The sequence below is a fragment of the Rhodococcus sp. NPDC055112 genome, assembly GCF_053607505.1.
On sequence record NZ_JBSGTR010000026.1, the window covers coordinates 1 to 57,671 of the forward strand.

Genomic DNA, 57,671 nt, shown 5'->3' on the forward strand with positions numbered 1-57,671 from the left:
GGTGCGGGCCTCGTCGATTCCTCGGTGACCTGTCAGCTGCCGAAGGACGAGCTCAGCTGGCTAAGATCGGGGAGACCCGGGATCGGGATGATCGGGTTCAGCGAGTTGAACTGGATGAGCACCCTGGCCTTGTCGCCGGACGCCGCGAGCCGCTTCGTGCCGTCCTTGGGGACCAGGTACGAACCACCGCCGCCTGCACCGAAGGCCGCGCCGCCGCCGCCGCCGTAGTAGCCGGAGCCGCCGTCGCCGCCGCCGCTGACACCCGCGCCGCCGTCACCGAGCACGCCGGAAGCGCCGGACGGCGAGCCGCTGCCGCCCGCGCCGCCCGCGTTCGCGGTGCCGGCCTTGCCGCCCGCGGCGCCCGACCCGGACTCACCCGCGTTGGCACCGGGGACCCCGAGGCTGCCCGCTCCGCCGCCGGGCGCGACGAGGGTCCGCGACTTGAGGCCCTTATCCCGGTCCTGCTTCAGCGATTCGGTGGCCACCCCGGAGAAGCCGCCGCCGTTGCCGCCGCCCTCGCCGACCAGGACGTACAGGTTCTTGCCGCCGGTGACGGGGACGTCCGCGGTGACGACTCCGCCCAGTCCGCCGGTGCCGACTCCGTTCTGCCCCGCCTCACCGAAGGCGGTCACCTTCACCGAGGTCACCCCCGCAGGGATGGGGAGGACGTGCTCGCCGTCGACCTTGAACGCACAGTTGACGATGATGCCTGCCTGCGTGCATCCCACGACCACATCAGCGGCGGCCACACTTGCCCCGCCGGTCACCCCCGCCACGACGGCAGCCGTCATGCCCACCGTTGCGGCCAGTCCCACGGTGCGCCGCATCCGTGTCGAGCCCGCCTCCCACACACGCGCTTGCATCAAACAACCTCGCTGAGTTCTCTAATTGTCCGGGGCGATTGCGACCGGCGCTGGAAGCATGCCACGTTCCTGACGTCGATACAGGCGCATTTGGGCATTGAACTGGACGCTGGTTCCACTCGGCGTGCCCCGACGGGTGCCCGGATCGGCCGATCCCGGCGAATCGGCCGATCCGGAACCCGGCTAGGACGCGGGGCCGGAGCTCCCCGCACTCCCGGATCCGCCGGAACTTCCCGCGCTGCCGGAATCGCTGCTGCCCGCACTCCCTGACCCGCCGGAGCTACCCGCGCTGCCGGAGCCGCTGCTGCCGGTGCCCAGGACGTACGAAGAATCGAACTCGATGACTACCGACGGAAAGGAACCTGCCGGAGCGAGTCCACTGCTGCCGCCTGCCGGGACCAGGAACGAGCCGCCACCGCCGCCCGCGCCACCGCCGCCACCGAAGTTGCCGCCACCGCCACCCGAACCCAGGAGACCGCCCGAACCACCGGAGCCGAGCACGCCGGCGGTCCCGGCGATGCCTGCCGCACCCCCCGCGAGATCTGATCCGGCCTGGCCACCCCCGACACCTGGCGCAGAGGCGCCGGCGTTACCGCCCGCACCGGCCCCTCCGCCACCGCCGCCCGGCGCGACGAGCAGGCGCGAATTCATCCCCGCGGTCCAATTGCCCTCTGCCGATTGCGTTGCCACCGCGGCGAATCCGCCGCCCGCGTTCAGGCCCGACCCGCCGCCGGGGCCCACCATGATGAACAGCCGCTGCCCCGGCGTCACCGGGAGATCGGAGGTGACGGTTCCGCCGCGTCCGCCCTGCAGCCCATGCCCGCTACCGCCCTTCGCGGTGACCGAGACGGAGGTGACTCCGAGGGGGACGTCCAGGTAGTACTCGGCGGGGCCGAAGCTCTCGTAGGAGCAGACGGTGTGATCGGAATCGGTCGAGCACCCGAGCGTGAAGCCCGGCTGCGCCGACGCTCCACCCGCACCGATCAGGCCTGCCGACACGCACGCCGCGGAAAGCCCCACTGCTGCGGTAACCCTCACCGCACGGTGCCCCCACACCGAACCCTGTCGAACCCGACCCATCATCGATTGCTCCTCCGAGATCACGCCGTTTCGGTGGCGGTCGCCACCGGCGGGGGGAAGCATGGCACGAGATTTCGCGCCGCATACCGAGAATGGGTGAGATGATTCCGCGGGCGCCTGAAAGTCAGTCGTCGTTGAAGCCGCGCAGCCTATTCAGCTCGCGCCGTTCATGTTTCGTGGGTCGCCCGGATCCGCGGTCCCGGCGCGGCACGGCAACCAGTTCCTCGCGCGGCGGTGGAGGAGGTGTCTTGTCGATCACGCACAGCGCGGCCTCGGCCGCCCCGACCCGCTTGCGGATGAGCCTGGCCACCACGACTATCCGTTCGGTGCCCGCGACGCGCACCCGCACCTCGTCGTCCATCTGTACCGGCTGCGCGGGTTTGGCCGACACCCCGTTCACCCGCACGTGCCCTGCCCGGCACGCGGCGGCGGCCGCGGAGCGGGTCTTGAACAGGCGCACGGACCACGCCCAGCTGTCCACCCGCACGCTGGTGGTCTCCCCGCTCGACATGCCGTCCAGGGTACCGAGCGGACCGCTCAGCCCCGGTTCGCGCCGTCGCCTGCCGACCCCGCCGCGAGCCGGATGGCAGGCAGATAGTCCGAGACCGGGGTCCGGTGCCACCACACACCGTTCTCGCGGCGCTCCCGACGTGTGCTGAACCGGTAGCGGAACAGGCGCGCCCGCACAAAGGTGGGCGGCGACTGCGCGAACGGGTTGTGCCGGAGCAGTGCCAGCGTCGCGGGGTCGTTCTGGAGCAGCTTCTCGGCGAACGCGACGAACCACCCCCTGGCGTAACCGGGCGAGATCGCGGCGAACCACATCAGCCAGTCGAGGCGCAGATGGTAGGGAGCGAACTGGCGGGGCCGGCGCCGGAGGTCACCCGGCTTGCCCTTGAACCCGTACTCCTGCCACTCCGCGTCGGGGGCGAGGCGGGCGGCCGCGGTGCCCTCCACGATCACCTCGTACCGGATCCTGGTGACGTGGCCGAATGCGCCGTAGGTGTTGACCAGGTGCCAGGAATTGAACGAGGCGTTCATCAGCTGGCTGTGTGAGGCGAGGTTGCGTGCGGGCCAGTAGCTGAGCACCAGGACCAGGGCCGTCACCGCGATCACCACGGCCACGAAGACAGGCGGAGCGCTCCCGGCCTCGGCGAGTGGACCGATCGGCAGGATCACGCCGAGCACACTGTCCGGCAACACCGACACCGCCAGCACCAGGGCGAGCCAATTCAGCCACGCGAAGTTTCCGCTGGCCACCAACCACAGCTGCGTCACGATCATCATCCCCGCCGCGATCGAGGCGACGGGCTGCGGGGCGAACAGCCCGAAGGGCATCACCAGCTGCGCGAGGTGATTGCCCGCGACCTCGACCCGGTGCAGCGGCCGCGGGAGTCGGTGGAAGTACCAGCTCAGCGGTCCCGGCATCGGCTGTGTCTCGTGGTGGTAGTAGAGGCAGGTCAGATCGCGCCAGCAGGAGTCCCCGCGGATCTTGATCATTCCGGCGCCGAACTCGAGCCGGAACAGCAACCACCGCAGCAACAGCAGGATGGCCAGCGGCGGCGCGGTGTCGGCGTTGCCGAGGAAGACGGCCAGGAAGCCGACCTCGAGCAGCAGCGACTCCCAGCCGAACCCGTACCAGACCTGGCCGACGTTGACGATCGACAGGTACAGCAGCCACATCGCGAACCACACCAGCATGTGCGCCGGTAGCGGAAGCCGGGCGGTGACACCCAGCACGGTGAGGGCCGCAAGACCGGCCCCGGTCCACGCCACGGCGGCGAAGAACCGATCGGAGTAGTACAGGTGGAACAGGCTCGGTGACCGCCGGAACGACGCCGTCGCCAGGTAGTCGGGGATCGGGAGCATCCCGTTGCTGCCGATCAGAGCCCGGAACTGGTTGACCGCCACGAGAAACGCGGTCAGGTAGATGGCGGCGAGGCCTTCCGTGAAGAGCAGCCGCCCGAGCCAGTATCCGTCCGAGTTGAACCAGTCCACAGTCGCCGCCTGAGGCGATCTCGGCGGTTTCCCGCCTGTGCCGGACGTTACTCCTCGATGCCCCCGATGGCGCGGGCGCGAATCTCTCGGCGACCGTCAGTCCAGGGCGTCCAGGTACAACCAGCGCCCGTCCTCGCGCACGAACCGACTGTGCTCGCGTAGCGAGTCCCGCTGCCCGGAGTGCACGAAGTGTGCCTCGAACTCGACAGTGCCCTCGTTCTCCAGCAGCCCGCCACCCGTGTGACCGAGAACGTCGAGCCGAGTCCAGCGCTGATCTGGGTCGAGGGTCAGCCGCGCCGGACGGGTACTCGGGTGCCAGGTCCGTCGAAGATAGTCGGCGTCGCCGACGGCGAACGCGCTGTACCGGGAGCGCATCAACTGCTCGGCGGTCGGCGCCTCCGCGGCACCGGAATGAAACCGCCCGCAGCATCGCTCGTAGGTCTCGCCGCTCAGGCAGGGGCAGTGGGTCATCACTGCGCCTGGCTCACGGACGACATGTGGAAGTCCGGGATCCGCAGCGGCGGCATCGCGGTTCGGGTGAACCAGTCCTTCCACTCACGCGGGAGGGTGCTCTCGGTCGCCCCCACCTCCGAGACCCGCCGCAGCAGGTCGAGCGGACTCTCGTTGAAACGGAAGTTGTTGACGGCGCCGGTGACGGCCCCGTCCTCGACCAGATACACCCCGTCCCTGGTGAGCCCGGTCAGCAGCAGCGTGGCCGGGTCCACCTCGCGGATGTACCAGAGCGTGGTCAGCAGCAGCCCGCGCTCGGTCCTGGCGACCATCTCGTCGATGCTCGCCGCACCGCCGCCGGCGAGCAGCAGGTTGTCGCCGGGCACGGCCACCGTGGCCCCGAACTCCTGTGCCGCGTGGCGGGGGTAGGCGAGCGCGTTGACGGTTCCGTCGCGGACCCAGTCGACCCGCTCGACGTCCATGCCGTTGTCGAAGAGGGAGAGGGAGTCGCTCGATGTCGTCGTCGCCACGAAGGGCGCGTACTCGAGCCCGGGCGCACGAGGGTCCGACCGCAGGGTGAGCGGGAAGTCGCTGAGCCGCTCGCCGATCCGGGTACCACCCGCCTTCGACAGCGCGGTGTGCCCCTCCTCAGCACCGCGGCCCTCCATCGTCCACATCAGGTAGATCATCAGGTCGGCCACCGCGGAGGGAGGCAACAGGGTCTCGTAGCGACCCGCGGGCAGGTCGACCGTGCGCTTGGCCCAGTCCAGCCTGGTGGTCAGCTGGGCCAGCAGGCTCGGCACCGACACGTCCGCGAAGTCGGCAGTGCCCGCACCCACCCATGCGCTGGCGTCACCGCGCTTGCCGTTGATCTCCACCGAGCCGGTCGGCTGGGTGAAACGCCTACGCACCCCGGTGGAGGTGCCCAGCCAGGTGGTGTGGAGTTGGTGGTGCGCAAACCCGTACAGCCGGTCGGCGCCGTCGAACCCGTCGGCGAGGTCACCCGCCAGTCGGCCGAACACATCGATACCGGTCGACGCCGCGGCCGCGGACCAGTCGGGATCGGTGACACCCGAACCCGGGATCAGGTCCATCGCGTCCTCGGCGGGCGGGGCGGTCCGCGCCGCCTCCTCGCTGGCCCGCACGACGTCCGTGATCTGCTGCGGGTCAACGGTGCTGGAGCTCACCGTCCCCACGTGCGCCCCGTCGGCGTCGCGGACGATCGAGATGACGGTCCAGTTCCGCGAAGTCGACACCCCGTTCGTGGTCATCGAATTGCCCGCCCAGCGCAGCGAGGCCTCGCTGGCATCGGTGACCAACACCATCGATTCGTCCACCGTGCGCAGCGCGAGGGCCCGCTCGATCAAGTCCTGCGCCTGGATCATCATCGACCACCCTCCGCCTGCGTGTTGAGCACGTTCACACCGCGGAACAGCGCGGAGGGACAACCGTGGCTGACCGCCGCCACCTGACCCGGCTGGGCCTTCCCGCAGTTGAACGCGCCACCCAGCTGCCAGGTGGAGGCCCCGCCGAGGGCCTCCATCGAACCCCAGAAGTCGGTCGTGGTGGCCTGGTACGCCACATCCCGGAGCTGCCCGTCGAGAACGCCGTTCCTGATCCGGAAGAACCGCTGACCGGTGAACTGGAAGTTGTACCGCTGCATGTCTATCGACCAGCTCTTGTCGCCGACCACGTAGATCCCGTCCTCGACCCGGCTGATCAGATCCTCGGTGGAGGTGTCGTGCTCGGGGTCCGGCTGCAACGACACGTTCGCCATCCGCTGGATCGGAACGTGGTGGGGCGAGTCCGCATAGGAGCATCCGTTGGAACGTTCTAGGCCGAGGCGCGGGGCGAACACCCTGTCGAGCTGATAGCCGACGAGGGTGCCGCCGCGGACCAGATCCCAGCGCTGCGAACCGACGCCGTCGTCGTCGTACCCGATGCTGGCGAGCCCGTGCTCTTCGGTGCGGTCGGCGGTCACGTGCATGATCTCGGTCCCGTATCGCAGCGTGCCGAGCTGGTCCGGGGTCGCGAACGAGGTGCCCGCGTAGGCCGCCTCGTAGCCGATGGCGCGGTCGTACTCGGTTGCGTGGCCGATGGATTCGTGAATGGTCAGCCACAGGTTGGTCGGGTCGATGACCAGGTCCGTCGGCCCCGCCGTCACCGACGGCGCCTTGGCCTTCTCGGCAAGCCATTCCGGGATCCGTGCGAGTTCCGTTGCCCAGTCCCATGAACCCGGGCCGGCTCCGGCGCCCAGATACTCCCATCCACGCCCCACCGGGGGCGCGAGGGTCCGCATGGTCTCGAAGCTGCCCGCCGACTGATCGACGGCGGTCGCCTCGAGCTGCGGATGCAGACGGACCCGCTGCTGGGTGATGGTCGACCCGGCCAGGTCCGCGTAGAAGGTCTGTTCCTTGACCTGCATCACGCTCGCCGTGACGTGGTCCACGCCGTCGGCGGACGACAGCCGGGCCGAGTAGTCGGTCAGCAGCTCGATCTTCTCGGCCGTCGGGACCTCGAACGGGTCCACCTCGTAGCCGGAGACCCAGACCACATCGGGGTACACGGGCTCAGGGGCCAACTCCACCCGCTCCCTGTTCAACGCCCGCAGCGCCATGGCCACCTCGACCGCCTGCGCCGCGGTCCGGGCCGCGGCGTCGGGGGTCAGCTCCGCATGCGAGGCGAATCCCCAGGTCCCGTCGACCACGACGCGCACCGCCACGCCGAGTTCCGCGCCGTCGACCGCGGACTGCACGGCACCGTCCCGAAGTCGGATCGACTGGGTCAACAGCCGGTGCACCCGCAGATCGGCGTGGGTGGCGCCCGCGGCCCGGGCGGTGGACAGCGCGGCGTCCGCGAGGGCGCGCAGCGGCAGGGCGAGGAAGTCGGGGTCGACGTCGCGGGTTGCGGTCACGGGTCACACGCTACCGATGTCCGCCCGCTATGAGGCGAACTGCTGCCAGCCCAGCCGGATGACCATCACCACGACCACCACCAGCAGCACGATCCGAATGAAGCCCGCGCCCTTGGCAAGTGCCATCCTGGCGCCGAGCACCGCACCGAGCACGTTGCACGCCGCCATCGCGAGTCCGAGGGTCCACCACACGTTCCCGGTGGCCGCGAAGAAGATGAGGGCGCCGAGATTGGAGCCGAGGTTGATCACCTTGGCCATCGCGGCGCTGCGCACGAACTCCGTTCCCAGCATCACCGCGAAGGTGACGATCAGGAAGGTGCCGGCGCCAGGCCCGAGCAGTCCGTCGTAGAACCCGATCACGCCGCCCGCAACCAGCACCGTCGTCCACACCCGCACCGGACTCGGCTGGTGATGGACGAGGGTCGTGCCCAGAGTCGGTCGCATCGTGACGAACACCGCGATCGCGACCAGCAACACCATGACGATCGGGATGAAGAGCGCCTTGTCGATCAGCGACACGGCGGCCGCCCCGAGCCCGGCGAACACCGCGGCAAGCGCGGCGGCAGGGATCATCAGCCGCCACTGCATGGCGACCTTCCTGCTGAAGGTGAACACCGCGGCGGCGGTGCCGTTGATGGCCGTCAGCTTGTTCGTCGCCAACGCCATCTGCGGGCTCAGCTGAGGCATGGTGATCAGGATCGCCGGGAGCAGGATCAGGCCACCGCCGCCGACCACCGCGTCGACCCAGCCGGCCGCGGTGGCCGCCACCATCAACACACCCCAGTCGAACCACGCCATGGTCAGACCCAATCACAGGACCGGCCGCGGCCCGCAACTCCTAGGCTGTGATCATGCGGAGGTTCAGCCTGTGGCTGCGGGGCAAGCCGTTCGTCGCCGACTCGATGCTCGCGACGATCCTGTTCGTGCTCGAAGCCCTGTCGGCACCGAACAGCCAGGCCCCGTGGCTGTTCTTGCTGCTCGGCCTTGCGTTGTGCGTACCGATCGCCTTCCGGCGTCGTCATCCCGTCCTGGCCGCGGCCACTATCCTCGGTCTCTCGATCATGACCACCGTGATCAGCAGCTGGATCGGCGACGACACGGTTGCCCATCCTGGCCAGCTCGGTTTGGCCGTGATGCTCTACACACTCGTCGCCTATGTCGGCAGGAAACCCGCGGCGCTCTACCTGGTCGGGCTCGCCACCGACTCCGCCCTTGCGATCTGGCTCCTGCACCAGGACGTCGGGACCACCGCGGCATTCATCACGCTGTTCTACGCGCTGTCCTGGATCACCGCCGAGTTCCTCGGCGCGCGAAGACTGTACGACGAGGAGGTCGCGGCGCGACTGGCCGTCGCCGAGTACGACAGGGACCGGCGGGCGGAGGAAGCGGTCGCGGGGGAGCGGACCCGTATCGCGCGCGAGCTACACGACGTCGTCGCGCACGCGGTGAGCGTCATGGTGGTACAGGCGGACGGCGCCACCTATGCCATGCGGCGCAACCCGGATGCCGCTGAGCGCGCGCTGGGCAACATCGCGAGCACCGGCAGACAGGCTCTCACCGAACTGCGGCGCACGGTCGCGCTGCTGCGCACGGAACAGACCCCCGCCGAGATGCCACAGCACGGGACCGCCGGAGTGGCGAAGGTCGTCGACATGATGCGCAATGCGGGGCTGCGCGTCGAGCTCGAGATGACGGGGGAACTCGACGACATCAGGCCCGCGCTCAGCCTGGGCATCCACCGTGTCGTACAGGAATCGCTGACGAACGTGCTCCGGCACGCGGGCGAGTCTCCGCGGGCCCAGGTCCGGGTGCGCAGGCGCGAGGAGGACGTGCTGGTGGAGATCACGGACAACGGCAGGGGGTCGAGTCAGTTCACCCAGGGTTCGGGGAACGGACTGGTGGGGATGCGTGAACGGGTGGCGGTTCTCCAAGGCAATCTCGAGACCGGACGGGAGCCGGACGGGAGCTGGCGGGTTCGCGCGGAATTGCCTCTGCACCCGGAGGATTAGGCGCCAGGTCTGCGTTGACGGTCCGGTGAAGTGGGGTTGCCACGCACCTGAACATGCGTCTACCTTACTCAGCGGTACCAAGAGACCTGGATCACTTCCGTCGTCACAAGTGGGGGTGGACCTACCAGACGACCAGGGAGATCTGAATTGTCCGTGACAACCGGGGTTCGACGTTGGCTCCTGGCCGCGAGCGCACTCGCCGCCGCTGTGGGTTTCGCATCACCCGCGGCCGCAGCCCCATCGCAGCCGGTCGAGTACGTGAATCTCGGCGACAGCTTCAGCGCCGGATCCGGCGTGTTCCCGGTTGCCGCCACGCAGGTCGCGAAATGCATGCAGTCCGAGCAGAACTTCTCCCACCTCATCGCGCAGCAACTCGGCTACCGCCTGACCGACGTCAGTTGTGGCGGCGCGAAGACGCAGGACTTCTACGCGCCGCAATACGACGGGACCCGCGCCCAACTCGATGCGCTGACGCCGACGACCGAACTCGTCACGTTGATGATCGGCGGCAACAACAACAACACCTTCGCCGGCGCCATGGCGGCCTGCATCGGCGCGATGGTCTCCAACCCGGTTGCCCAGACGCCGTGCCAGGCACAGCACGGTGTGAACCTCGCCGCACCGATCGAAACCCAGACGTATCCGGCGTTGGTGAAGGCGCTCAACGACATTCACGACAGGTCCCCGCAGGCCCGCGTCATCATCGCCGGCTACCCGTGGCTGCTGCCCGCAAGCGGTAGCTGCTACCCGCAGATGCCCATCGCCGCGGGCGATGTCCCGTACCTGCGGGCACTCCAGGCCAAGCTCAACGACGCCGTCCGGCGCGCGGCCCAGGAGACGGGCGCGACATTCGTCGACATGTCGCAGGTGTCGGAGGGACGCGACGGCTGCAAGCCGGTCGGCGAGCGATGGATCGAGCCCATGCTCTTCGCGACGCAGCCGGTCCCGGTGCACCCGAACGCGGCAGGCGAGCGGGCGCTCGCGACCGAGATGCTGAAGGCGATCGGCTGAGAGAACGCGCAGGCCTAGAGGCGGCCGACGACGAACTGAGCGGCCCCGAAGGTCGTCCCGTTCACGGGGTACAACGCGTGAAGAATGTTGGGGCGACCGATCGGGGAGCCATCGCAGATGTTGTCGCCTGCAGCGCACACATCGATGGTCTTGGGGCCGAAGAGCGGCCCGACAACGATCGGCGGATTTCCCGCGTCGCGCATGAACCGATCCGACGGCTTTCCGAAAAGGACGACCGCGGCAACGTGGCCCGCAACCTCCGGCGACAACGGTCCGGGTAGGGCCAGATCACTGGGCAACCCGGTGGGATTTCCGGCTTCGGTGACAAATCCGGCCACGGCCGCTCCTTGTGAGTAACCTCCGGCCACAATCCTCGTGCCGGGGCAGCGTGCGGCCACGAACTGAATCCGGGAATGCATGTCCCACACCCCGTCGACGAAGGTGTGGGCGAACGCCCGTCGGTCGTCGAAATTGCTGCCGGCACGGTAATTGACGGCGTACACACCGATAGACCGCGCGCCCGCGGACAAGCGGAGCGATTCGATGAACGAGAGTCCTGTGGCGCCGACGCCACTCTGTTCGTCCGTACCCCGGGCGAACACCACCTCGACGTCGGCGCACGGCTGGGCTGATGCGGGCGGGGGCTCGAGGGACACGCAGAGCAGCGCCGCAAACATCGCCATCGCGGTGCAGAAGAATCGGGCGGACGTGCGTGTCCCCATGGGCCAACACTACGACGATCTGCGGACCAAGCGACAGTGGCCGATGCCGCCGCGCTCGCAATCGGGAATTTCTGCTCAACCGGTGGCGACGGCTCGGGGATAGGGTGGCGCCATGCCCATCACCGTGTTGCTCGTCGACGATCAAGAACTGATGCGCATGGGCCTGAAGATGGTGCTCGAGGCACACGAGGACATCGTGGTGCTGGGGGAGGCGGGGGACGGAGCAGCCGCGGTCAACGCCACGCGTGACCTCGAACCCGACGTGGTGCTCATGGACGTGCGGATGCCGATCGTCGACGGCGTGGCGGCAACCACGCAGATCGTCGAATCCGGCTGCTCGAGCAAGGTATTGGTGATGACGACCTTCGACCTCGACGAGCACGCCCTCGGCGCGCTGCGGGCCGGGGCGAGCGGATTCCTGCTCAAGGACACCCCACCCGAGGACCTGGTCTCGGCCATCAGGAGCGTCGCGGCTGGCGACGCGGTGGTCTCACCCAAGGTGACCCGGCGACTGCTGTCGCGGTTCATCGGCGACGACCCGGCCCCGACGCGGACGCCCGAGATCCTCGACGACCTGACGGAACGCGAACTCGAGGTGCTCCGCCATCTGGCGACCGGACTGTCGAACGCGGAGATCGCGCAGCAGCTCTATCTCTCCGAGGCCACCATCAAGACTCACGTGGGCAAGATCCTGACCAAGCTCGGCCTCCGCGACCGCGTGCAGGCGGTCGTGTTGGCCTACGAGACCGGGCTGGTCACGCCCGGCTCGTAGGGCCACCGGGCTAGGCGGTGAAGGTGCCAACCGTCGGTAGCGCGAAGCAGGTCTTGCCCGACTGGTAGGTGACGTCACCGTAGAGCGCGGCGAACACTGTCCCGGCGCCGGTTGCCACGGTCTTCGACATCGTCGGCACCCCGAGCAGGACGTCGTTGAGCGGCTCGATGCCGCCCTTGAAGGTGTCGGCATTGAACCAGACCACATTGAGCCCTGACTGCTTCGGGAAGTCGACGTGGGCGGGCAACGCCTGGAATCGCAACTGACCGCGCTCGATGAAGGGCGGCAGGGGGAAGTTGGGTCCGGCCTGAGCGGAAGCGACGGTGACGGTCACCGGACTCTCGCCGACCCCGCAGCCGAGAGTCGGTGCGGGATACATGAAGTCCTGCGGCGCGGTCACGCCGAACTCGGGGAGGCCGAGTGGGCCGAGCGCCGCCGCGCCGAGAATGTTCTGGAGCACCGCCAGCGCCTCGGGCGACTGCATGCCCGACTGCGCCACGAGGGCGGCAGGAGCCGAGCCGGGCGGCTCCGCGGCCGCGGGGGACGCGCTCGCTTGTCCGGTGACGGCGACGGCAAGGGCGGCGGCGGAGACCACGGCGACGGACATCGTGCGAAGGATCAGGGGGAGACGCATGTTGCTCCTCGGCTGGTGCGCGAACAGGGCGATCATGAACCCGACCGATGTGAACTGCATCACGCCCAATGTCTAAATGTCAACTAGAGGGTTTGGGTTGACCTCAACTAGAGGTTCGCGCCCTGGTCAGCTGGAGGGTTCTGGTTTACGGCGGAAACCCGGGAGAATTTCGGGTCCTCCGCACGTTGTTCGGGCAGAGGACCCGACAGGGGACCGAAGGAAAGGCAGGCCGATGATCCCGGCGTTGTTCGTGCTCTACGTCGTCATCGAGGTGGCTGCGGTGATCTGGGTGGGCAGCACCATCGGTGTGCTGTGGACGATTGCGCTGTTCCTGCTCGGCTGGGCGGTCGGCCTCGTCCTGGTCCGCTCGCAGGGCCGCAAGGTGATCGAGGGATTCCGTCGTGCCGGCCAAGGCACCGGGTCCGCAGGCGGAGCCGTCGCCGACGGTGCGGTGGTCGCCGCGGGCACCGTCCTGCTGGTGATTCCGGGCCTCGTCACCACCGCTCTCGGCTTGCTCCTGCTGATCCCACCGACCCGCCGGGTGCTCCGGCCGCTCGTGTTGATCCTCGGGGGTCGTCGACTCGGCATGGTGACCGTGGCAGGCGGGGCAGGCGCCGAGATGTACTCGCGCACCCGTCGCCGCACGGTGGTGGACGGCGTCATCGTCGAGGACACCATCGTCGAGGACGTCACGTACGGGACCGAGACCGCCGCCCCGCGCGCGGACACCGCCGAACCACTCGCGATCGAGGGGGAGATCATCCTTCCGGATCCCGGTGACACGGCGCCGGGTCCACGGCGGGCAGACTGACCCCCCGTGGGTACCCAATTGTTGGTCGGCGGTCGCATCTACAGCCCCGCCGCACCTGATGCGACATCGATGGCCGTGACCGATGGCACCGTGGTGTGGGTCGGCGAGGACCGCCCGGGACGCGCGCTCCATCCGGACGCCGAGATCATCGAGCTCGACGGGGCGTTCGTGACGCCCGCCTTCGTGGACACCCACGTCCACTTGACTGCCCTCGGACTGATGCTGACCGGCCTCGACCTGACCGGCGCCCGATCACGGCGCGAGTGCCTCGACCTGGTTCGCCGCTATGCCGAGGAACAGGACGACGCGGTGATCTGGGGGCACGGCTGGGACGAGACCACCTGGACCGAGGACCCCGGCGCCCCGACCACCACCGAACTGGACGTGGCCGCGCCGGGCCGGATGGTCTACCTGGCCCGGATCGACGTCCATTCCGCCTCCGCCTCGTCGCTGCTGCGGCGTGCGGGCGGCGTCGACGAGGCCGAGGCCCCTGTCACCGCCGAGGATCACCACCGGGTCCGCGCGGCGGCCAGGGAGCTCCTCACCGCGGCACAGCGCGCCCGGGCCAGGAACGCGGCACTCGACAGCGCCGCCGCGCACGGGATCGTCGCGGTCCACGAATGCGCAGGACCCGACATCTCCGGTCGCGAAGACCTGCGCGAACTGCTCGCGCACCCGCACGGGGTCGAGGTGCGCGCCTACTGGGGACAGCCGGTCCAGACCGCGGCGGAGGCGAAGGCACTCCTCGCCGAGACGGGGGCGGCTGGCCTCGGCGGGGACCTCTTCGTCGACGGCGCGATCGGATCCCGCACGGCCTGGTTGCACGAGCCGTACGCCGACCGCCCTCAGACCGGCAATGCCTACCTCGACGTCGACACGATCGCGGCGCACCTGCGGGCCTGCACCGAGGCCCGCATCCAGGCCGGCTTCCACGTCATCGGCGATGCCTCCGTCGCCGCCGTGGTCGAGGCGTTCGAGCGCGTGGCAGGCGAGCTCGGTGGGCCCGCGGTCGCGGCCTGTGGTCACCGTCTCGAACACGTCGAGATGATCACCGCAGCGCAGGCCGCGACCCTCGGCGGACTCGGCGTGGTCGCCAGCGTCCAGCCTGTCTTCGACGCACTCTGGGGCGGCGACCACGGTCTCTACGCCCAGGCCCTCGGGCGGGATCGCGCGGCCACCCTCAACCCGTTCGCCGCGATGGCGGCGGCCGGGGTGTCGCTGGCCTTCGGATCCGACGCACCGGTCACGCCCGTCGATCCGTGGGCGATGCTCAGGGCCGCGGTCAACCATCGCACCGAGGGCAGCGGGGTCTCGCCGCGCGCGGCCTTCTCCGCCGCCACCCGCGGGGCCTGGCGGGCAGGTGGCGTCCGCGACGGGCTCGCGGGCACGCTGGTCCCCGGTGCGCCTGCCTCGTATGCCGTCTGGGAGGCCGGTGAGCTGGTGGTCACCGCGGCCAAGGATTCCGTCCAGCGCTGGTCGACCGATCCACGGTCCCGGGTGCCCGCGCTGCCGCACCTCGATCCCGAGTCCCCGAACCCGGTGTGCCTACGAACCGTTCACCGCGGGGAGACCATCTATGAGCGTTGAGGTGACCGCCTCGACCCAGACCCGATCTCGCAAGCCCCGATCGTCGACCCTGCGCGACTGCGCCATGGCGGTCGGGTCCGGTGCGCTGCTGTTCGCGAGCTTCCCGCCACGACCGCTGTGGTTCCTCGCCCCGTTCGCCGTCGCGTTGCTCGTCCTGGTGCTGACGCGGTTCGGTGCGGGGGAACGGGCCGGGACGGCGCAGGACCGGCCGCCACTGCGCCTGAGAGGCGCCTTCGGGTACGGATTCCTCGCCGGACTCGGCTTCCTGCTGCCACTGCTGCCCTGGGTGGGGGAGTACGTGGGTCCGGCGCCCTGGATCGCCCTCGCCGCCGCTGAGGCCGTGTTCTTCGGGCTGTTCGGCGTCTTCGCCGTCATCCTCGCCAGGCTGCCGCTGGCGCCGCTGTGGATCGCGTGTGCGTGGACGCTGACGGAATGGCTGCGCTCGAGCGTTCCGTTCGGGGGCTTCCCGTGGGGACGGCTGGCGTTCGGACAGGCCGACGGCTGGCTGCTGTCACTCGCCGCGGTCGGCGGTGCCCCGCTGCTCGGGTTCGCGGTCGCGCTGACCGGTACCGGGATCGCCGCGCTGGCGGTGGCGATCGCTCGCCGTCGCCCGACCAGGGAACTGCTCGCCGCCGGGGCGTTCGCGCTCGCGATGCCGGTCCTCGCCGCCGCGCTGTGGCCCGCAGTTCCCGGCATGGATTCGGTGGACGACGCGGCGGGGGATCGAAAGATCGTCGTGGCCGCGATCCAGGGCAGCGTCCCCCGGCTCGGACTCGAGTTCAACGCCCAGCGCCGCGCGGTCCTCGACAACCACGTCCGGGAGACCCTCGCGCTGGCGGAGGACGTGCGGGCGGGCGCGCAGCCGCAGCCCGAACTGGTGATCTGGCCGGAAAACGCCTCGGACATCGATCCGTTCCGCAACGCCGACGCGGCCGACGCGATCGAGGCGGCCTCGCGTGCCGTCGGCGCCCCGATCCTCGTCGGCGCCGTCCTGGTGAACGGCGACCGGACCACCACGAACTCGGTGATCGTCTGGGACGGCGCCAACGGGCCACAGGACCGCCACGACAAGAAGATCATCCAGCCCTTCGGCGAGTACCTGCCCTACCGCGACTTCTTCCGCCACTTCTCCTCGTATGCCGACCAGGCGGGCAACTTCGTTCCCGGCAACGGCAACGGGGTCGTGACGGCCGCCGGTATCCCGGTCGGCGTCGCGACCTGCTACGAGGTGGCGTTCGACCGAGCGCTCAGCCAATCGGTCCGGGCAGGCGCCCAGCTGATCGCGGTACCCACCAACAACGCGACCTTCGGCGATACCGAGATGACCTACCAGCAGCTCGCGATGTCGCGCGTGCGGGCGGTCGAGCACGGTCGCGTCGTTGTGGTGGCGGCCACGTCGGGCGTCAGTGCGATCGTCGCCCCCGACGGGTCCGTACAGGAATCTTCGTCACTTTTCGTGCCGGCGACGCTTGTCGCGGAGGTTCCACTTCGGGCCTCCACTACGCTGGCTACTCGACTCGGCCCGATTCCGGAGATCGTTCTCTGTGTCGGCGCCACATTGGCCCTCGCTGTCGCACTCGTGCGGCGGCGTCGGTCGGCCGCACCGATCAACTGACGGCGGCGGACGCATCACGAAGGAACCAGCCTCGGCTGGCAGGGAGGATCAAGATGGCAGCGGGTACGCCAGGCGGGGACACACCGAGCGCGCACACCTTGGTGATCATTCCGACGTACAACGAGCGGGAGAACATCGGTCTGATCATCGGCCGCCTGCACGCCGCGCTCCCGAACACGCACGTGCTCGTGGTCGATGACGGCAGCCCGGACGGCACCGGCGACCTGGCCGACAAGCTGGCCGAGCAGGACTCCGCGGGCCGGATCCACGTCATGCACCGCACCGAGAAGAACGGACTCGGCGCGGCGTACGTCGCCGGCTTCAACTGGGCGCTGGCGCGCGACTACCGCGTCATCGTCGAGATGGACGCGGACGGCAGCCACGCCCCCGAGCAGCTGCACCGGCTGCTCGACAAGATCGACGGCGGAGCCGACCTGGTCGCGGGATCGCGCTACATTCCCGGCGGATCCGTCGTGAACTGGCCGAAGCACCGCGAGTGGATCTCCAGGGGCGGCAACATCTACTCCCGGCTGGTGCTGGGCGTGAAGATCAAGGACATCACCGGCGGCTTCCGCGCCTACCGGCGCGAGGTGCTCGAAGCGCTCGACGTGAACACCGTCGAGTCACACGGCTACTGCTTCCAGGTGGACCTCGCCTGGCGTGCGCTACAGAAGGGATTCACCATGGTGGAGGTGCCGATCACCTTCACCGAGCGCGAGTTCGGCGAGTCCAAGATGGACGGCGGCATCGTCCAGGAAGCCTTCTTCAAAGTTGGCGGCTGGGGCATGCGCAACCGGTGGAACAAGGCGAAGGCGCTGTTCGGGAAGTAAGCAGGGAATCGGATACGACAACGCCGCCCCCGGGGGATCTCCCCGGGGGCGGCGTTGATGCGTTCGGGCGAAGCCCGGCGCCGAGACTAGGCTCCGCGTCGCTTGGTCTTCAGCAGGTCCAGACGCTCCTTGAGCAGCTCCTCGAGCTCCTCGACGGAACGACGCTCGAGCAGCATGTCCCAGTGGGTACGCGGGGGCTTGACCTTCTTGGCCTCCGGCGCGGTGCCCTCGAGCAGGCTGCCCTCCAGACCGTTCTTGCACAGCCAGGTGCCGGGGATCTCGGCATCGTCGGAGAAGGGGACATCGAACTCTTCGCCGTTGTCGCAGCGGTACCGGGCCATGCGGCGGGGCGCCAGGTCGTGGTCGCGATCGGTCTCATAGCTCACCGCTCCGAGTCGACTTCCTCGAAGTACGCGATCTGCCATGGTGGTGTCCTCTCCCTAGGTCGGCACGCGAGCGCGCTGGATCGGCAATAGGTCACCGATCAGCAGGCATTCACTCATCTTCAACGCCACGGACGCTGGAATGGTTCCCTGGCGTCGCACAGACGCAACCGCACCATCTTACCGGTTTGCGAATGCCGAACGGCACAGCGTCGTCGCCCGGCACGGCGCCATCGGCAGGCACAGTAAGGTGACTGTCCGTGGCAGGCTCCTCTCGCAGACTCGATTCGTGCGTGTGGTGTGGACGCGAGGTCGCCGACGTCGGCATCGGGCGACGCCGCCGCTACTGCCGTCAGTCCTGCCGACAGCGTGCATACGAACAGCGCAGCGCGGTCAAGGGCACCTCGATCCCCGCCGACGCCGTGGTCCTGACCGCAGACGAGGCGGCCGCGCTCGTGGATCGGATGTTCGAGGTCCGCTGCGCCGCGGAGGACGTCGAGACCGCCGTGTCGGAGGGCGCCGAGCAGTCCGAACTGGCGTCGTTGTGCGCTCGCCTGGTTCAGCTCGCGCGGGAGGCCGAGCGCTTCCGCTGATCCGGATGAGGGGCCGCCGCACGCGAACCCGCAGGCCATGGAACCAAAGGCCGAAACGGACGACAATAGCAGTCCACGGCCGATACTCTGTGTAACGCGGCCGACACAAATCTGGACATACAAAATAGTGCGCAACCTGCGCCGAATACACCTTCGAGTTTGTCTACTCGCTTGGGGAGTGCGATGACGACTACACCTTCGCAGGGGCCAGCCCAAGACCCTTACGGGCAGTTCACGGCATTTCCGCTGTCGGCAGTCCAACGGAGCATGTGGTTCGCACAGCAACTCAGCCCCACCGTCCCGGAGTTCATCGCGCATTACATCGAACTGCACGGCGACCTGGACCTCGAATTGCTCCGCAGATCGGTCGATGCCACCGCGCTCGAGTTCGAATCCCCGATGCTGAAGATGGTGGACGTCGAGGGCGAGCCGTATCAGGTGATCGACCCGAACTGCGACACCTCCACCGGATACATCGACTTCCGTGGGGAACCCGATCCGACCGCCGCGGCACACGCGTGGATCGAGGGGGAGTACACGACGCCGGTCGACCTGGCCCGCGACCGACTGATCGATACCTCCGTCCTCCAGGTCGGCGACCGAGATTACTTGTGGTACGCGCGAATTCACCATGTGGTCCTCGACGGCTACGGCGGTGCGACGCTGATCAACAGGATCGCGGCGCACTACACCGCGGCTGTCAACGGCACCGAGCTCGCACCGAATCGCGCCCTGCCCGTGCGCGACCTCTACGACCTGGATCAGAAGTACCGGAACTCGGACCGCTTCACCGCGGACCGGAACTACTGGGCGGAGCACATCGTCGGCATCGAGTCGGGTTCCACCCTGGCACAACGGGAGGCGCCCGCCACCGCGCGCAGTTCGTTGGTGAGTGCTCGCCTGTCGGACGCGGGCCTCTCCGCGCTGGAGGACTCGGACCACCGGGTCGGAGCGACCTCGGCCGCGGTGATCATCGCGGCCTTCGGCTGCTACCTCGGGCGGATGACGGGCGAGCGCGACCTCCTGATCAACCTGCCCGTGTCCGGCCGGACGACAGCGCAGTTGCAGCGATCAGGGGGCATGCTCGCCACGGTCGCGCCGCTGCACATCACGGCGGACGATTCCGACACCGTGGCCGAGCTCGTCGCGCGGGTCCAGCTCGAGCTCATGGGGGCACTCCGGCATCAGCGGTGCAGCGTCGAGGACATCCGTCGCGACGCCGGGCTGACCGGCTCCTCGCGTGGGCTCGCGGGTCCGATGGTCAACGTCATGCTCTTCAACCAGGTGGTCACCCTCGGTCCCATCGTCGGCGGCTATCACATCGTCACCTCTGGACCCGTCGAAGACCTGCTGGTCAACATCTACAAGAGCGGCGCCGACGAGCGGACCCTCGTCGACTTCCGTGGCAACCCGAACCGATACGACGACGACGAGCTGCGGACGCACCACGCCCAGTTCGTCGAGCTGCTCGAGGAGTTCCTGGCCGCCACGCCGAGCACCAGGCTCGGCGACATCCACGCGACCAGCGCGGAGGCGGGCGTCCGCCAACGCAAGATCAACGAGGACCGCGACTACTGGACCCGCGCGCTCGCCCACCTGCCCGCGGCCGCCTCGGTTCCCCTCGACCGGCCTCGGCCCGTACGACCGTCGGGCCCGACGGGGCACGTCGACATCGAGATCGATCGACGCGTCCACCGCCGTATGGCCGACCTGGCCTGGCAGTCGGACTCGAGCGTCTTCGCGGTGATGCACACCGCGCTCGCCGTGTTGCTCGGCCGGCTCGCGGACACCGAGGACATCGCCCTCGGCACCATGGCCAATCGCTGGCAGGCGACCGAGCCACCCGACACCGCAGACCCGGGCAACCCTGTGGTGTTGCGAAATACGGTCGCGGCGGCCTCCACGTTCACCGACCAGCTCGCTGCCATCCGCGATTCGGACCGGATAGCGCTGCGACACTCCGATCTTCCGTACGAGAAGGTCGTCGAGGGACTGGTCGCGGCAGCGGGTGGGCCAACGGAACCGCCCTGCCGGGTCCTGTTCGAATTCGGGAACAAGGGCGACCCCGAATCCGGGCCGGACAGCCTGAGGATCGGCACGGGGGAGGTCGACGTCCGCCTCGTCTTCACCGAATTGACCACCCACGCCGGGGAACCCGCGGGGATCGCGGGCCGCATCCTCTTCCAGACAGACCTGTACGACCGCGCCACCATCGCCGAGTTCGCGGACCGGATCGACCGGATCCTGCAGAGCGCCACCGCCGACCCCGATCTGCCGGTCGGCGACATCAGACTCCTCGGGCCTGCCGAGTTCGACTCGCTCGCACCCGTCCTGGGCGCACCGGGGGTCCCGCCACGGACACTGCCCGACATCCTCTCCGCTGCCGCAGCGACAGCACCCGACAACGACGCCCTGAAGTTCGAGGGCACCAGCCTGACCTATCGCGAACTCGAGGATCGGTCCACCCAGCTCGCACGTCTGCTGATCGGTCGCGGAGTCGGCCCGGAATCCGTTGTGGCGCTGTCGATCGCCAGGTCGATCGACTCGGTGCTCGCGCTGTGGGCGGTCGCCAAGTCCGGCGCGGCCTTCGTGCCGGTCGACCCCAACTATCCGCAGGACCGCATCGAGCACATGCTCACCGATTCCGGCGCGGTCCTCGGACTCGCCGCAGGTGACGGCGAACGGTCCGGCACCACGCCGTGGCTGGACCTGCACGACCCCGAGCTGGGTCGCCTGTGGTCCGAGCAGTCGACGGCCCCGATCACCGATGCGGACCGCACCAGCCCACTGCGGATCGACCATGCGGCGTACCTGATCTACACCTCCGGGTCGACCGGCCTGCCCAAGGGTGTCGTGGTCACCCACCGAGCCCTGGCGAACCTCGCCGCCGATGCTCTCGAGCGGTTCGCCGTCACGCCCGACTCGCGAACCCTGCACTTCAGCTCGCCCAGCTTCGACGCGTCGATCATGGAGCTGTTCATGACCGTCTGTGCAGGCGCGACGATGGTCATCGCCCCGTCCACGCTGTACGGCGGCGCCGAGCTGGCCGAGCTCCTCGGCCGTGAACGAGTCACGCACGCGTTCGTCATCCCGGCCGTACTCGCCTCTGTCGACCCGGCAGGACTCGACCAGATCCAATGCATCCTCACGGGCGGAGACGTCTGTCCGCCTGCACTCGTCGAACAGTGGGGCCAGGGTCGGGCGCTGTTGAACGGGTACGGCCCGACCGAGGCCACTGTCATCGTGAGCGCCGCCGGACCGCTGTCGCCGGGGGAGAGGGTCGGCATCGGCCGCCCCTTCGTCGGCTTCGGGCTGATGGTGCTCGACTCCCGCCTGAACCCGGTCCCGGTCGGGGTTCCCGGCGAGCTGTACATCTCCGGCCCCGGTGTCGCCAGGGGATACCACCGGCGACCGATGACCACCGCCGAGCGTTTCGTCGCGAATCCACATTCGCGCTCAGGGGCGCCGATGTATCGCACGGGCGACCTGGTCCGGTGGGCACGGAGAAATGGAGAGATCTCACTCGAGTACCTGGGCCGCACCGACTTCCAGATCAAGATCCGTGGTTTCCGGATCGAGCTCGGCGAGATCGATGCGGTGCTGCGCTCGCATCCGAGCGTCGGTTTCGCGCTGACCACCGGCCACCCTGGCCCCTCGGGTGACACCGTGCTGGTGAGCTACCTCGTGCCCGAACCGGGATGCAAGGTCGACGAAGCGGGAGTCCTCGACCAGGCCGCGGCCGCGCTGCCCGCACACATGGTGCCTGCCAGCATCACCGTCCTCGACGAGGTGCCATTGACCCCGGCGGGCAAGGTGGACCGAAAGGCGCTGCCCGCGCCTCGTTTCGACGGGAGCATTGCCGGATACCGGGCGCCGCGGGGCGAGACCGAGGAGGCGGTCGCGGCGGTCCTCGCGGGTGTGCTGCAACGCGAACGAATCGGCGCCGACGACAGCTTCTTCGACCTCGGCGGCAACTCCCTGGTCGCCACCAAGGTGGTGACCAGGATCAACGCCGCCCTCGGCACCGACATCGGGGTACTCGACCTGTTCGAGGCACCGACCGTCGCGAGCCTCACCGAACGAATCGGAGCCGGCGGCGTGCGCACCGCGCCAGGACCCGTCCTGCGGGCGGTACCGCGGACCGGTCCGGTGCCGGTATCGCTGGCCCAGCAACGGATGTGGATCGTCAATCAACTGGACACCTCCTCGGCCGCCTACAACATCCCGATCGCCGTGTCCCTGTCGGGCCAGCTGGACGTGGCCGCGCTCCGGATGGGGCTCGTCGACGTCCTCACCCGCCACGAATCGCTGCGCACCGTCTTCCCGAACAGCGAGAACGGCCCGGTCCAGGTGGTGCTCCCGGCCGAGAGGGCGATCCCCGATCTCGAGGTGACCGCCACCAGCGAGGCCGAGCTCGACGAGCGCCTGAAGCTGATCGCGACCGCGGGATTCGACGTCGCCGAGGACCTGCCGGTCCGGATCAGGCTGCTCCGCACCGGCCCCACCGAGCACGTCCTGGTCATCGTGGCCCACCACATCGCGGCGGACGGACTGTCGATGCCGCCGCTCGCGCGCGACGTCATGACCGCATACGTCGCCCGATCGGCGGGGCGGGCACCGGATTGGGCGCCGCTCGAGGTCCAGTACTCGGACTTCGCCGTGTGGCAGCGCGAGATCCTCGGCTCCGAACACGATCCGGAGAGCCGGCTCTCGCGGCAGCTCGACTTCTGGACACGCACACTCGACGGCGCACCGGAGCTGCTCGAACTGCCAACCGATCGACCTCGGCCCGCGAAGCCGACCGTTCGCGGCGGCGTCGTCGACTTCACCATTCCGCCGCACCTGCATCGCGGGCTGCTCGAGATCGCGGGGGCGCGGAACGCCAGCCTGTTCATGATCCTGCACGCAGCGCTCGCGGTGCTGCTGGCGCGGGCGAGCGATTCGACCGACATCTCGATCGGCACCCCGGTAGGCGGGCGCGGCGAGGCGGCGCTCGACGACGTGGTCGGCATGTTCGTCAACACCCTCGTCCTGCGCACGCAGGTCGACGGTGGCGGCACCTTCTCCGACCTGCTCACCCGTACCCGCGCCACCGACCTCGAGGCCTTCGGGCACACCGACCTCCCGTACGAACTGCTGGTGGAGGCGCTGCACCCCAATCGCTCCGCCGCGCATTCGCCGCTGTTCCAGGTGATGCTCGTCCTGCAGGGGCTCGAGGGCACCGAACTCGAACTGCCCGGCCTCGACGTGCGGATCAGCGATGTGGACACCCAGACCGCCAAGTTCGACCTCCAGGTGATCCTCACCGAGAACTGGGAGGACGCGGATTCACCCGGTCGTGAAGGACAGCGCGAACCCGGGCCGATCACCGCCCAGTTCTCCTATGCCCGTGACCTGTTCGACCCGGCCTCGATGTCCGGGTTGGCCGAGCGGTTCGTCCGGATCCTCGAGGCGGTGACCACCGACGCCGACGCGACGGTCGGCGACATCGCCCTGCTCGGTGCCTACGAGCAGGAGCGAGTGCTCGAGGGATGGAACAACACCGCCGTCCCTGTCCCCGACACCACGCTCGTCGGACTCCTCGACGAGCAGGCGGCGCGCACGCCGGACGCGATCGCACTCGTGGTCGATTCCGGGCGATTCACCTACGCCGAGTTCGACGCGCGGGTCAATCAGCTGGCCAGGGAGCTGATCTACCGGGGTGTCGGGCCCGAATCGCGCGTGGCCGTGGCCATCCGGCGCTCCACCGAACTCGTGATCGGCATCCACGCGATCGTCAAGGCCGGCGGCGCGTACGTTCCGCTCGACCCCGACCACCCCGCGGCCAGGACCGAGTACGTGCTCGACAGTTCCGCACCCGTGTGCGTGCTCAGCACCGCGGCCGACCAGACAGAACTGCGCAGCACCGCCATGGTGCTGGAGATCGATTCGACGGACCTGTCCAGGCACTCGGCCGCTCCGATCACCGATGCCGACCGGACCGCACCGCTGCGACCCGACAACACCGCCTACGTCATCTACACCTCCGGCTCCACCGGCCGCCCGAAGGGTGTCGCGGTCACCCACCGAGCCATCGTCAACCGCCTGATCTGGATGCAGTCCACCTACGGGCTCGATCCGACCGATGCCGTGCTGCAGAAGACGCCTGCGACGTTCGACGTGTCCGTGTGGGAGTTCTTCTGGCCGTTGCAGACCGGCGCCAGGCTGGTCGTCGCGGCACCGGACGGGCACCGTGACCCCGGCTATCTCTCGCGCATCATCGAGGCCGAGCAGGTCACCACCATGCACTTCGTGCCCTCGATGCTGGCCGCCTTCACCTCGGAGGCCGACCCCGAGCGGTGCGCCTCACTGCGCCGGGTGTTCTGCAGCGGCGAGGCGCTGCCGCCCGCCACCGCCGACGCATTCCGGCGGTTCAACGGTGCGGCCCTGCACAATCTCTACGGCCCAACGGAGGCCGCGGTCGACGTGACCTCGTGGGAATGCAGTGAATACGACCGGGTCACCGTGCCGATCGGCGCACCGGTGTGGAACACCGGCGTGTACGTCCTCGACTCGCGACTGCACCCGGTTCCGCTCGGGATCCCCGGCGAGCTCTACCTCGTCGGCAGCCAACTGGCCCGCGGCTATGTGGGCCGCAGCGGGCTGACCGCGGACCGTTTCGTTGCCAGTCCTTTCGGCGCCCCAGGCGAGCGGATGTACCGGACCGGAGACGTCGTCCGCTGGCGGCGCAACTGGGAAGCGGTCGGATCGCTGGAGTATATCGGCCGGTCCGATTTCCAGGTCAAGCTCCGCGGACTGCGGATCGAACTCGGCGAGGTCGAGTCGGCCATGTTCGTCGACCCCGCGGTGGCGCAGGCCGTTGTCGTCGTGCACGACAGCCCCATCACCGGGGAGAGCCTTGTCGGCTACGTGATCGCGGAGACCGGTGCCGAGGTGGACACGGCCGGGCTGCGCGAGTCCCTGGGAAAGCTGCTGCCCGGCTACATGGTGCCCGCGCAGATCATGGTGCTCGACGAGTTCCCGCTCGGCGCCACCGGCAAGCTCGATCGAAAGGCCCTGCCCGCACCCGATTTCCTGGTCTCCGGCGCGGAGTACCTGGCACCGAGCAACCCGATCGAGGAGATCCTCGCGACGATCACCGCGGACCTGCTCGGCAGACCGCGAATCGGCGTGCTCGACAATTTCTTCGATCTGGGTGGGAACTCGCTGATCGCCACCAGGCTCGTCGCACGGGCCAACGCGGCGCTCGGGTCGCAGCTCGGGGTTCGCGAGGTCTTCGACTCCCTGACGGTGGCAGGCATGGCGGCCCGCATCGAATCCCAGGCCTCCCACGAGAGCGGCAGGCCCGCACTGGTCGCGGGGTCGCGCCCAACGCCGGTGCCGGTCTCGTTGGCCCAGAAGCGGATGTGGTTCATCAACCAGTTCGACACCGATTCGCCGGCCTACAACGTGGCGATGGCGGTGCGCCTGAGCGGACGACTCGACGAGGACGCGTTGCGGGCGGCCGTGACGGACGTACTCGAGCGGCACGAGTCGCTGCGAACGCTCTTCCCGTCCGTCGACGGCGAACCGACCCAGGTCGTCGTGTCGACCGCCGAGGCGTTGCCGGACCTGCCAACCGAGCAGATCCACGCGGCGGACCTCGACACGCGGATCGCCGCACTCGCGGGTTCCGGATTCGACGTGACGGTCGCGGTTCCGTTGCGCGCGGGGCTGTTCCGAACCGGCCCCGATGAGCACGTGCTGGCCCTCGTCGTGCACCACATCTGCGCGGACGGGTTCTCGCTGGCCCCCCTCGCCCGGGACCTGATGGTCGCGTACACCGCGCGCTCCGATGGGCACGGCCCGCAGTGGGCACCGCTTCCGGTCCAGTACGCCGACTTCACGCTGTGGCAGCACCGGGTACTCGGTGAGTTCACGGATCCGGGCAGCCTGCTCTCGATCCAGCTCGACCACTGGCGGCAGGAGCTCGACGGCATGCCGGAGCTGCTGGCACTGCCGACCGATCGCCCGCGGCCGCAGGTTCCTTCCATGCGCGGCGCCGTGCAGGAATTCGACATCGACCAGCAGGTTCACCAGCAGCTGGTACGGCTGGCCCGCGAGCACAGTTCCAGCGTGTTCATGGCCGTGCATGCCGCACTCGCGGTGTTGCTCGCGCGCTCGTGCGACACCGACGACGTGCCCATCGGCACCCCCATCGCGGGCCGCGGCGAAGCCGCCCTCGACGACATGGTCGGCATGTTCGTCAACACCCTGGTACTGCGAAGCCGGGTGGGGGGCGACACGAGCTTCGCCGACCTGCTGGCCCGGACCCGCGAGACCGACCTGCGCGCCTTCCACCACGCGGACCTCCCGTTCGAGCGCCTGGTCGATGCACTGTCATTGGAGCGTTCGACCGCCTACACCCCGCTGTTCCAGGTGGTGTTCGAGTTCCGCAACAACGAACGGGCGCGACTCGAGCTGCCCGGACTGACCGTCGAGGGCATCGACCTGGGCACGGAGATCTCCAACTTCGACCTCCAGCTCACCTGCACCGAGGAGTTCGACGAGACCGGGGCGCCCGCGGGCATCTCCGCCGGGTTCACCTACGCGACCGACCTCTTCGACCCCGCGACCGTTGCCGGGTTCGGTCGACGGCTGGTGACGATCCTCGCCGCGGTGACCGCCGATCCCGCCGTCGCGGTCGGGGACATCGATCTACTCGATGCCGCCGAACTCTCCGAGCTCGCCCCCGCACGCGGCGCCGCATCCGTGGCCGCGCGCACGCTTCCCGAGATCCTCGCCGCCCCCGTCGCGCTCACGCCAGACTCGGCCGCGCTGGTCACCGAGGATCACGAACTGACCTACCGCGATCTCGACGAGCGGTCGAACCGGCTGGCCCGGATCCTGATCGGGGAGGGCGTCGGTCCGGGTTCGGTGGTGGCGATCGCGGTTCCCAGGTCGGTCGAGTCGGTGCTGTCGGTGTGGGCCGTGACGAAGACGGGTGCCGCCTTCGTTCCCGTCGACCCGGACTATCCGCAGGAGCGGATCGAGCACATGCTCACCGACTCCGGGGCGACCGTTGGCATCACGCTCGCCGCGTTCGCCCGGCGGCTGCCCACGCTCGCTCGGTATCTCGAACTCGACGCGCCGGAAGCGGCGGCGGCGCTGGCCGCTGGTGCGGCAAGTGCGGTCACCGATTCCGATCGGATCGCCCCGTTGTCCCTCGATCACCCGGCGTACGTGATCTACACGTCGGGGTCGACGGGCACCCCGAAGGGTGTCGTCGTCCCGCACCGCGGGCTGGCGAACCTCGCGGCCTCGATGCGAGACCGGTTCACCATCACCCCGTCGTCGCGAACGCTGCACCTGTCCTCGCCCAGTTTCGACGCATCGGTCCTCGAGCTGGTGATGGCGTTCGGCGCGGGCGCGACCATGGTCGTCGCCCGGCCGGGCGTCTACGGCGGAACAGAACTCGCCGACCTGCTCCGCCGCGACCGGGTCTCGCACGCATTCGTCACCCCCGCCGCGCTGGAATCGGTCGATCCGCACCAACTCGACGACCTGGACTGCGTCGTGACCGGCGCCGACACCTGCCCGCCGGACCTCGTCGGAAAATGGGTCACCTCCCGGCGGCGGATGTTCAACGGCTACGGCCCGACCGAGGCGACGGTCGTGGCGACCGTCAGCCCCCCGATGAGTCCCGGCGAACCCGTGGTCATCGGGCGACCGATCCGGGGCTGCGGCCTGCTGGTCCTCGATTCGAGGCTGCGAGCGGTGCCGGTCGGGGTCCCTGGCGAGCTGTACATCAGCGGGCCCTCGCTCGCGCACGGCTACCGCAATCGCGCAGGCACCACGTCCGATCGTTTCGTGGCCAACCCGTTCGGCGGCCCGGGGGAGCGGATGTACCGGACGGGGGACCTGGTCCGGTGGGTTCGCGCTGCAGGCGATGGGACGGGGGCCGACGGGACCGCACCGGTGGGTGACCTGGAGTACCTGGGCCGCACCGACTTCCAGGTCAAGATCCGCGGGTTCCGGATCGAGCTCGGCGAGATCGAGTCGGCGCTGGCCAGCTACGAGGGCGTCTCCAGCGCGGTCGCGACCGCGCACTCGAACGGCTCGGGCCCGGGACGGCTGGTCGGCTACGTGGTCCCCGAGCCGGGCGTGGTGCTCGACGAGGCGTCGATCCTCTCGTTCGTCAGCGGCATCCTGGCTCCCTACATGGTGCCCGCCGCGCTGGTCGTGCTGGACGTCCTGCCACTGACCCCGGTGGGCAAGCTCGATCGGAAGGCGTTGCCCAAGCCCGACTTCGGTGCCCTCGCCACGCCCGGCCGGGCGCCGGACTCCGAACTCGAGGCCGTCCTGGCGACGTTGTTCGCCGATGTGCTCGGCCTGGACGCGGTGGGCGTGGACGACTCGTTCTTCGCGCTCGGCGGCGACAGCATCATGTCGATCCAGCTCGTGTCGCGCGCCAAGGCGGCAGGCGTGGTGCTGACCCCGCGAGACGTGTTCGAAGCCAAGACCGTCTCGAAGCTGGCCCTGGTCGCCGGGCTCGGCGAGACCTCGGAGGTCGTCACCCTCGAGGAACTGGCAGGCGGCGGCGTCGGCGAGATGCCCCTGACCCCGATCGTGTCCTGGCTGCTCGAACGCGGCGGCAACTTCGACCGGCTCACCCAGTCCGCCCTCCTCATCGCGCCCGAGGACCTCACCGACACGGGGGAACTCGGCCACGCGATCCAGACCGTGCTCGATCGGCACGACATGCTGCGGGCCCGGTTGCAGACGACCCCGGCCACCGATTCGGGCACGCGTGCGGACGCGAGAATGGTGGTGACCGCGCCGGGGAGCGTCGACGCGGCCGACCTCATCCGCCGGATCGAGGTGTCCGCACCGCCCGAGGACCCCGACTTCGACGCCGAGGTGATCGCACAGTTCGAGGCGGCCGAGCACCGGCTCGACCCGGCCGCGGGCGTCATGATGCAGGTCGTATGGCTCGATTCCGGCGCGGGCATCGGCCGAATCCTGATGGTGGTCCACCACGCCGTGATCGACGGGGTGTCGTGGCGCGTGCTGGTGCCGGACCTGGCGTCGGCATGGGCGCAGATCCGCGCCGGTCAGGATCCGGAGCTGGACCCGGTGGGAACCTCGATGCGCCGCTGGGCGCACGCCCTCGTGCAGGAGAGCGAGAACAGGACCGGAGAGCTGGTCCGGTGGCGCGAGATGCTCTCCGGGACCGACCCGGTGATCGGTTCGCGCGCACTGGATCCCGTGGTCGACACGAGCGAGACCGTGCAGAAGATCACCGTCGAACTGTCGACCGAGGTCACCGACGCGGTACTCACGAGGATCCCGGAGGCGTTCCACGGCAGCGTCAACGACGGCCTGCTCACCGCGCTGGCGATGGCCGTGTCCCGGTGGCGTCGCGACCGCGGAGTACACGCGAGCGCGACGGTGGTGAATCTCGAAGGCCACGGCCGCGAGGATCAGGTGATCCCCGGCGCCGACCTGTCGCGGACGGTGGGCTGGTTCACCACGGTCTACCCCATGCGGCTCGACCTGTCCGACATCGATCTCGACGACGCCTTCGCGGGCGGCCGCGATGCCGGTGCGGCGGTGAAGGCAGTCAAGGAACAACTGCTCGGGGTCCCCGACCACGGCATCGGTTTCGGCATGCTCCGCTACCTGAGCGAACACACAGGAGAACTGGGGGAGCTGCCGTCGCCGCAGATCAGCTTCAACTACCTCGGCCGCCTGACCGCGGGCGGCACCGACGACGGGCCGGGCATCGGGTGGAGCCCGGTCGCGGACACCGATCTGGATCTCGTCGGCACCGTCGACATGCCACCGGCATCGGTGCTGGACATCAACGCGGTCACCACCGAGACCGCCGACGGCCCGCTTCTGCGGTCCACCTGGGCCTTCCCCGACGAGGTCCTCACCGCCGCGGAGGCGAGCGAACTCGCCGGACTGTGGGCCGAGGCGCTGACCGCGCTGGCGCGGCACGCCGCCACCCCCACCGCGGGCGGGCTCACCCCGTCGGACCTCGACCTGGTCGACCTCGAGCAGGGCACCATCGAACGACTCGAGGACCGGTACCCCGACCTCGCCGACATCTGGTCGCTGTCCCCGCTGCAGACCGGACTGCTCTTCCACGCGCTCCTGGCCGACAAGTCGGTGGACCAGTACACGGTGCAACTCGCGCTCGACGTCCGGGGCGCCGAGCCCGACCGGATCCGGCGGGCGGGCCAGGCCCTCCTCGACCGGCACCCGAACCTGCGCACGTCCTTCATCGCCGACATCGACGGCGCCACCGTGCAGGTGCAGCACGCGCACGTGCAGGTGCCGTGGACCGAACTGGACGTGAGGGGGCTCGACGACCGGGATCGTGAGGCCGAGGTCGCACGCGTCATGGACGAGGACCGGCACCACGGATTCGACATGAAATCGCCGCCACTGCTGCGATTCCTGCTCATCCGGACCGGCCCCGACACCCACCGGCTGGTGATGACGAACCACCACATCCTGCTCGACGGCTGGTCCGCGCCGCTGCTCCTGCGGGAGCTGCTCGCCCTGTACGCGACCGACGGCGACGCGACGACACTGCCTCGGGCCAACGCCTATCGGGACTACCTGAAGTGGTTGTCCCAGCGCGATTCCGAGAAGTCGATGGACGTGTGGATGCAGGCTCTCGCCGGAGTCGACGAACCCACGCTGGTCGCGCCGCTGGACCGGGCAAGGCTGCAGTGGGACACCGCTCTCTCGGTTCTCGTCGAGATGGGGGTCGAACGGACGCAACGACTTCGGGCCGTGGCACGCGAGCGCGGACTCACCCTGAACACGCTCGTCCGGGCCGCCTGGGGGATCATCGTCGCCGAGCTGACGGGCCGCGACGACGTGGTCTTCGGCAGCACCGTGTCCGGGCGCCCCCCGCAGATCCCCGGCATCGAGTCGATGATCGGACTGTTCATCAACACGCTGCCCGTCCGGGTCACCCTCGACCCGTTCGAGAGCCTCGGCGAGCTGCTGAGTCGAATCCAGGACGAGCAGACAGCCCTGCTCGATCACCACTACCTCGGACTCAGCGACATCCAGGACGCGGCTGGGCCCGCGGCCACCTTCGACACCCTGACCGTCTTCGAGTCGTACCCGTTCGACCGGGCGGCACTGACCGCAGATGTCGACATCGCCGGGCTGCGTGTGCTCGGGATCCCCGAGATCAACGACGCGGCCCACTATCCGCTGGCGATGGTCGCCTCCGCGGAGGACCAGTTGCGACTCAAGGTCGAGTACTTCCCGGATCTGTTCGAGCGCGCGGACGCGGAGACCATCGCCGCGCGCACCGCGCGGGTGCTGGACGCCTTCGCCGAGACCCCTGACCTGCCGCTGTCCCGGCTGCGGCTGCTCTCACCCGAGGAGGAGACCGAACTGCTCCCGGTCGACGGCGGCGCGATCGAGAGCGCGCTGACGCTGCCCGAACTGTTCACGAACGGCGCGAACATCGACCCCGCCGCGGTGGCGCTGTCGATGGCAGGCCGGGAGATGTCCTATCGCGAACTCGACGAGCGCTCGAATCAGATCGCCAGGAGTCTGCTCGACCGGGGCGTCGGGCCCGGTTCGGTCGTCGCGCTCGCGATCAGGCGTTCCATCGAATCGGTCATGTCCGTCTGGGCGATCGCCAAGACGGGAGCGACCTTCGTCCCGGTGGACCCGAACTACCCGCAGGACCGGATCGAGCACATGCTCTCGGACTCCGGGGCGACCTTCGGGGTGACCATCGGCGAATACCGCGACCGGCTGCCGGGCACGGCATCGTGGTCGGTGATCGACGAGCAGGAGGCCTCGGCCGAGTTCGACGGCAGGTCGACGGCCGCGGTCACCGATGCGGACCGCCCGCGCCCGCTGCGGGTCGACGACATCGCATACGTGATCTACACGTCCGGCTCGACGGGCCTGCCAAAGGGCGTGGTGGTTTCGCACAGGTCGTTCGAGAAGCTCGTCGCCGTGCAGCACGACCTGTTCGCCCCGACCTCGGCATCGCGGACCCTGCACTTCGCCAGTCCCAGCTTCGATGCGTCGATCTTCGAGTACCTCCTCGCCGCCGGCGCGGGAGCCACGCTGGTGATCGTCCCGCCCACGGTGTACGGCGGGCTCGAACTGGCTCGGCTGCTCAAGCAGGAACGGGTCACCCACGGATTCATCATCAGCTCGGCGCTGTCGGGGATGGACCCCACCGGCCTCGACGACTTCCAGGACGTGCTGTTCGGCGGCGAGGCCGCCCCGCCGGAGCTGGTGCCGCGCTGGGCCCCCGGGCGGCGGCTGTGGAACGCGTACGGCCCGACCGAGGGCACGATCGTGACGAACTTCAGCGATCCGGTGTCGGTGGACGAGCCGGTCACCATCGGCGGACCGCTGCGCGGGATCCAGGAGATCCTGCTGGACGGCTTCCTGCGTCCCGTGCCGATCGGGGTGCCCGGCGAGCTGTACATCGCGGGGCACAACGTCGCGCTCGGCTACCACCGTCGAACCGGCCTCACCGCAGGTCGATTCGTGGCGAATCCGTTCGGCGGCCCCGGCGACCGGATGTACCGGACCGGCGACGTCGTGCGGTGGGTGCGCTCCCCGGAGTCCGGCCGTCTCGTGATCGAGTACATCGGGCGCAGCGACTTCCAGGTCAAGGTCCGCGGGTTCCGCATCGAACTCGGCGACATCGACAGCGCCCTCGGCGAGCACGACGGCATCGACTTCTCCGTGACGATCGGGCACGGATCGGCGAGCAACGCGGTCCTGGCGTCGTATGTGCTGCCCGCCGCCGGACACCGGATCGAGCCGGCCGAGGTCCGCGAGTTCCTTTCGACCCGGCTGCCCGCGCACATGGTGCCCTCTGCCGTGATGATCCTCGACGACATCCCGCTGACCCCCGTCGGCAAGCTGGACCGCGCCGCGTTGCCCGCGCCGGAGTTCGTCGCCACCACCGAATTCCGGGCGCCGACCACGGGGCTCGAACGCACCGTCGCCGATGTCTTCGCCTCGGTCCTCGGCCTCGACCGCGTCGGCCTCGACGACAGCTTCTTCGACCTCGGCGGCAACTCGCTGAGCGCGACCCGCGTCACCGCGCGGCTGTCGTCCGCACTCGAGATCGATCTCAGCGTCCGCGCCCTGTTCGAGGCGCCCACCGTCGGCACCCTCGCGCAGCGGGTCGCCCTGTCCGACGGTGAGCACCGGCGCCCACCGCTCGAGGCGGGCGACCGGCCCGAGCGACTCCCGCTGTCGTTGGCGCAGCAACGGATGTGGTTCCTCAACCAGTTCGACACCGAGTCCGCCGCGTACAACATCCCGCTCGCCGTACGCCTGACCGGGCACCTCGACACCGAGGCCCTGCGCGACGCCGTCGCCGACGTCGTCGACCGGCACGAATCGCTGCGCACCCTGTTCCCCATGGTCGACGGTCAGCCCACCCAGGTGATCGTGCCCGCCGCGAACGCGGTACCGGACCTCACCGCCCTCGACACCACCGAGTCCGAACTGCCTCAGCGCATCTCCGACCTGATCTCCGGCGGGTTCGACGTCACCGATGCGGTTCCCGTCCGCCCGGCACTGCTGCGCATCGGCCCCGACGAGCACGTGCTCGTGCTCGTCGTGCACCACATCAGCGCGGACGGTTTCTCGATGTCCCCGCTGGCCAGGGACGTGATGGCCGCCTACACCGCGCGGGTGTCCGGCGTCAGGGCGCCGTGGTCCCCGCTGCCGGTCCAGTACGCCGATTACGCGCTCTGGCAGCACCGCGTCCTCGGCTCCGAGGACGACCCCGACTCCCTGCTCGCGCGCCAACTCGACCACTGGACGCAGGTCCTCTCGGGGTTGCCCGAGGTGATCGCGCTGCCGACCGATCGACCGCGGCCCGTCTACCAGAGCTTCCACGGCGAACGATTCGAGTTCACCGTGCCGCCGGAGGTGCACCGCGCCCTCGTCGACCTGGCACGGCAACACAACTCGACGATGTTCATGGCAGGCCACGCCGCGCTGTCGCTGCTGCTCGCGAAGCTCTCGGGGACCACCGACATCTCAGTCGGCACCCCGATCGCGGGACGCGGCGAGGCGGCGCTCGACGATCTCGTCGGCATGTTCGTCAACACCCTCGTGCTACGAAGCGAGGTGGATCCGCGGGCCTCCTTCGGGGAACTCCTCGACAGCATTCGCGAGATCGACGTCGACGCGTTCGCGCATGCGGATCTTCCGTTCGAGCGACTCGTCGAGGCGCTCGCCCCCGAACGGTCCACCGCGCACTCACCGTTGTTCCAGGTCCTGCTCGAGTTCCAGAACAACGAGCCGCCGCACCTGGAGCTGCCAGGACTGACCGCGGACGGGCTCGATCCCGACCTGGCCGTCGCCAAGTTCGACCTGCAGCTGACACTGGCCGAGCGGTACGGCGAGGACGGGAGTCCCGCCGGGATCTCGGCGGTGTTCACCTATGCCGATGATCTGTTCGAGCCGGCCACCGTGCACGGCTTCGCGGGGCGACTGTGCGCCCTCCTCGACACGGTGGCAACGGATCCCGACCGTGCGGTCGGGGACATCGAGATCACCGCCCCTGCCGAGCGTGACGCCATGACCTCGCTCTGGAATGTCGCAGGCGTGCCTGCACCGGTGGGCACCCTGGTGGATCGGTTCACGAGCACCGTCGCCCGGCGGCCGGGAGCGGTCGCCGTGTCCTGCGATGGCGAAACCATGACCTACGCCGAACTCGACGACAGGGCCAACCGGCTGGCCCGGGTCCTGATCGACCGGGGCGCCGGACCCGAAACCCTCGTCGCGGTCGCGCTGCCGCGAACCAATGACCTGATCGTGGCGCTGTTGGCCGTCGTCAAGTCCGGCGCAGGCTACCTACCCATCGACGTCACCTACCCGGCCGACCGGCTGACCTTCATGCTCGAGGACGCGGACCCGATCTGTGTGATCGCAACCGGCTCCGACCTCGACGGCCTGCCCGGCACCGATGTGCCCGTCCTGGTACTGGATTCGGATGAGCTGGTCACCCGGCTCGCCGCGGAATCCGGCGCGCCCGTGACCGACACCGACCGGCGCGCCCCGCTCGATCCGGCGGACACCGCCTACGTGATCTACACCTCCGGGTCGACCGGTCGACCGAAGGGCGTAGTGGTCTCGCACCGCAACGTGCTCACCCTCTTCGCGAACACCGAAGAGAAGTTCGGGTTCGACGAGTCCGACGTGTGGACGATGTTCCACTCCTACGCCTTCGACTTCTCGGTGTGGGAGCTGTGGGGCCCGCTCCTCTACGGCGGCACGCTGGTGGTCGTCGACTACTACACCGCCCGCTCGCCGGAGATGTTCCTCGAGCTGTTGCGGCGCGAGCGGGTGACGGTGCTCAATCAGACGCCGACCGCGTTCTACCAGCTGGCCGAGGCGGACCGGCTGGCTACGGGGGACACGCCCGATCTGGCGTTGCGGTACGTGATCTTCGGCGGCGAGGCGCTCGACCTCGGTCAGCTCGGCCGCTGGTACAGCAGGCACGGCGATACCGCCCCCGCACTGGTGAACATGTACGGCATCACCGAGACCACGGTGCACGTCAGCCATCTCCCGCTCGACCGCGCCTACGCCGCCGAGGCTTCTGCGAGCGTCATCGGCCGGGCGATCCCCGGTCTGCGGGTGTCGGTGCTCGACGGGCGACTGCACCCGGTGCCGCCAGGGGTGACGGGGGAGATGTACGTCGCGGGAGATCAGGTCTCGCGTGGCTACCTCGGCCGGGCGGCGCTGACGTCCACGCGGTTCGTCGCCGACCCAACGGGTGCCCCCGGTGCCCGGATGTACCGAACCGGTGACGTGGCCCGCTGGAATCGGGATGGCCAACTGGAGTACCTGGGCCGCAGTGACTTCCAGGTGAAGGTCCGTGGGTTCCGGATCGAGCTCGGCGAGATCGAGGCTGTCCTGCTGAGGGTCCCCGGCGTCGCGCAGGCCGTGTCCCTGGTGCGCGAGGACCCGCGGGGCAATCGGTTGATCGCCTACGTGGTCCCGGAGCCGGGGGAGCGCCCGGACGAGAACGAGGTGCTCGAGTTCGCGGGCACCCAACTCGCCTCCCACATGGTGCCCGCGGCGGTGCTGGTCATCGACGAGCTTCCGCTGACCGCGAACGGCAAACTGGACCGAAAGGCACTGCCGGAGCCGGATTTCGCGACCCGGGTCCATGCCGGCCGCGCGCCGAGCACCGAGACCGAGACCGTCTTGGCGTCCCTGTACGCCGAGGTGCTCGGTCTGGAGTCGGTGGGCGTGGAGGATTCGTTCTTCGCGCTCGGCGGTGACAGCATCATGTCCATCCAGCTCGTGTCCCGGGCCAAGGCGGCCGGTGTCGCGATCTCGCCGCGGGAGGTCTTCGAACACAAGACCGTCGCCGCGCTCGCCGTCGTGGCCGACTCGGCCGAGGCGGGGGACGCGATCGTGCTCGACGAGCTCGCGGGCGGGGGAGTCGGCGACCTGCCGTTGACCCCCATCATGCACTGGCTGACCGACCGGGCCGGAGCCGCAGGGGACATCCGCCGTTACACCCAGACCGCGCTGCTGACGCTGCCGCCAGGAGCGGACGCGGACACCGTCGACCGCACGCTCCAGGCGGTTCTCGACCACCACGACATGTTGCGGTCCAGGGTGATCCAGCGCGACTCCGACCGCGAACAGGCGATGACGGTCGCCGAACCGGGGTCGGTGCCCGCCGCATCGGTACTGCGCAGGGTCGCGGTCGCAGGAGTGGAAGGCCCCGAGTTCTCCGCGATCGCGGCGGCCGAACTCGACGCCGCGGCAGACCGACTCGACCCGCACGCAGGAACGATGCTGCAGGTGGTCTGGTTCGACCCATCGGACAGCGGCGAACCCGATGCCTCGGGCCGACTGCTGATGGTCGTGCATCACGCGGTGATCGACGGGGTGTCGTGGCGGGTGCTGGTCCCGGACATGGCGTCGGCGTGGGCACAGATCCGCGCCGGTCAGGATCCCGTCCTGGCGCCGGTGGGGACCTCGATGCGCCGCTGGACGCACGCGCTGGCCGAGGCGAGCGCGACCAGGTCCGGGGAGATGGACCTGTGGCGGCGGATGCTGACCGGTCCGGATCCGGTGATCGGTTCGCGTGCACTGGATCCGGTGGTCGACACCAACGAGACCGTGCAGAAGATCACCGTCGAGCTCCCGAGCGAGGTCACGGAGTCGCTGCTGACGCGGCTTCCCGAGGTGTTCCATGGCAGCGTCAACGACGGTCTGCTCACCGCGCTGGCGATGGCCGTGTCCCGGTGGCGCTCCGCCCGCGGCGAAGAGGTATCGGCGACGGTGGTCAATCTGGAGGGCCACGGCCGCGAGGACCACGTGATCGCGGGCGCCGATCTGTCGCGGACGGTGGGCTGGTTCACCACGATCTTCCCGGTCCGGCTCGACCTGTCCGACATCGATCTCGACGACGCCTTCGCAGGCGGGCCGGATGCGGGCACCGCGGTCAAGGTAGTGAAGGAGCGGTTGCTCTCGATTCCCGATCACGGCATCGGCTTCGGGATGCTCCGGTACCTGAGCGATCACGAGAACGAATTGCGCGAACTGCCCGCGCCGCAGATCAGCTTCAACTACCTCGGCCGGATGACGGACGGAGCGGGCACGCTGGACCCCGGCACCGGTTGGACCCCGGTCACCGACACCGACCTCGACGACGCCCCGAGCAAGCAGATGCCGGTGGCGTCGGTACTGGACATCAACGCGCTGACCCTCGGTTCCCCGGATGGGCCGCGGCTGCGCGCGACCTGGTCGTTCCCGACGCGGGTCCTGCGAGCCCTCGAGGTCCGCGAGTTGGCGGACCTGTGGGCCGAGGCCCTGACCGCGCTGGCCCGGCACGCCGCGGCGCCAACCGCGGGCGGGCTCACGCCGTCGGACCTCGCCCTGGTGGACCTCGAGCAAGACGCCATCGAGCGACTCGAGGGCAGGTTCCCCGGCCTCGCCGACGTCTGGTCGCTGTCCCCGTTGCAGTCCGGCCTGCTCTTCCACGCACAGATGTCGGACGTGTCGGTCGATCCGTATCTCGTTCAACTCACCATGATCCTGCGGGGCACGGTCGACCGGGACCGCATCCGCAGGGCCGGTCAGGCGCTGCTCGACCGGCACCCGAACCTGCGGGCGGCATTCGTCGCCGAGCAGGGCGGTGTCGCCGTCCAGGTCATCGAAGATCACGTCGAGCTGCCATGGCGCGAAGTCGATCTCGCCGAGACGGCGTCCGAGGACCGCGAGGACGCCCATGCCGAGGTCGTGGCGGCCGACCGGGCGACGAGGTTCGACATGTCGTCCGCGCCGCTCCTGCGCCTGCTGCTCGTGAAGTTCGACGACGACGAGTACCGGTTGACGCTGACGAACCACCACATCCTGATCGACGGCTGGTCGACGCCGATCGTCATCCGGGACCTGCTGACGCTGTACGCGACCGACGGGGACGCCTCGGCACTGCCGCCCGTGCACCCCTACCGCGAGTACCTGGCATGGATGTCCCGGCGCGACGTCGATCGGTCGAACGAGGCGTGGCGGCAGGCGCTCTCGGACGTCGAGGAACCGACGGTGCTGGCGCCCGTGAACGACGGCCGCCCGCATTCGGGCAGCCGGGAGATCGGGCTGACGCTGTCCGAAGCGGAGACCAGCATGCTGCGGGCGGCGGCGAGCGAGCGCGGCCTCACCCTCAACACGATGCTCCAGGCCGCCTGGGGAATCGTGCTGGGCGCGCTGACCGGCCGCGACGACGTCGTGTTCGGCAGCACGGTCTCGGGCAGGCCGCCGGAGATCCCCGGCATCGAATCGATGGTCGGTCTGTTCATCAACACGCTGCCGGTCCGGGTCATCCTCGATCCGTACGAGACCCTCGGCGGGCTGCTCGACCGGGTCCAGCACGAACAGGTCGCGCTGCTCGACCACCACTACCTCGGACTGGCGGACATCCAGAAGGTCGCCGCACCCGCCGCCGCCTTCGACACCCTCACCGTGTTCGAGTCCTATCCGATCGATCGCGCAGGGCTGACCGAGCAGACCGATATCGCGGGCATGCGCATCGCGGGCTTCGACGGGAGGGATTCGGCCCATTACCCGCTGGCCATCGTCGCCTCCGGCGAGGCGAACCTGCACCTGAAGCTCGAATACCTCGCCACGGCCTTCGACGTGGCCGCGGTGGAGTCCATCGCGGCCCGGGTGCGCCGGGTACTCGTCGCGATGGCCGACCACCCCGACCTGCAGCTCGCCCGGATGGACCTGCTCTCCGCCGACGAGCGCGCCGCCCTTGTCCCGGTACACGGGAGGCCAGGCGTCTCGGCCCGGACGCTCCCGGAGCTGTTCGAGGACGCGGCGGCCGCGAGCCCGGAGGCCACCGCACTGATCCACGAGGGACGCAACGTCAGCTATCTCGAGCTCGATCTGCGTTCGACGCAGTTGGCGCGCCTGCTGATCGCGAGGGGAGCGGGCCCGGAAACCTATGTTGCTCTCGGCATCCCGCGATCCATCGAATCGGTGCTCGCGGTGTGGGCGGTGGCCAAGACCGGTGCGGCGTTCGTGCCCGTCGACCCCAACTATCCGCAGGACCGCATCGAGCACATGCTCACCGACTCCGGCGCCACCCTGGGACTCGCGATGACCGCGGATCGCGAGCGGCTGCCCGACTCCGTGCCGTGGCTGCTCCTCGACGGGGCGGACTGCACCGCCGAACTGGCGGCCCAGTCCACCCATCGGGTGGTCGACGCGGACCGGGTCTCGCCGATCAGCATGAACAACGCCGTCTACGTCGTCTACACCTCGGGTTCGACCGGAACACCCAAGGGCGTGGTGATCACGCACGTCGGCCTGGAGAACTTCGCCACCGACCAGCGGGAACGGTTCGCCACGACGCCGATGTCGCGGACCCTGCACTTCTCGACGCCGAGCTTCGACGGCGCCGTCTTCGAGTACCTGCAGGCGTTCGGGCTCGGCTCGACGATGGTGATCGCGCCGCAATCCGTTTACGGCGGAGCCGAACTCGCGCACCTGATCAAGGTCGAGGGTGTCACCCATGCGTTCGTGACGACCGCCGCGCTGGCGACGGTTGACCCGGGTGGCCTCGTCGAGTTCCAGCACGTGGCCTTCGGCGGTGAGGCCTGCCCGCCGGAGCTGGTCACCCGGTGGGCACCGGGTCGCAAACTGACGAATGCGTACGGCCCGACCGAGACAACGATCATGGCCAACATAAGCGACCCGATGACGGTGGGTGAGCCCATCACGCTCGGCGGACCGATCCGCGGCGTGTCCGAGGTCGTGCTCGACGGGTATCTGCGGCCGGTTCCCGCCGGGGTGCCCGGCGAGCTGTACATCGCGGGTGTCGGACTGGCGCGCGGGTACCACAGGAGGGGTGCGCTGACCGCGGACCGGTTCGTGGCGAATCCGTACGGGCAACCGGGAGATCGGATGTACCGCACCGGGGACATCGTCCGCTGGCGGCTGGAACCCGGGTCCGGCGAACGCACGGTCGAGTACATCGGGCGCAGCGATTTCCAGCTGAAGGTGCGCGGCTTCCGGATCGAGCTCGGCGAGATCGACTCCGAGATCATGGCGTACCCCGGGGTGAGCTTCGCGGTGACCGTCGGCGTGCCTGGTCCGTCCGGCGACACCGTGCTGGCCAGCTACGTGGTACCGATGGCGGACGTACCGGTGCGGGTGCCGGCGTTGACCGATCACCTGGCGGGCAGGCTGCCGTCCCACATGGTGCCGTCGAGCATCGTCCTGATCGACGAGATCCCGCTGACCCATGTCGGCAAGCTCGATCGGTCGGCGCTGCCGGAGCCCGAGTTCCTCGGCACCGCCACCGAATACCGCGCACCGAGCACACCGCTCGAACGCACCATCGCCGAGGTGTTCGCCGCGGTTCTCGGTGTCGATCGGATCGGCGTCGATGACAGCTTCTTCGACCTCGGCGGGAACTCGCTGATCGCCACCCGCGTCACGGCACGGCTCGGTACCGCGCTCGGCGCGAAGATCGGCGTCCGTGCGCTCTTCGAGTCGCCGACCATCACCGCACTGGCCGCACTGCTCTCGCCCGAGCGCACCGGCACCGATGCGCGGCCTCCGCTCACCGCGATCGAGCGACCGCCGGTGATCCCCGTGTCGCTGGCCCAGAAGCGGATGTGGTTCCTGAACCAGTTCGACACCTCATCGCCCGCGTACAACATCCCGCTGGCGGTCACGCTGTCCGGTCGCCTCGACACCGAGGCGCTCGGTGCCGCGATCCGGGACGTGCTCGACCGGCACGAGTCGCTGCGCACGATGTTCCCCGTCCACGACGGCGAACCCACACAGCTCGTGGTGCCCACCGACCAGGTCATGCCCGCCCTCACGACGATCTCCGTCAGCGACACCGAACTGAACTCGCGCATCATCGAACTCGCGGGCGCAGGCTTCGACGTCACCGCCGCGGTTCCGGTGCGGGCCGCGTTGCTCCGGCTCGGCGAACTCGAACACGTCCTGACCATCGTGGTGCACCACATCTGCGCCGACGGTTCCTCGCTGGGACCGCTCGCCAGGGACGTCATGGTCGCCTACAACTCCCGGGTCAACGGCTCGGCGCCGGGCTGGGACCCGCTGCCGGTGCAGTACGCCGACTACACCCTCTGGCAGCACCGCATGCTCGGCGCCGAGGACGATCCGGACTCGTTGATCACCGCGCAGCTCGAGTACTGGAACGAGAACCTCGCGGACCTGCCGGACGTGATCGCGCTGCCGACCGACCGCCCACGTCCGCTGCAGCAGACCTTCCGCGGCGACCGCATCGAGTTCGCGATCGACGCCGGACTGCACGCCCGCATCAACGATCTGGCGCGGGCGAACAATTCGACCGTCTTCATGGTGATGCACGCGGCGCTCGCGGTCCTGCTGGCCCGGCTCGGCGACACCGACGACGTCGCCATCGGTACCCCGATCGCCGGTAGGGGTGAGGCCGAGCTCGACGAGATGATCGGCATGTTCGTCAACACCCTCGTCCTGCGCACCCACGTAGACCCCGATGCCGGCTTCCTCGAGCTGCTCGAGTCGGCCCGCGAGACAGATCTCGCGGCGTTCGCACATGCCGACCTCCCGTTCGAGCGGATCGTCGAGGCGCTGAACCCGGCCAGATCCACCTCCTACCAGCCCCTCTTCCAGGTCGCGCTGGAGTTCCAGAACACCGAACAACCGCATTTGGCGCTCCCCGGCCTCGACGTCGACGGCGTCGACCTCGACATCCGGGTGGCGAAGGAGGACCTGGAGCTGATCCTCGCCGAGAACATCGCGGCGGACGGCACCCCGGCAGGGGTGCGCGGCGGCATCGACTACGCCACCGACCTTTTCGACCCCGACACCGTGCGCGCCTTCGCGGACCGCTTCGTCCGGCTTCTCGACTCGGTGACCTCCGACCCGCATCGGGCGATCGGCAACATCGGCATCCTCGGCGAGGCCGAGATGTCCGACATCGCGCCCGCGCTCGGACCCGAGGGCGGCGCACCGCAGCTGTGGCCGGAGATCCTGTCCGCCGCCGCGGCCGCCGCACCCGACTCGCTCGCGCTGTCCTTCGAGGACCAGCACCTGACCTATCGCGAACTCGACGAGCGTTCGAACCGGTTGGCCCGCGTGCTCCGAGAGTCCGGTGTCGGCCCGGAGACCTTCGTCGCGCTTGGCCTGCCCCGCTCGATCGAGGAGATCGTGTCGATCTGGGCGGTCGCGAAGGCAGGCGCCGCGTTCGTGCCCGTCGATCCGACCTATCCGCCGGAGCGGATCGAGTACATGCTCGTCGACTCCCGTGCCGTGGTCGGGCTGACCGTCGCGTCACGGCGGGGCCAGCTTCCCGACACGATGCCGTGGCTCGTGATGGACGCCCCCGACTTCCTCGCGGCCATGTCCGCCGTGTCGGCGGACCCGGTCACCGACGCGGACCGGACCGTCCCCCTGCATCTCGCCCACCCGGCCTACCTGATCTACACCTCCGGATCGACCGGCCTGCCCAAGGGCGTCATCGTCACGCATCAGGGCATCGCGAACCTCACCGCGGAGGAACACAGCCGGTTCGGCGTCACCGAGCATTCGCGGGTCTCGCACCTGGCGTCCCCGAGCTTCGACGCCTCCGTGTTCGAGCTGATGATGGCCTTCGGCACCTCCGCGGGCGTCGTCATCGTGCCGCCCACCGTGTACGGCGGACCAGACCTCGAGGACCTGCTCCGGCGCGAGCACGTCACCCACGCCTTCATCACCCCGACCGCCCTGGCCTCGATGGAGGACCGGGATCTGACCGAGCTGAAGGTTCTCGCGGTCGCCGGGGAGGCCTGCCCGCCGGACCTGGTGGACGTCTGGGCGCGAGAACGCCGGATGTTCAACGGCTACGGGCCGACCGAGACCACCATCCAGGCCAGCGTCAGCGACCCGATGGAGAGTGGAGTGCCGGTCAACATCGGCAATCCGGCCATCGGATTCGGCGAGGTCGTGCTCGATGCGCACCTGCAGCCCGTGCCGATCGGGGTGCCGGGCGAGATGTACATCCTCGGTCTCGGGCTGGCCCGTGGCTACCACAACCGGATCGGGCTGACCTCCGAACGCTTCGTGGCGAGCCCGTTCGGCGATCCGGGGCAGCGGATGTACCGGACAGGGGACATCGTCCGCTGGCAGCGCGACCCGCGCACAGGAGATCACACCATCGAGTACATCGGCCGCAGCGACTTCCAGGTGAAGGTGCACGGCTTCCGCATCGAACTCGGCGAGATCGACACCGTGCTGACGCACCACCCCGACATCGCGTTCTCGGCCACCATCGGCCGGACCGGACCGTCCGGGGACACCCTGCTGGCGTCCTACGTGCACCCGGTGGAGGGCCGCACACTGGTGCCTGCCCAGGTCAGGTCCTTCGCCTCGGGACGCCTGCCCGCTCACATGGTGCCCGCCGCCGTCGTGGTCCTCGACACGATCCCGATGACGCCCGTCGGCAAGCTCGATCGAAAGGCGTTGCCCACACCCGAGTTCGGTGCTCGCGCCGACGAGTACCGCGCGCCGGTCACACCGACCGAACTGGCGATCACCAAGGCCTACGCCGAGGTGCTCGGCGTAGAACGCGTCGGCGTCGACGACAGCTTCTTCGACCTCGGGGGCACCTCGATCGTGGCCACCCGGGTCGTCACCGAGCTCCGCGAGCGGTTCGGGGACCGGATCCAGCTGCAGTCGATCTTCCTCGATCCGACCCCGGGCGGCCTGGCGCACCGCCTCGACGAGGAGTCGTCGCAGTCGGCCGCCGATGAGGCTCTGCAGGTGGTGATCCCGCTGCGGCCCAGCGGCACCAAGCCCGCCCTGTTCTGCGTGCACCCCGGAATCGGCCTGAGTTGGGGATACGCCGGGCTGGTTCAGCACCTCGCCCAGGACCGCCCCGCGTTCGGCCTGCAGCTGCCGCTCATCAGCGGGGGGCCTCGCTTCGAGTCGATCGAGCACCTGGCGCACCGGTACGTACAGGAGATGCGCGCCGTCCAGGGCCACGGCCCGTATCACCTGCTCGGCTGGTCCCTCGGCGGTGTGATCGCGCACGCGATGGCCGTGGAACTGCGGCGCGACGGCGACGAGGTGGCGACGCTGGCGATCATGGACAGCTATGTCACCGCGGACGGAATCCCGGAGGTCCTGACCGTCGAGGAACTGTTGCAGGGCCTCGGGCTCGACCTCCGCACCCCGGAGGGGGAGGAGCTGACCTACGCACGCGCGGTCGAGCTGCTCGACGAGTCCCTCGGACAGCAGACCGGCCTCACCGCCGCGCATCTCGAGCGGATCAGCGCCGGCTTCACCAACTCGGCGGAGATCATGCACCGGTTCCGTCCCGCGGTCTTCGACGGAGACCTGCTCTTCTTCAGCGCGGCAGGCGCTTCCGGCAACGGCGAGCATTCGCCGGAGGAGTGGCGTCCGGCGATCACCGGCGGAATCCGTGAGGTCCGGGTGGACTGTGGTCACAACCAGATGATCGAGGCCGACTCGTTGGCCGTGGTCGGCCCGGCGCTCGAGGCGTACCTCTCCTCGCACTGATCGGTCACGGTCGCCGGATCGTCGACTGCTGTCCGTTCCGTGGGCCGTCCCACGAGGGAGGATCAAGCGTGGTGCAACCAGCGGAGCGAAACCGCGCCCGAGGTGCCTGCACTGGCGCATCACTCGCCATGTTCTCGCTCATCCTGGCAGGAGTCCTGCTGGCGGGTGGGTGTGGACGGGAACAGCCCACGCAGTCCGGTGCCGAATCGCAGTACGACGTCACGACATCCGGGCCGAACCTGTTGCCTCAGGAAGTTCTGGTCGCGTTGGACGTCGTACAGAATTACTTCCCGGAGATGACCCGACAGGACCCGCCGGGAGCGAACACCAGTGCTGCCGGCATCCCCTCGGCGACGCGGATGACGATCTTCGAAGGGGACGAGGGCAGAAAGGTGACCATCTCAGTTGATCGATATCCCAGCTCCGGCTCAGCCGCGGCCGCATTCACGCAAGCGATCGGCAGAAGTGAAGCCGTCCAGGGATTCATAGCGCTGCAGGCACCGGCCGATGTCGGCGACAGAGCATTCGCCGGCATTGTGAGTCAGGGAGATGACACGCACATCGGATACGGCGCGCTCGCAGGCGAATACGTCATCGGAGTGACCTCGGCCGGCTACCCGGCCACCGCCGAGAACACCACAAAACTGAGTGATCTCACTCGCGAGGCTGTCGAGAAGGCAGAAACGGGATAGGGCCACGTCACCATTCGTCGCGAATGTCCTCCGCGACGCCCAGGTGCTCGCACAGCCGCCGTATCGCGCTGCAGTCCTGCACCATCGGCTTCCTGTCGCTGTCCGCCGTGACGTCCGCGATGATCGTGCCCGCGCCGGTGACCCGTTCCTGGTCGAGGATGGCCCGCCAGGTGGTGAGGTCGCTCGCGGTGAACGCGTCCACTCCCTCACGCAGACCCTCGAGCAGGGTTCGCCGGTCGTCCGCGTCGAGCGTGTCGTACACCAGCGTCACCAGATCGCCGGTGATGGAGGAGTGACACTGCTCGTCACGACGGTGCAGCGCCACGGTCGCCCGGTTCAACGGCTGCACCTCCTCGTCCTCGGTCATCAGACCCAGGTAGGCGCTGATCGATGTTTCGGCGACCGTGGTGTACGCGAGGGTCGTGAGCGCCGCGGCCCGCGGATCGGTGTGCCGGGCCACGGCCGCGTGGTGGCGGCGGACCGTCTGGGCCGCGGGCAGCGCGTCCTCACGCAGCGGCCACCCGCGGTGGCGGCGCGTCGCGGCACTGGCGTTGAGGTGCATCAGGGTGTGGTATTCCTCGTCGACCATCGACTGCAGCGCCGCCGCGCGGTGGCGGTCGCCGAGCCCGGTACCGAACGCGTCGCGGGAGAGCAACTGGAAACCCGGGTTCACCACGAACTGCTCGATGTCCATCACGTTCTTGTTGTAGGCGATCCACCCCCAGGCGCGCAGCCGGTCCTTCTTCGTCTCGTCCAGGCAGCGGTAGAGGTCGTGCTCGCGGAAGGGGAGCAGTGCCTCGGGGAAGTCGGCCTTGGCCGGATCGAAGAAGTCGTCGAGCTCGGGTTCGGTCCTCCGCACCGTGGCCCGGCGCGGCCAGCTCCTGACCAGGCCGCGGATCACCGCGCTCTCGACCGGATTCGACTCGTCGCCCTCGGGCAGGGCGGGCGGCGACAGCAGGCCCTCGAACCCGAATGTCCCGCCGTGCAGTTCGAACGGACCGGTCACGACTCGATCACCTCCGCTCGCACCGACACATCCTCGGATGCCAGGCCGTGGAATATCTCCGCGCACAGGTCGCCGTAGTGGCGGGTGCGGTCACCGAGGGGTCGACGCGACTCCGCCACGAGCGCGTCGAACTCGGCCTCGGTGCCATGCTCGACCACCGCCGACAACCGGGTCACCGCCGCCGCAAGCGCGTCGCGAGCCCTGCCCGCCAACGGATTCCCGGCCTGGACATCGCGGTACACCGCCGGGTTCCCGAGCCCGATCCTGGCCAGCAACGCCAGCGCCACCGTGTGCGGCGGGGTCGCGGTCGCGGACAGTTCCTCGCTCGTCACGTCGAGCTCGGCCAGCGCCAGACCGAAGGCCAACACCGCGGCGTGCGTGAGCGCCTGCGTCGCGGCCACGATCCGGTCGTGCTGATCCGGTGCGAGCCGGACGATCTCGGCCCCCCACCCCGACAGGGCCGCGAGGAACCCGTCGACCTGACGACCCCCGCGATAGGTGACCGCGGCCACCGGCCGGCCCGCCATGCCCAGATCGGGCGCGAACATCGGGTTGACCCCGACGGCCGCGGTACCCGGCGCGGAGTCCGTGAGCGCGCGCGCGAACCGCGTCTTGACCGACAGCGTGTCGACGAGCAGCGCGCCGGGGGAGAGGAGCCCGTGGAGAGCCGGGGCGGTGGCCAGCGCGACCGACTCCGGCACGGCCAGCACCACCAGATCGGCGGACCGCAGCGCGGTGACGAGCTCCCCGGTCGGGGCCGTCAGATCCGCGGCCACGGCATCCGCGTCGGTGATGGTGTCCGTGCGCTCCGCGCAGCGGGGGTCGACCACCAGTACCCGGACCCCGTCGCCGCGCAGCAACGCCACCAGCATCGCGCCGACCGATCCCGCACCGCCGACGACGACGGCGGTGCGGAACTGCGACGGCACCCGCGCAGATCCCGTGCCGATCACGGTCCGGCCTGGTCCTGATGGTCGGTGTTCATCGACAGGCAGCGTTTCATGGTGACGGCCTTGACCATCGTCTCCTCGTACTCCTCGTCCGGATCGGACATCGCCATGATCGCGCCGCCCGCGCCGAACGTCACCTCGTCGGCGGTGGCGACCAGGGTCCGGATCACGATGGAGAAGTCTGCGGTGCCGGTGAGCGAGAAGTACCCGATCGCACCCGAGTAGACCCCGCGCGGGCCGTCCTCGAGCTTGTCGAGAATCTCGAGGGTGCGCACCTTCGGCGCCCCGGTCATCGATCCGCCGGGGAAGGTCGCCCGGATGCAGTCCACCACCGAGACACCCGGCCGCAGGGTGCCGCGGATGGTCGAGACCAGTTGGTGCACGGGCGCATAGGTCTCGACGTCGAACAGCTTCGGGACGTGCACCGAACCAGGAACGCAGACACGGGACAGGTCGTTGCGGACCAGGTCGACGATCATCAGGTTCTCGGCGCGATCCTTCTCGGCCTCACCCAGGTCGCGGCGCAGGGCCTCGTCCGTGCCCGGCGTGGACGATCGCCGCCGGGTGCCCTTGATCGGCTTGGATTCGATCACCCGGTCCGCGCCGATCCGGAGAAACCGCTCGGGTGAAGCGCTCAGGACCGAGATCCCCGAGAACTGCAGGAGCGCGTTGTACGGGGTGGGGCTGATCTCGCGCAGGCACGCATAGCGGTCCAACGGGTCGATCGACCCGTCGACGGTCCCGGTGTTGGTCAGGCAGACCTCGTACGACTCGCCGGACCGGATCTCGCTGAGGCACTGCTCGATCAGCGCGAGATAGGCGTCCCGGTCGTGCCGGAACCGTGGCTCGGCGTCGGCATCGAGGTGGACCAGCGGGGGTGGCGACAGCGGCGCGTGGGGGACCACGTCGAACTCCGAGAGCGTGGTGGCCGTCTCGGTCATCCAGCGGGTGCCCGCCGGGTCACCGGAACCGTCGTCGAGCGAGAGCAGGTAGCAGCAGTTGGCCTCGTGGTCGAGCACCAGCGCCCTGTCCGTGAAGACGACGGCGGCATCCGGGTTCGGCGAGGTGTGGACGAGCTGCCCGCAGGTATCGGCCTTCAGTTCGTAGCCGAGGTACCCGACATAGCCGAGGCAGAACCCGAACGGGAGGTCGGGGCGGGGGGCCACCGCGCGAGCGCGCAACTGCTTGTCCATGTAGTCGAAGAAGGTGGTGTGGACCTCCCGTGCGAGCTTTCCCTGCCGGTGCACCCGCACCGTGGTCTCGGTGACGCTGTAGGTGACGTACTCGGCAAGGGGACCGGAGCAGTCGCCCATGACGGAGAACCGCGAGTCCGGCTCGAGTGCCGCGCTGCCGTCGAGCCAGAAGCTGTTCGGGCCGTGGGCGAACAGTGCCTCGTAGACCTCTTTGGGATCGAGGGCCCGGTCGATGCGCACGCTGTCGACGCGGTAGCGGGGTTCGGCGAGCGGCAGCGGAATCGGGCGCGCCGTCGCACGGCGGGAGCGCGCCCGCGGGGTCAGGTCCCGGAAATTGGTCAGCAACGCGCGGCCGTGATCGGTGCAGATGGACTCCGGGTGGAACTGGACGCCCCAGAGCGGACGCTCCCGGTGGCGCACCGCCATCAAGAGGCCGTCGCTGGTATGGGCGAGCGCCTCGAGCTGATCGTCTAGATCCTCGACGATCAGTGAGTGGTACCTGACCGCGCGGAAGGGGGAGGGCATACCCGCGAACAGTCCGTCCCCCGTGTGATGGACCTCGGAGACCCGCCCGTGCATGGGCGTCGGCGCGGACACGACCGGGCTGCCGAACAGGTGACACAGCCCCTGGTGCCCCAGGCACACGCCGAGAACGGGCAGATCACTCTCGGTGATCGCCGCGGCGCTGATGCCGAAATCCCGGTCCCGGTCCGGTCTTCCCGGCCCCGGCGAGATGACGATGTTGTCGTGGTCGGCCAGGTTCACCGACGCCCAGTCGACGTCGTTCGACACCACGGTCGGTGGTACGCCGTTCACCTCGGCCAGCAGACTGTAGAGGTTGTAGGTGAACGAGTCGTAGTTGTCGATGAGGAGTGTCCGCGTCGGCATCATGGGCGTCAGCCCCCACGCCCAGACGGCCCGCTCATACGCTCGGGCTCGGATCCATCCGCGTCGATGATCAGGTCCTCGACCCGGCAGGTCTCACGGATCAGCAGCTCGTAGAGCGAACGGAAGAAGTCCGGGGACAACTCGTGCTCGACCGCGTAGGTCTGCGCGCGGTCCTGGACGAACCCGATGCGCTGCGGCTGCATCATCGGGATGGAATTCCGCCTCTTGAGTCGGGCGATCCGGGTACACACCTCGATCCGGGCGCGCACATCCTCGAGCAGGTGGCGATCCACGTCGTCGAGCTCGGTTCGCAACACCTCGAGCTCGCGCTGTGCCGCCGAGAATCCGTTGCCGGCCCCGTGGGAACCATTCGACGTGTCCATCCGCCGCCGCCTTAGCAATCTGGGCTGACCTGCACAGACTCCGGTCGATGCGCGCCAGCCGAGGTCCGTCAGCCTCGAGCAGAACTCCGGGTAGAGAATCTTCCAATCTTCTCACGGGGGAATACGCCCTAGCCACCCTTTTCATCGATTCCTCGACGCCAGACGTTACCCAGTTCCTGCGCCGCACAGCGGCCGATGCGGTCACTCTTGGGTTGCGGTTGGGGACCTGTCAGGTCGACTCACCGGGACGCAGTTCCGTGGCGGCGAGACCCGCTTCCGCCATCAGGCGGACGAACTCGGCGCCGGGCCCGTAGAAGCGGTCTGGGCGCACCGAATCGAACCCCATCGGCCAGAGCGTGCCGAAATGCACAGGGATCGCGGTGCGGGCTCCGACCGCGGCGGCCGCACGGACCGCGGCCGCCGGGTCGAGGTGCCCCGGGCCGAGGCTCGGCCCCCACCCGCCGACGGGCATGAGCGCCACATCGCACTCGGGGACCCAGTCCGACATCGACGCGAACAGCGCGGTGTCCCCGGCGAAGTAGGTGCGCCCCTCGCCCTCGATCACGTAGCCGAGCGCCCGCACCCGATGCGGCCCCCGCGGCCAGCGTCGCCCGTCGTGCTCGGCAGGAACGGCGCGGACGAGCACACCGCCGATCCGTACCTCGTCGCCAGGACTCACCTCGATCAACCGATCGCCGAACGCCCTGAGCCCCGACACCTGGCCGACCGCGCCGGTCGGAACGAGGATCGGTACGTCGCCGCCGATCAGCTTCAGCGAGGGCAGGTGGGTGTGGTCCGCGTGGAGGTGGGACAGCACCACCGCGTCCGGACGTAGCGGGTCCGTCGCCTGGCCCGAGGTGTCGAGCGGGTTGGGCCCGCGTCTGCGCCGCAGGTGTGCGACCCGATCGGTGAGGATCGGGTCGGTCAGGATGGTGGTCCCGCTGTCCGTGATCGAGACGGTGGCGTGCCCGTGCCATCGGGCCCGCGGTGTTCGATCAGACATGGCACCCACGATCCCAGACCAGCCGATCCACCGCCCGCCGAGCGATCAGCCCACGACGTCCGCGCGACGGGCCCCCGCGGCGTCGGTCCGGACGAATTCCATCGCGTCGTCGACGGATCCGAACTTCAGCATCGCGATGTCGAGGGCGTAGTTCTGATAGAGCCGCCACGGCTTCTTCGATCCCTGTTTCGGGAACTCGTGGATCGAGCGCTGCACGTATCCGGACGAGAAGTCGATGATCGGCATCGTGGTGATGGACGGGTCGACGTTGCGGGGCGTGCACTGCCGGTACCCGTTGGCAGCCATGTGATTGAGCAGCCTGCACACGTACTCGCACGTCAGATCGCACTTGAGTGTCCACGACGCATTGGTGTATCCGATGCAGCTGGCGAAATTGGGGACGTCGCTCAGCATCATCCCCTTGTAGCTCAGCGCCTTTGCGGCGTCGACGGGGGCGCCGTCCACGCTCAGCTGGACGCCGCCGCCGACGATCAGCTTCAGCCCGGTGGCCGTCACGATGATGTCGGCCGCCAGCTCCGCCCCCGACTCGAGCCTGATTCCCCCCTCGGTGAACGTCTCGATCCGATCGGTGACGATGTCCGCACGACCGTGCCGGATCGCCTTGAACAGATCACCGTGCGGCACGAAGCACATGCGCTGGTCCCACGGGTCGTACCGGGGCGTGAAGTGGGCGTCGACGTCGAACCCGGCGGGCAGCTGCGCCCGCACCTGCCTGCGGAGCAGCTTCTTGACGACTCCTGGCGCCCGTCGGCTCAGCGTGAAGAAGAGCATGAAGCGAAGCACGTTCTTCCAGCGGACGATGCCGTAGGCGAGCTTCGAGGGCAGGAGCGCGCGCAACCGGTTCGCCATCACGTCCTCGTCCGGCACCGACAGGACATAGCTGGGCGATCGCTGCAGCATCGTGACGTGGGCCGCGGACTCCGCGATCGCCGGGACCAGCGTCACCGCGGTCGCGCCGCTGCCGATCACGACCACGCGTCTGCCCGCCCAGTCGACGTCGTCGGGCCAATGCTGTGGGTGCACGACCCGGCCCGCGAACCGGTCGACACCCACGAACTCGGGGGTGTAGCCCTCCCGGTAGTCGTAGTAGCCGCTGCACATGAACAAGAAGTCGCACGTGAGACGCACGATCTCGGCGGTGGGGCCGCGCTGGGCCTCGACCGTCCACCTGGCGTCCTCGCTGGACCATTCCGCGCGGGTCACCCGATGGTCGAACCGGATCTTCTCGTCGATTCCCTGCTCCCGCGCGGTGGCGCGCACGTAGCTCAGGATCGACGGGCCGTCGGCGATGGACTTCGCGTCCGTCCACGGTCGGAAGGAGTACCCGAGGGTGTACATGTCGGAGTCCGAGCGAACACCGGGGTAGCGGAACAGGTCCCAGGTCCCGCCGATCGCGCCGCGGGCCTCGAGGATCGCGTACGTCTTGTCCGGACACCTCGCCTGCAGGTGGTATCCGGCGCCGATCCCGGACAGGCCGGCACCGACTATCAGGACGTCGAAATGGTCGATCGCCATGGCTGCCACCGCCGTCGTCGGGAGTGTTCCACCTCGAACCTAGCACCGCGCCACAATGCATTCCGGGCCGTTGGCCACCTACGATCCAGGTGGATGGAGGTGTGCATGCGCACTCTGGGATCGGCGGCCCGTACCGTCACCGAATTCCTCGTGCTGTGGCTGATATCTGCCGCGGCGCTGATGGTGATCGACGCGGTGCTACCCGGCGTCGAGCTGGCCAGTACCGGTGCGCCCGGCCCGCTCGGATCGGCTCCGAGCGCGCTCGCGCTGGCCCTGGTGTTCGGCCTGCTCAGCACGGTGCTCTGGCCGCTGTTGCTGAGGGCCATGCTGTGGGTCGGACCGGCGCTGTTGTTCCTGTTCGCCTTCGTCGGCAGCGGTCTCATCATGTTGCTCTCCGTGCGTATCCTGCCGCTCGCGACGGCGGAGAGCGTGACCGACATCATCATCCTCGCGGTGCTGCTGTCGCTGGTGAGCTCGGCGGTGTCCGGCGCAATAGCCTCGCGGCGCGACGACACCTACCGCATGATGCTCGTGCGTCGACAGCGCTTCCGATTGCGCCGCAAGAGGTCACCCGACAGCGGCTCGGACCGTCCTGGACTGCTGTGCATCCAGATCGACGGGCTGGGATACAAGGTGTTGCAGCGCGCGATGCGATCGGGGGTGGTCCCCACCCTCGCCGCGATGGTCCGCGACGACTCCCACCGCCTGATGCCCTGGCACACCGACTGGAGCAGTCAGACCGGTGCCAGCCAGCTGGGGATCCTGCACGGCAGCAACCACAACGTGCCTGCGTTCCGGTGGTACGACAAGGCCACGAAGAGGATTGCGGTGTTCAGCAATCCGAGCGACAACGCCGAACGCGAGCGTGAACGCGCATCGATACCGGGACTGCTCGCCGACGGGGGAGCGAGCCGCGGCAATCTGTTCTCCGGCGGCGCCGAGGACAACGTCCTCGTGGTCAGCAGGATGAAGGGCGCCCGGATGGGAGGCGGCGGCACCGGATACGCGGATTACTTCATCGATCCGGCGAGCGCGGTCCGTACCTTCATCCGGCTGGTCGCCGAGGTGTTGCGCGAGATCCGCCAGGCCTGGCGCCAGCGCAGACAGGACATCCGGCCGCGGGTGCGCCGCGGCGGGATCTATCCGCTGGTGCGGGCCTTCACGACCGTCGTCGAGACCGACGTCGTGGTGGCCGCGGTCATCGGCGACATCATCAAGGGCCGCAACGTGATCTACGTCGACCTCGTCGGATACGACGAGGTCTCTCACCATTCCGGGGTCGAGCGGCCGGAGACCCTCGCGGTGCTGCGGAAGCTCGACGCGGAGATCGGGATGATCGCCGCCGTCGCGGCTCAGGCCGACCGGCCCTACAACATCGTCGTCCTCTCCGATCACGGCCAGAGCCAGGGCGAGACGTTCACCAGCCGCTTCGGCGAGACCCTCGAGGCCCTGGTCCTGCGCGAATGTGAGGCGGGTCGGCCGCAGCCGCAGCACGGTGGGTGGCTGCACCACGACAAGGACGTCCCGGACGTCGGGGCACAGGGACGAGGCGCGGAGGGCCTCGGGTATGCCGCCGCGAGCCTGCGTGCCACGCCGCCGCCGGACCGGGTCACCGCGCCTCCCGAGCGGCCGGTGGTGCTCGCGTCCGGGAACGTCGGACTGGTGAGTTTCCCGCTCGCCGCCGGCCGCGCGACGATGCGCTGGATCACCGATCACCATCCGTCCCTGTTGCCCGCCCTCACCACTCATCCCGGGGTGGGGTTCGTCCTCGTGGCCCGCGAGGGCAAGGGATCGATCGTGCTGGGCTCCCATGGCAGCGTGGAGGTCGACACCGGAATCGTCGCGGGCCGGGATCCCTTGGCGGACTTCGGCCCCGGCACCCTGGAGCGGATCCGCCGGACCGACGGCTTCGACAACGTCGCCGACATCATGATCAACGGCCGCTACTGGCCCGACACCGGCGAGATCGCGGCGTTCGAGGAACAGGTCGGCTCGCACGGAGGGCTCGGCGGTCCGCAGACCCGGCCGTTCCTGCTCTATCCCGCGCACCTGCCCGAGCCACCAGACGAGCTGCACGGTGCAGAGCAGGTCCACCGGGTGTTGTGCGGCTGGCGCGACCTCCCGGCGGCCGAGGCGAGGGCCGGGCGCACTGTCGGCGGGCGAGCCGGTCGATAGCCCGGTGCAGATCTTCGGCCTCTGATCCAAATACAGGTACCTCCCCCCGTCATCTTCCGGTGGTGGTCGGCTCGGTCTCGACGAAGTATGGGATGCGACACATTTGCCGACAGGTACGCGGTGCGCTGGCGAACCGCCTGATCCGAGGAGGACCGATGAAGATCCCGCTGTGGATCGGCGTCCCCACGATGCTTGCGCTCTCGGCTGCCGATGCGGCACTCGAACTGCAGATCCGGGCAGTCGGTGCAATGACACGAACCGTCATGCGCTCGGTGGGCGCCATCGGTCCTGAGCGGCCCCATCCGTCCCGCGGCACCAGCCCAGCCTCGTGACGACCACGTTGCCCGTCAGTTCGGTCTAGTGAAGAGCAGAGGCATGATCAATAATCTCGACTTCTCCCACGCCGCCCTCATCGACGCACCCGGTAGCTGGGTCAGGTGGGCTCGTTGCCGCCTCGGTGACCCCGACAGGATGTTCGTACGGGGCAAGAGGAAACAACGAGAGGTTGCTGTGCTCTGCGAAAGCTGCCCTGTGGTCCTGCAGTGCGGCGCAGATGCCCTGGACAACCGCGTCGAATTCGGAGTCTGGGGAGGAATGCCGGAACTCGAACGGCGAAACCTGATCAAACGTCACCCGCGCGTCGAGTCGTGGGCCGACCTCATCGCAAAGGATCGACGCACGCGCTCCCGGAATTTCCTCGACGCGGTGGCCGGGTGACCGGTATCGGCCGATTGCGCGTGACGCTACGGATCAGGGGTGCAGTACCCACCGATCCGATATCGCTGCGACCCTCACCCACGCGATCCTCGACGGTTGGTGGCAGAGGCGATCGAACAGCGGCACGCTGACCCTCGGCGGGATCAGGTCGACTCAGGGGATGCACCGTCCATCGACTGGCGGAGCGCGTGCATCACGCTGGCAAGGGCGGGCGAATCCGCGCCGCCGGTCCGGACCACCCCGCACACCGGGATGCGGAGGCGGTTGTTGGCCTCGCGCATGAAGCAGAGCCCGGTTCGGGGCGTCTCGGCCGCCGTGCTCGCGTACAGCACGGTCCACGCCCGCGGATTGGTGATGACCTCGAGCGTCGCCGCATGGTCGCTGGCGATCGACGGCCCGAGCGAGACCCGGCGCCCGATCTCACGGAAGGCATCCTCGACCACGGTGTGCAGCAGCACCTGGCTGCTGCGCGGTGGGAGCAGCAACTGATATGGGGCGAGCTCGCCCAGCTCGACCGTCGAGAACGCGGACAGCGGGTGCCGGCGCGACGTCACGATCACCAGGTCGTCGACGCCGAGCCGCACCGTCTCCAGGCCCGGCCGATCCGCCCGCCCGCGTATCAACGCGATGTCGGCGTCGCCGGACGCGACCGCGTCGATACGCTCGGTGAAGCTCTTGATCACGAACTCGATGTCCACGTCCGGATGCGACTCCCGCACGCGGGCGATCGCGTCGAGGCTCTGCGCCGCAAAGCTCATGTTCGCGGTGATCCGGATTCGGTTCCTCGGTTCGCGCACGACGGAGTACGCCTTGGTCTCCAGGCTCAGCACCTGCTGGGCGATCGGGATCAGCCGCGACCCGGCCGGGGTCAGCCGCACCACCCGCGTCGACCGCTCGAACAACGGGGCACCGAGCTCCTGCTCGAGCCTGGTGACCTGGTGGCTGACGGCAGATTGCGAGATGAAGCACCGTTTCGCGGCACGGCTGAAGCTCAGCTCCTCGCTGACCGCCAGGAAGTAACGCAGCTGCCGAAAGTCCATGCTCACATTCTATTCATTAGCAATCCAGATAAGAGAATTCTGGATACCCGGAGCTAGCTGGCGAAACACCGGATCGCATCCCTACGGTGTAACTCATACATCAGATCGAGCTGGAGGTTGTCGTGGTCGACGCAGGGATGGACCGGACCGAGGTCGTCATCGTGGGCTCGGGGTTCGGCGCGCTCGCGGCGGCGAAGAAGCTGGCAAAGGCAGGCACGCCGTTCGTCCTCATTTCCGAGACCACCGAGCACCTGTTCCAGCCGCTGCTCTACCAGGTGGCGACCGGCGTCCTCTCGGCAGGCGAGATCGCACCCTCCATCCGGGCGATCCTCGCGAAGTACCCGAACGCCGACGTCCGGCTCGGCCGGGTCGTGGACGTGCACGCCGACGCGAAGGAACTCGTCTACGAGGCCGCGGGCGAGCGGCACACCCTCGGATACAACTTCCTGATCGCCGCCACCGGTGCACGCCAGTCGTACTTCGGCCGCGACGAGTTCGCCAAGGTCACCTACGCGCTCAAGACCGTCAACGACGCGAAGCGGCTGCGCGACCAGATCGTGCGCTGCTTCGAGGAGGCGCACACCACCACCGACCCGGAGCGCGCCAAGAACCTGCTCAGCTTCATCGTGATCGGCGCGGGCGCGACGGGCGTCGAACTCGCCGGTCAGATCAAGGAGCTCGCAGGCCGCTACTTCGAGCAGTCGATCCGCGGCATCACCGCCGACGACGTCACCGTCACCCTGGTCGAGGGCGCCGGTGTCGCGATGC

At 69.1% G+C, this 57,671-nt stretch carries 32 protein-coding genes (1 of these 32 running past the window's edge); 14 read left to right on the top strand and 18 right to left on the bottom strand.

Annotated elements, in window-relative coordinates; translation table 11 throughout:
* Positions 1–32: 32 nt before the first annotated feature.
* The 8 genes from ACWFRB_RS13745 to ACWFRB_RS13780 all read right to left on the bottom strand — a co-directional run bounded on the left by ACWFRB_RS13745 (position 33) and on the right by ACWFRB_RS13780 (position 8,100).
* A complete protein-coding gene (locus ACWFRB_RS13745) occupies positions 33–863 on the bottom strand; it encodes a hypothetical protein (RefSeq protein ID WP_452641689.1) in 831 nt (276 codons plus the stop codon).
* A gap of 183 nt (positions 864–1,046) precedes the next feature.
* A complete protein-coding gene (locus ACWFRB_RS13750) occupies positions 1,047–1,883 on the bottom strand; it encodes a hypothetical protein (protein WP_452641690.1) in 837 nt (278 codons plus the stop codon).
* Between the two features lie 184 nt (positions 1,884–2,067).
* A complete protein-coding gene (locus tag ACWFRB_RS13755; RefSeq protein ID WP_452641691.1) occupies positions 2,068–2,454 on the bottom strand; it encodes an RNA-binding S4 domain-containing protein in 387 nt (128 codons plus the stop codon).
* A 26-nt stretch (positions 2,455–2,480) separates the two neighbouring features.
* Positions 2,481–3,938: a lipase maturation factor family protein gene (locus ACWFRB_RS13760; protein ID WP_452641693.1), complete on the bottom strand. Its 1,458-nt coding sequence runs from the start codon at positions 3,936–3,938 to the stop codon at positions 2,481–2,483.
* 96 nt (positions 3,939–4,034) lie between these two features.
* Positions 4,035–4,409, bottom strand: a complete 375-nt coding sequence (locus ACWFRB_RS13765) for a YchJ family protein (protein WP_452641694.1) — start codon at positions 4,407–4,409, stop codon at positions 4,035–4,037.
* Complete coding sequence (locus ACWFRB_RS13770) at positions 4,409–5,773, bottom strand: metallopeptidase TldD-related protein (protein ID WP_452641728.1); 1,365 nt, start codon at positions 5,771–5,773, stop codon at positions 4,409–4,411. Before ACWFRB_RS13770 ends, ACWFRB_RS13765 begins: the two co-directional genes overlap by 1 nt.
* Positions 5,773–7,302 carry a TldD/PmbA family protein gene (locus ACWFRB_RS13775; RefSeq protein WP_452641695.1) on the bottom strand — a complete coding sequence of 510 codons (1,530 nt, stop codon included), beginning with the start codon at positions 7,300–7,302 and terminating at the stop codon, positions 5,773–5,775. Before ACWFRB_RS13775 ends, ACWFRB_RS13770 begins: the two co-directional genes overlap by 1 nt.
* 27 nt (positions 7,303–7,329) lie before the next feature.
* The gene (locus ACWFRB_RS13780) at positions 7,330–8,100 is read right to left on the bottom strand and encodes a TSUP family transporter (protein WP_452641696.1); all 771 of its coding nucleotides are present in this window, start codon (positions 8,098–8,100) and stop codon (positions 7,330–7,332) included.
* 53 nt (positions 8,101–8,153) lie between these two features.
* On the opposite strand from ACWFRB_RS13780, the gene ACWFRB_RS13785 reads away from it, so the two are divergent.
* Both ACWFRB_RS13785 and ACWFRB_RS13790 read left to right on the top strand, forming a co-directional pair.
* Positions 8,154–9,311, top strand: coding sequence for a sensor histidine kinase (locus ACWFRB_RS13785; protein ID WP_452641697.1), 1,158 nt, complete (start codon positions 8,154–8,156; stop codon positions 9,309–9,311).
* A 153-nt stretch (positions 9,312–9,464) separates the two neighbouring features.
* Positions 9,465–10,322: an SGNH/GDSL hydrolase family protein gene (locus ACWFRB_RS13790; protein WP_452641729.1), complete on the top strand. Its 858-nt coding sequence runs from the start codon at positions 9,465–9,467 to the stop codon at positions 10,320–10,322.
* 14 nt (positions 10,323–10,336) lie between these two features.
* On the opposite strand, the gene ACWFRB_RS13795 is transcribed toward ACWFRB_RS13790, so the two are convergent.
* Complete coding sequence (locus ACWFRB_RS13795) at positions 10,337–11,044, bottom strand: cutinase family protein (RefSeq protein WP_452641698.1); 708 nt, start codon at positions 11,042–11,044, stop codon at positions 10,337–10,339.
* 112 nt (positions 11,045–11,156) lie between these two features.
* Here ACWFRB_RS13795 and ACWFRB_RS13800 point away from each other — a divergent pair, with 112 nt between their 5' ends.
* Positions 11,157–11,816, top strand: coding sequence for a response regulator (locus ACWFRB_RS13800; RefSeq protein ID WP_077041686.1), 660 nt, complete (start codon positions 11,157–11,159; stop codon positions 11,814–11,816).
* Positions 11,817–11,826: 10 nt separating this feature from the next.
* Here the strand turns inward: ACWFRB_RS13800 and ACWFRB_RS13805 are convergent, their stop codons facing one another.
* A complete protein-coding gene (locus tag ACWFRB_RS13805; protein ID WP_452641730.1) occupies positions 11,827–12,510 on the bottom strand; it encodes a hypothetical protein in 684 nt (227 codons plus the stop codon).
* 172 nt (positions 12,511–12,682) lie between these two features.
* On the opposite strand from ACWFRB_RS13805, the gene ACWFRB_RS13810 reads away from it, so the two are divergent.
* The 4 genes from ACWFRB_RS13810 (at position 12,683) to ACWFRB_RS13825 (ending at position 17,293) form a co-directional block, all read left to right on the top strand.
* The gene (locus ACWFRB_RS13810) at positions 12,683–13,261 is read left to right on the top strand and encodes an FxsA family protein (RefSeq protein WP_452641701.1); all 579 of its coding nucleotides are present in this window, start codon (positions 12,683–12,685) and stop codon (positions 13,259–13,261) included.
* Between the two features lie 6 nt (positions 13,262–13,267).
* Entirely contained in the window at positions 13,268–14,848 is a 1,581-nt protein-coding gene (locus ACWFRB_RS13815; RefSeq protein ID WP_452641703.1) for an amidohydrolase, read from the top strand.
* Positions 14,849–14,912: 64 nt separating this feature from the next.
* A complete protein-coding gene (gene lnt / locus ACWFRB_RS13820; RefSeq protein ID WP_452641731.1) occupies positions 14,913–16,463 on the top strand; it encodes an apolipoprotein N-acyltransferase in 1,551 nt (516 codons plus the stop codon).
* A 53-nt stretch (positions 16,464–16,516) separates the two neighbouring features.
* Complete coding sequence (locus ACWFRB_RS13825; protein ID WP_452641705.1) at positions 16,517–17,293, top strand: polyprenol monophosphomannose synthase; 777 nt, start codon at positions 16,517–16,519, stop codon at positions 17,291–17,293.
* A gap of 86 nt (positions 17,294–17,379) precedes the next feature.
* On the opposite strand, the gene ACWFRB_RS13830 is transcribed toward ACWFRB_RS13825, so the two are convergent.
* Complete coding sequence (locus ACWFRB_RS13830) at positions 17,380–17,718, bottom strand: RNA polymerase-binding protein RbpA (protein WP_027501343.1); 339 nt, start codon at positions 17,716–17,718, stop codon at positions 17,380–17,382.
* Positions 17,719–17,936: 218 nt separating this feature from the next.
* Here ACWFRB_RS13830 and ACWFRB_RS13835 point away from each other — a divergent pair, with 218 nt between their 5' ends.
* From ACWFRB_RS13835 to ACWFRB_RS13845, 3 genes are all read left to right on the top strand, one after another.
* The gene (locus ACWFRB_RS13835; RefSeq protein WP_452641707.1) at positions 17,937–18,269 is read left to right on the top strand and encodes a hypothetical protein; all 333 of its coding nucleotides are present in this window, start codon (positions 17,937–17,939) and stop codon (positions 18,267–18,269) included.
* 183 nt (positions 18,270–18,452) lie between these two features.
* Positions 18,453–45,320 carry a non-ribosomal peptide synthase/polyketide synthase gene (locus ACWFRB_RS13840; protein WP_452641709.1) on the top strand — a complete coding sequence of 8,956 codons (26,868 nt, stop codon included), beginning with the start codon at positions 18,453–18,455 and terminating at the stop codon, positions 45,318–45,320.
* Positions 45,321–45,388: 68 nt separating this feature from the next.
* On the top strand, positions 45,389–46,012 hold the full coding sequence (locus ACWFRB_RS13845; protein ID WP_452641710.1) for a hypothetical protein: 624 nt from the start codon (positions 45,389–45,391) through the stop codon (positions 46,010–46,012).
* A 7-nt stretch (positions 46,013–46,019) separates the two neighbouring features.
* On the opposite strand, the gene ACWFRB_RS13850 is transcribed toward ACWFRB_RS13845, so the two are convergent.
* The 6 genes from ACWFRB_RS13850 to ACWFRB_RS13875 form a co-directional block, all read right to left on the bottom strand.
* Complete coding sequence (locus ACWFRB_RS13850) at positions 46,020–47,000, bottom strand: AurF N-oxygenase family protein (RefSeq protein WP_452641733.1); 981 nt, start codon at positions 46,998–47,000, stop codon at positions 46,020–46,022.
* A gap of 14 nt (positions 47,001–47,014) precedes the next feature.
* Entirely contained in the window at positions 47,015–47,890 is an 876-nt protein-coding gene (locus ACWFRB_RS13855) for a prephenate dehydrogenase/arogenate dehydrogenase family protein (RefSeq protein ID WP_452641734.1), read from the bottom strand.
* A 77-nt stretch (positions 47,891–47,967) separates the two neighbouring features.
* Entirely contained in the window at positions 47,968–50,052 is a 2,085-nt protein-coding gene (gene pabB / locus ACWFRB_RS13860; RefSeq protein WP_452641711.1) for an aminodeoxychorismate synthase component I, read from the bottom strand.
* Between the two features lie 5 nt (positions 50,053–50,057).
* Positions 50,058–50,432, bottom strand: coding sequence for a chorismate mutase family protein (locus ACWFRB_RS13865; protein ID WP_452641713.1), 375 nt, complete (start codon positions 50,430–50,432; stop codon positions 50,058–50,060).
* A gap of 229 nt (positions 50,433–50,661) precedes the next feature.
* Complete coding sequence (locus ACWFRB_RS13870; protein ID WP_452641714.1) at positions 50,662–51,435, bottom strand: MBL fold metallo-hydrolase; 774 nt, start codon at positions 51,433–51,435, stop codon at positions 50,662–50,664.
* A gap of 45 nt (positions 51,436–51,480) precedes the next feature.
* A complete protein-coding gene (locus ACWFRB_RS13875) occupies positions 51,481–52,971 on the bottom strand; it encodes a flavin-containing monooxygenase (RefSeq protein WP_452641715.1) in 1,491 nt (496 codons plus the stop codon).
* A 105-nt stretch (positions 52,972–53,076) separates the two neighbouring features.
* Here ACWFRB_RS13875 and ACWFRB_RS13880 point away from each other — a divergent pair, with 105 nt between their 5' ends.
* The 3 genes from ACWFRB_RS13880 to ACWFRB_RS13890 all read left to right on the top strand — a co-directional run bounded on the left by ACWFRB_RS13880 (position 53,077) and on the right by ACWFRB_RS13890 (position 55,863).
* Complete coding sequence (locus ACWFRB_RS13880) at positions 53,077–55,146, top strand: alkaline phosphatase family protein (RefSeq protein WP_452641717.1); 2,070 nt, start codon at positions 53,077–53,079, stop codon at positions 55,144–55,146.
* 155 nt (positions 55,147–55,301) lie between these two features.
* Positions 55,302–55,478 carry a hypothetical protein gene (locus ACWFRB_RS13885; RefSeq protein WP_452641719.1) on the top strand — a complete coding sequence of 59 codons (177 nt, stop codon included), beginning with the start codon at positions 55,302–55,304 and terminating at the stop codon, positions 55,476–55,478.
* Positions 55,479–55,521: 43 nt separating this feature from the next.
* Positions 55,522–55,863: a WhiB family transcriptional regulator gene (locus ACWFRB_RS13890; protein WP_452641720.1), complete on the top strand. Its 342-nt coding sequence runs from the start codon at positions 55,522–55,524 to the stop codon at positions 55,861–55,863.
* Positions 55,864–56,006: 143 nt separating this feature from the next.
* Here ACWFRB_RS13890 and ACWFRB_RS13895 read toward each other — a convergent pair whose 3' ends face one another.
* Positions 56,007–56,903: a LysR family transcriptional regulator gene (locus ACWFRB_RS13895; RefSeq protein WP_452641722.1), complete on the bottom strand. Its 897-nt coding sequence runs from the start codon at positions 56,901–56,903 to the stop codon at positions 56,007–56,009.
* A gap of 137 nt (positions 56,904–57,040) precedes the next feature.
* Here ACWFRB_RS13895 and ACWFRB_RS13900 point away from each other — a divergent pair, with 137 nt between their 5' ends.
* Positions 57,041–57,671, top strand: the 5' portion of a protein-coding gene (locus tag ACWFRB_RS13900) for an NAD(P)/FAD-dependent oxidoreductase (protein ID WP_452641736.1). 680 nt of this gene lie beyond the right edge of the window; the window shows 631 of its 1,311 coding nt (coding positions 1–631); the start codon lies at positions 57,041–57,043; its stop codon lies beyond the right edge, outside the window.

What these genes read in the sequence shown, in the direction of transcription:
- ACWFRB_RS13825 (WP_452641705.1), top strand. Translation starts at nt 16,517, where the DNA reads ATGGCAGCGGGTACGCCAGGCGGGGACACACCGAGCGCGCACACCTTG.
- ACWFRB_RS13810 (WP_452641701.1), top strand. Translation starts at nt 12,683, where the DNA reads ATGATCCCGGCGTTGTTCGTGCTCTACGTCGTCATCGAGGTGGCTGCG.
- ACWFRB_RS13865 (WP_452641713.1), bottom strand. Translation starts at nt 50,432, where the DNA reads ATGGACACGTCGAATGGTTCCCACGGGGCCGGCAACGGATTCTCGGCG.
- ACWFRB_RS13780 (WP_452641696.1), bottom strand. Translation starts at nt 8,100, where the DNA reads ATGGCGTGGTTCGACTGGGGTGTGTTGATGGTGGCGGCCACCGCGGCC.
- ACWFRB_RS13800 (WP_077041686.1), top strand. Translation starts at nt 11,157, where the DNA reads ATGCCCATCACCGTGTTGCTCGTCGACGATCAAGAACTGATGCGCATG.
- ACWFRB_RS13830 (WP_027501343.1), bottom strand. Translation starts at nt 17,718, where the DNA reads ATGGCAGATCGCGTACTTCGAGGAAGTCGACTCGGAGCGGTGAGCTAT.
- ACWFRB_RS13885 (WP_452641719.1), top strand. Translation starts at nt 55,302, where the DNA reads ATGAAGATCCCGCTGTGGATCGGCGTCCCCACGATGCTTGCGCTCTCG.
- ACWFRB_RS13745 (WP_452641689.1), bottom strand. Translation starts at nt 863, where the DNA reads ATGCAAGCGCGTGTGTGGGAGGCGGGCTCGACACGGATGCGGCGCACC.
- pabB (WP_452641711.1), bottom strand. Translation starts at nt 50,052, where the DNA reads ATGATGCCGACGCGGACACTCCTCATCGACAACTACGACTCGTTCACC.
- ACWFRB_RS13880 (WP_452641717.1), top strand. Translation starts at nt 53,077, where the DNA reads ATGCGCACTCTGGGATCGGCGGCCCGTACCGTCACCGAATTCCTCGTG.
- ACWFRB_RS13890 (WP_452641720.1), top strand. Translation starts at nt 55,522, where the DNA reads ATGATCAATAATCTCGACTTCTCCCACGCCGCCCTCATCGACGCACCC.
- ACWFRB_RS13895 (WP_452641722.1), bottom strand. Translation starts at nt 56,903, where the DNA reads ATGGACTTTCGGCAGCTGCGTTACTTCCTGGCGGTCAGCGAGGAGCTG.
- ACWFRB_RS13840 (WP_452641709.1), top strand. Translation starts at nt 18,453, where the DNA reads ATGACGACTACACCTTCGCAGGGGCCAGCCCAAGACCCTTACGGGCAG.
- lnt (WP_452641731.1), top strand. Translation starts at nt 14,913, where the DNA reads ATGGCGGTCGGGTCCGGTGCGCTGCTGTTCGCGAGCTTCCCGCCACGA.
- ACWFRB_RS13855 (WP_452641734.1), bottom strand. Translation starts at nt 47,890, where the DNA reads ATGCTGGTGGCGTTGCTGCGCGGCGACGGGGTCCGGGTACTGGTGGTC.
- ACWFRB_RS13755 (WP_452641691.1), bottom strand. Translation starts at nt 2,454, where the DNA reads ATGTCGAGCGGGGAGACCACCAGCGTGCGGGTGGACAGCTGGGCGTGG.
- ACWFRB_RS13785 (WP_452641697.1), top strand. Translation starts at nt 8,154, where the DNA reads ATGCGGAGGTTCAGCCTGTGGCTGCGGGGCAAGCCGTTCGTCGCCGAC.
- ACWFRB_RS13770 (WP_452641728.1), bottom strand. Translation starts at nt 5,773, where the DNA reads ATGATCCAGGCGCAGGACTTGATCGAGCGGGCCCTCGCGCTGCGCACG.
- ACWFRB_RS13795 (WP_452641698.1), bottom strand. Translation starts at nt 11,044, where the DNA reads ATGGGGACACGCACGTCCGCCCGATTCTTCTGCACCGCGATGGCGATG.
- ACWFRB_RS13870 (WP_452641714.1), bottom strand. Translation starts at nt 51,435, where the DNA reads ATGTCTGATCGAACACCGCGGGCCCGATGGCACGGGCACGCCACCGTC.
- ACWFRB_RS13805 (WP_452641730.1), bottom strand. Translation starts at nt 12,510, where the DNA reads ATGCAGTTCACATCGGTCGGGTTCATGATCGCCCTGTTCGCGCACCAG.
- ACWFRB_RS13875 (WP_452641715.1), bottom strand. Translation starts at nt 52,971, where the DNA reads ATGGCGATCGACCATTTCGACGTCCTGATAGTCGGTGCCGGCCTGTCC.
- ACWFRB_RS13765 (WP_452641694.1), bottom strand. Translation starts at nt 4,409, where the DNA reads ATGACCCACTGCCCCTGCCTGAGCGGCGAGACCTACGAGCGATGCTGC.